Source organism: Streptomyces sp. AK08-02, from assembly GCF_033795085.1.
GTDB lineage: Bacteria > Actinomycetota > Actinomycetes > Streptomycetales > Streptomycetaceae > Streptomyces > Streptomyces echiniscabiei.
The window spans coordinates 56,023-113,693 of the sequence record NZ_JARAZV010000021.1 but is presented as its reverse complement, the minus strand read 5'-3'; the positions used below and the strand labels follow the sequence as shown (position 1 = coordinate 113,693).

The following is a 57,671-nucleotide window of genomic DNA, read 5'->3' as shown; positions in this document are numbered from 1 at the left end:
TGACGAGAACAAGCTCGACGAGACGCTGGAGGAGTTCGGCGACCGGAGTCCGGGTGACGGTGCGGGCGACGGTGACGACGAGGATCCTGATCCCGGACCTGACGGGCCCGGGGGCGGCGGTGGCCGGGCACCGGAGTCCGACGGTCCCGAAGACGGTCCACAGGGGGATGACGCCGGTGCGCGGCCCGAGGCCGGAGAGAGCGGGGAACCCCGGTCGTCGGGGGCCGGTGCCGGCGAGCAGCAGCCCGTACGGGCTGCCGAGCCCTTCCGTACCAAGGTGCTGAGTGTGCCCGGTGTGGGCGAGGGTGCTGCCGGGCGGCGGTCGCGGGCGCGTACCGAGCGGGGGCGGACGACGGGGTCCCGGCGGCCCCGGGGAGCACTCAACAAGCTGCACCTGGCGGCTACCGTGCAGGCCGCGGCGCCGCATCAGCGGGCGCGGGGGCGGGTCGGGCGCGGGCTCGTCGTGCGGCGGGACGACCTGCGGCAGGCCACCCGGGAGGGGCGCGAGGGGAATCTCGTGCTGTTCGTCGTGGACGCCTCGGGGTCGATGGCCGCTCGGCAGCGGATGAGTGCCGTCAAGGGCGCTGTGCTGTCGCTGTTGCTCGACGCCTACCAGCGGCGGGACAAGGTGGGGCTGGTGACGTTCCGGGGGACGGCGGGCGATGTCGCTCTGCCGCCGACCTCGTCCGTGGACGCGGCGGCCGTTCGGCTGGAGTCGCTGCCCACCGGTGGGCGTACGCCGATCGCGGCGGGGCTGCTGAAGGCGCACGACGTGCTCCGGGTGGAGCGGATGCGGGATCCGGCCCGGCGTGCGCTGGTGGTGGTCGTGACCGACGGGCGGGCCACGGGTGGACCGGAGCCGGTCGCACTGGCCGGGCGGGCGGCTCGTCTGTTCGCTGCCGAGGGGGTCGCCTCCGTGGTCGTCGACTGCGAGTCCGGGCCGGTACGGCTGGGACTCGCGGGGCAGCTCGCGGGTGAGCTCGGAGGTACGGCGGTGACACTCGACGAGTTGCGGGCGGACTCCATCGCCGGTCTGGTGAGGGATGTGCAGGGGACTGGGACTTCGAGGAGGGCCGCGTAATGCCGCAGGGACAGCCGAGTGTCGTACCGGAGGACGGTCTGACGACCAGGCAGCGGCGTAACCGGCCGCTTGTCGTCGTCCATACGGGCGTCGGGAAGGGCAAGTCGACCGCTGCTTTCGGGCTGGCGTTGCGCGCCTGGAATCAGGGGTGGCCCATCGGGGTGTTCCAGTTCGTCAAGTCGGCGAAGTGGAAGGTGGGGGAAGAGAACGCGCTTCGCGTGCTGGGGGCCAGCGGGGAGGGCGGCTCCGTCGACTGGCACAAGATGGGCGAGGGCTGGTCGTGGGTGCAGCGTGACGCGCAGCTCGACAACGAGGAGAAGGCCCGGGAGGGCTGGGAGCAGGTCAAACGGGACCTCGCCGCCGAGACGTACAAGCTGTACGTGCTGGACGAGTTCGCCTACCCCATGCACTGGGGGTGGGTCGATGTCGACGAGGTGGTCTCGGTGCTGCGGGACCGGCCCGGTAACCAGCATGTGGTGATCACCGGGCGGAACGCGCCCGAGAAGCTGGTGGAGTTCGCGGATCTGGTGACGGACATGTCCAAGGTCAAGCATCCGATGGACGCCGGGCAGAAGGGGCAGCGGGGGATCGAGTGGTGACCGCACCGTGCTGACTCCCCCGCCGACCTCACCGTCGGCTTCCTCCTCCCTGGCCTCCGTGCCCCGGCTGGTCATTGCCGCGCCCTCCTCGGGCAGCGGCAAGACCACCGTCGCCACGGGGTTGATGGCCGCGTTCGCCTCGCGGGGGCTCGCCGTGTCTCCGCACAAGGTCGGGCCCGACTACATCGACCCCGGGTATCACGCGCTCGCCACCGGGCGGGTGGGGCGGAATCTCGACGCGTACATGTGCGGGCCCGAGTTGGTCGGGCCGCTGTTCCTGCACGGGGCGCGCGGGTGTGACATCGCCGTGGTCGAGGGTGTGATGGGGCTGTACGACGGGGCGGCGGGTGAGGGTGAACTCGCGTCCACTGCTCAGGTGGCGAAGTTGCTGCGGGCGCCGGTGGTGCTTGTTGTGGACGCGTCTTCGCAGGCCCGGTCCGTCGCCGCTCTCGTGCACGGGTTCGTGTCGTGGGATCCCGACGTGCGGATCGGGGGCGTGATTCTCAACAAGGTCGCGTCGGATCGGCATGAGGAGATGCTGCGGGAGGCTTTGGATTCGGTGGGGGTGCCTGTGCTGGGGGTGCTTCGGCGGGTTCCGCAGGTGGATGTGCCTTCCCGGCATCTGGGGTTGGTGCCGGTTGGCGAGCGGCGGGGGGTTGCTGCGCAGGCTGTGGCGGCGATGGGGGTGCAGGTTGCTGCGGGGTGTGATCTTGAGGCGTTGATGGGGGTGGCGCGTGGTGCGGGGGCGTTGGCGTGTGGGGGGTGGGATGCGGGTGAGGTTGTGGTTTCCTCGCCCCCGCCGCCCCTACCCGTCCCGTCCCTCCCCCAGAGGGGGGACCCCCACTGGGGGCTGCGCCCCCAGACCCCCCTTTCGGCCCCGAAGGGGCCTCGTCCTCAAACGCCGGACGGGCTGAAGGTGCCGGGCGGCGCCTCCAAAGTGACCGTCGCTCTCGCCGGCGGAGCCGCCTTCACCTTTTCCTATGCCGAGCAGGTCGAGTTGTTGGTTGCCGCCGGGGCCGAGGTGGTCGTGTTTGATCCGCTTCGGGATGAGGAACTGCCCCTCGGGACGCGGGGGGTGGTCATCGGGGGTGGGTTTCCCGAGGTTTTCGCTGCCGAGTTGTCCGCCAACGAGCCGCTGCGGAAGTCCATCGCCGCTCTCGCCCTGAGCGGTGCGCCCGTTGCCGCCGAGTGTGCCGGGTTGCTGTATCTGGGACGGGAGTTGGACGGGCTGCCCATGTGCGGGGTGCTCGATGCCACCGCCCGGATGAGTGATCGGCTCACCCTCGGCTATCGGGATGCCGTGGCCGTGAGTGACAGTTCACTGGCCGTGGCCGGTACCCGGATGCGTGGACACGAGTTCCATCGGACCGTTGTCGAGCCCGGGGCGGGGGCGGAGCCGGCCTGGGGTGTGCGTAGCCCGGTCCGGCGGGTCGAGGGTTTCGTACAGCGCGGTGTGCACGCGAGTTATCTGCACACGCACTGGGCGTCGGCGCCCGGTGTCGCCCGTCGGTTCGTGGAGAGGTGTCTGACGTCATGAGCAGCAGCATCAGCAGGCTTGTCGGTGTCGGGGTCGGGCCCGGTGATCCCGAGCTCGTGACCGTCAAGGGCGTCAACGCGTTGCGCGCCGCCGATGTGATCGTCGTACCCGTGATGGACACCCTTGAGCGGGGGCGCGCCGAGGCGACCGTGCTGCACTACGTGCCCGCCGAGAAGATCGTCCGGGTCGTCTTCGCGCTCAACGAGCGGTCCGACCACGCTCGGCGCGAGGCCGCCTGGGACGCCGCCGGTGCTCGGGTCGCCGAGTTGCTCGGCACGCACCCCGTCGTCGCCTTCGCGACCATCGGTGATCCCAACGTGTACTCGACGTTCACCTATCTCGCCCACACCATCGGGGAGTTGATGCCGTCCGTCGCCGTCGAGACCGTGCCCGGTATCACCGCGATGCAGGATCTTGCGGCGCGCTCGGGGGCCGTGCTCACCGAGGGGACCGAGCCGCTGACACTCGTGCCCGTGACGGCCGGGGCCGCTGTGCTCAAGGAGGCGCTCAGCGGGCCGGGCACCGTCGTGGCGTACAAGTTCGGGCGGCAGGCTCGGGAGGTCGCCGAGGCGTTGCGGGAGAGCGGGCGGATCGGCGACGCGGTGTGGGGGTCGGCCCTGGGGCTGGAGGACGAGTCCATCCGGCCCGCCGACGAGCTCGACGGTGCGCCGCTGCCTTACCTCTCCACCCTCATCGCGCCCGCGCCACGCCACGGCGGCAGGGGCGGCAAGTTGTGAACCACCGCTCAGCCCGACAGGCCCACCACCAGCCAGATGAACGCCACGCCCGCGATCGTGCACAGCACCGTCGAATGGGTGGGGTGGTCGTGGTGGGCCTCGGGGAGGATCTCGGCGGCCGCGAGGTAGAGCAGTACGCCGCCGAAGAGGCCGAGATAGCCGCCGAGCGCCCGTTCGGGGATCGTGAGGAAGAGGGTGGAGGTCGCGCCCACGACCGGTGCCGCCGCGTCGGCGAACAGCATGGCCACGGCCTTGCGGCGGGCGTTTCCGTACAGGCTCGTGATCGTGTACGTGTTGAAGCCGTCGGCGAAGTCGTGGGCGATCACGGCGAGCGCGACGGCGAGGCCCATCCCGCCGCCCACCTGGAAGGCCGCGCCGATCGCGACGCCGTCCATCGCGCTGTGGCCGACCATCGCCGCGGCGGCCGTCAGGCCGACCTGGGGCGCCCGGCCGTCGTTCGTGCCGTGTTCCCCGGTCCCCGTGGCGGCGCCGTGCGCGGCCTGTCGTACGGCGAGCAGACGTTCCACCAGATGGGCCAACAGAAAGCCGGCGACGAACAGCAGCAGGGCGGCCGGTACGCCGAACACCTCCTCGCCGGCCGCGTGCAGCGCCTCCGGCAGCAGGTCGAGGCCGACCACGCCCAGCATCAGGCCGCCGGCCAGGCCAAGGACGAGATGGCGGCGGTCGGTCACCCGCAGTGCCGTCCAGCCGCCGGCCAGCGTCATCAGGAACGCGCCGAGCGCGACGAAGACCGCCATGTGCCCTTGCTATCCGATCGACCCGCCTTCGCGCACCTCCACACCCACCCGCACATCCACTGACAGTTTCTCCATTCCGTAAGAGAGGATCTCGCCCCATGGCTCCCACGGCCGACGTTTCCACTGGCGCTCCCACCGGCAAGGTGACGTTCGTCGGTGCCGGCCCCGGCGCCGCCGATCTGCTCACGTTCCGCGCGGCCCGCGCCATCGCCGAGGCGGACATCGTGATCTGGGCGGCCAGCCTCGTCCAGGAGGCGGTCCTCGAACATGCGCGCGAAGGGGCGGAGATCCTCGACTCGGCGGCCATGTCGCTGGAGGACGTCGTCGCCGTGTACGAGCGTGCCGTGCGCGAGGGCCTGCGCGTCGCACGTATCCACTCCGGCGATCCCGCGCTCTGGGGCGGCACCCAGGAGCAGGTGGACCGGTGTGCCGAGATCGGGATCGAGACCGAGATCGTCCCCGGGGTCTCCTCCTTCTCGGCGGTCGCCGCCCTCGCCCAGCGTGAGCTGACCATCCCCGAGGTCGCGCAGTCCGTGATCCTGACCCGGCTCGGCGGCGGCAAGACGCCGATGCCACCGGGCGAGGAGGTGCGGGAGTTCGCCCGGCACGGGACCACCATGGCGATCTTCCTGTCCGCCGCCCGTAGCGGACAGCTCGTACGGGAGCTGCTGGAGGGCGGTTATCCGACGTCGACACCGGTCGTCATCGCCTACCAGGCGACCTGGCCCGAGGAGCTGATCGTGCGGTGCACGATCGAGACGCTGGAGGAGACGGTCAAGGAGCACAAGCTGTGGAAGCACACCTTGTTCCTGATCGGCCCGGCCCTCGACGCCAGCGGCACCCGCTCGCACCTCTACCACCCCGGCCACTTCCACGGCTTCCGCAAGGCCGACCCGGCGGCCCGCCGGGCGTTGCGCGAGCGAGGGGCGAGTACGTGATCACGGTCATCGGTACGGGGACGGGGGCGCCGCTTCCGCCGGACGCCACGGCCGCCGTCGCCGGGGCCGCGCTGGTCGTGGGCGGCCGACGGCATCTGGCCGCGGTGGCGGCGACGGTGTCGGAGGGCGCCGAACGGGTTGCCCTCGGGGCGCTGGCGCCCGCGCTCGACGCCATCGAGGAGTACGTCGGGAAGGAACGGCCCGTTGTCGTGCTCGCCTCCGGTGATCCCGGGTTCTTCGGGATCGTGCGGGCGCTGGCCGAGCGGTTCGGGGCCGGGCGGCTCGATGTCCGGCCCGGGGTGTCCTCCGTCGCGACGGCGTTCGCCCGGACGGGGCTGACCTGGGACGATGCCGTGGTCGTCAGCGCGCACGGGCGTGCGCTGCGTACGGCGGTGAACGTGTGCCGGGCTCGCCCGAAGGTGGCGGTGCTGACCGGTCCCGGCGCCGGGCCCGCCGAGCTGGGCGCGGCGCTGGCCGGCGGTCCCGGCGATGGTCCGGGGGCGCGTGTTCTGGTCGTCGCCTCGGCGCTGGGTGATCCGGAACTCGAACGCGTCGAGCGGGTCACGCCTGCCGAGGCCGCGCGACGGGACTGGGGCGACGCGGTCAGCGTGGTGCTCTGTCTGGACGAGGCGCGGGCTCTCGCCACCGTCCCCGTCACGGTCGCCGGGGAGTTCGCCGGGCCCGCCCGATGGGCCCTGGACGAGCGGGAGTTCGCCCATCGCGACTCGATGATCACCAAGTTCGAGGTACGCGCCCTGGCACTCGCCCGGCTCGGGCCGCGCCTCGGTGACCTGGTCTGGGACATCGGCGCGGGTTCCGGGTCCGTGGCCGTGGAGTGCGCGCGGCTCGGGGCCGCTGTCGTCGCCGTCGAGAAGACACCGGACGGGGCGGAGCGGGTGCGGGCCAACGCCGCCGCGCACGGTGTCGAGGTGCGGGTGGTGGAAGGAAGCGCACCTGAGCGACTGCCCGCCTCCACCGGCGGACTCGGCGGACTTGACGGACTCGACGAGCCCGACGCCGTGTTCATCGGCGGGGGCGGGCGCGAGTTGCCCGCGATCGTCGCCGCCTGTGCGGTGCGGGCCCGGCGGACGGTGGTGGTCGCACTGGCCGCCCTCGACCGGGTACCGGCCGTGCGCGCGGCCCTCGTCGACGCCGGACTCGACTGCGACGGGGTGTTGCTGCAGTCGTCCCGGCTCGCACCGCTGCCCGGTGAGGTGTCCCGGCTCGCGGCTACCAACCCCGTTTTCCTGCTGTGGGGCACACGCCCCTCGGCGCGTACAGACAGACGTACCGGCAATGAAGGAGTCACCCTGTGATCGGCCTGATTTCCGCGACGGCGGCGGGCGCGGCGGCGCGTGACCGGCTCGCCGCCGCCTGGCCCGACCGTACGCGTGTGTACGAGGGGCCGGTCGCCGACGCCGTCCGGCGCGCGTTCGGAGAGTGCACCCAGCTCGTGTGCTTCCTGGCCACGGGTGCGGTCGTACGACTGGTCGCCCCGCTGCTGTCGGACAAGGCGTCCGACCCCGGTGTGGTGTGCGTCGACGAGGGCGGACGGTTCGCCGTGTCGCTGGTCGGCGGGCATGGCGGCGGGGCCAATGAACTCGCCTGTGCCGTTGGGCAGTTGCTGGGTGCGGAGCCTGTGGTGACCACCGCGACGGACGCCGTGGGGGTGCCGGGGCTCGACACCCTCGGGTTGCCCGTGGAGGGCGATGTCGCGGGGGTCTCGCGGGCGCTGCTCGACGGTGAACCCGTCGCGCTGGAGCTGGAGTCGGCCTGGCCGCTGCCCGCGCTGCCGGCCAACGTCGGGACCGCGACGCCGGGCGACGGGCCGACGATCCGGGTCACCGACCGGCTGATCGACGGCGCCGATGCCGCTTCCGGTGCGGGTGCGGTCGTGCTGCGGCCCCCGTCTCTCGTCGTCGGCGTCGGTGCCTCCAAGGGCGCTCCGGTCGACGAGGTACTCGGCCTGATCCAGGGCGCGTTGGCGGACGCGAGGCTCTCGGTGGCCTCGGTCGCCGCGCTGGCCACCGTCGACGCGAAGGCGGACGAGCCCGGGATCGTCGGGGCCGCCGAGCGGCTCGGGGTGCCCGTGGTGACGTACTCCGCCGACGAGTTGGCCGGGGTCGAGGTGCCCAATCCCTCCGCCGCGCCGCTCGCCGCCGTCGGTACGCCGTCCGTGGCGGAGGCCGCCGCGCTGGTCGGCGGGGGTGAACTCCTCGTACCCAAGCGGAAGTCGGAGCGTGCGGACGGGGCGCCCGCCATGGCGACCTGTGCCGTCGTACGGCGGCCGGGGCGCGGGCGGCTCGCGGTCGTGGGCCTCGGGCCCGGGGCGCGGGACCTGCTGACACCGCGCGCCGAGGCGGAGTTGCGGCGGGCGTCGGTGCTGGTCGGGCTCGATCAGTACGTCGACCAGATCCGTGATCTGCTGCGGCCCGGTACCCGGATCCTGGAGTCGGGGCTCGGCGCCGAGGAGGAACGGGCGCGGACGGCTGTGGCCGAGGCCCGGAAGGGGCAGGCGGTCGCGCTGATCGGCAGCGGGGACGCGGGCGTGTACGCGATGGCGTCGCCCGCGCTCGCCGAGGCGTCCGACGACATCGACGTGATCGGGGTGCCGGGTGTCACGGCCGCCCTCGCCGCCGGCGCGATTCTCGGGGCCCCGCTCGGCCACGACCACGTGTCCATCAGCCTCTCCGACCTGCACACGCCCTGGCCCGTCATCGAGCGGCGGGTGCTGGCCGCGGCCGAGGCGGACATCGTCGTGACGTTCTACAACCCGCGCAGCCGGGGCCGTGACTGGCAGCTGCCCAAGGCGCTCGCCGTCCTCGGCGCGCACCGGGAGCCGACGACGCCCGTGGGTGTCGTACGCAACGCGTCCCGGCCCGACGAGTCCAGCCGTGTCACGACGCTGGCCGACCTCGATCCGGCGACCGTCGACATGATGACGGTCGTGACCGTCGGCAACACCGCGACCCGGAACATCGCGGGCCGTATGGTCACGCCTCGCGGGTACCGCTGGCAGGAGGCACCGCGATGAACCCTCGTCGAGTACTTCCGGGCCGCCTTCCCAACAACTTCACATTCCGTTTCACTTCGCCCATTTCATCCCCTTCACCGTCCGAGGAGACATCGTGACCACCCCGCCGCCCGCCCTGCTCATCGCCGGCCACGGCACCCGGGACGAGGCCGGGGCCGAGGCGTTCCGTGACTTCGTACGGGAGTTGGGGCGCCGCAACCCCGAACTGCCCGTCGCGGGCGGCTTCATCGAGCTGTCTCCGCCGCCGCTGGGCGACGCCGTGACCGAGCTGGTGGAGCGGGGGGTACGACGCTTCGCCGCCGTTCCGCTGATGCTGGTGTCCGCCGGGCACGCCAAGGGGGACATCCCGGCCGCGCTGTCCCGCGAGAAGGAGCGGCACCCGGGGATCTCCTACACGTACGGGCGTCCGCTGGGTCCGCACCCGGCGCTGCTGACGGTGCTGGAACGGCGGCTGGACGAGGCGCTGGGCGGCGGGGCGCGTACCCCCGCCGACCGGGCCGACGTGACCGTGCTGCTGGTCGGGCGCGGCTCCACCGACCCGGACGCCAACGCCGAGGTGCTCAAGGCGGCGCGGCTGCTGTGGGAGGGGCGGGGGTACGCCGGTGTCGAGACGGCCTTCGTGTCGCTGGCGGCGCCGGACGTGCCGTCGGGGCTCGACCGGTGCGTGAAGCTGGGGGCACGGCGGATCGTCGTCCTGCCCTACTTCCTGTTCACCGGGATCCTGCCGGACCGGGTACGGCACCAGACGGAGGGCTGGGCCGCCGCGCACCCGGAGATCGAGGTGCGGTCCGCCGATGTCATCGGTCCGGAGCCGGAGCTGCTCGACCTGGTGATGGAGCGGTACCGGGAGGCCGTGCGAGGGGATCTGCGGATGAACTGCGACTCGTGCGTGTACCGGATCGCGCTGCCCGGCTTCGAGGACAAGGTCGGAATGCCTCAGCAGCCGCACTTCCATCCGGACGACGACAGCGACCACGATGGTCACCATCATGGACAACACTCACACGGGCACTCGCACTCCCATGCGCACTGACCGAGACACCGACGGGCACGACCTTCGGCACCACGGCGACGCCGAAGTGCGTGACGACGGCGCCAGGTTGGTCGACCTCGCCGTGAACGTCCGGGCGGACACCCCGCCGGCCTGGCTGCGTGAGCACATCGCCGGGTCGCTCGGCGGGCTCGCCGCGTATCCCGACGGGCGGGCGGCGCGGGCGGCGGTGGCGGCTCGGCACGGGGTGCCGGCGGAGCGGGTGCTGCTCACCGCCGGAGCGGCGGAGGCGTTCGTGCTGCTGGCGCGCGCCCTGAAGGTTCGCCGGCCGGTGATCGTGCATCCGCAGTTCACGGAGCCGGAGGCGGCACTGCGGGACGCCGGGCACAGTGTGGACCGGGTGCTGTTGCGGGCCGAGGACGGGTTCCGGCTGGACGCGGCGCTCGTGCCCGAGGATGCCGACCTGGTGGTGATCGGCAATCCGACGAACCCGACGTCCGTGCTGCATCCGGCGTCCGCCCTTCTCCGACTCGCCCGCCCTGGGCGGACGTTGGTGATCGACGAGGCGTTCATGGACGCGGTGCCGGGTGAGCGGGAGTCGCTGGCCGGGCGGACGGACGTACCCGGGCTGGTGGTGCTGCGGAGCCTGACGAAGACATGGGGGCTGGCGGGGCTGCGGATCGGCTACGTGCTGGCGGCGCCGGAGACGGTGGTGGAGCTGGAGCGGGCGCAGCCGTTGTGGCCGGTGTCCACGCCCGCGTTGGCCGCGGCGGAGGCGTGTGTCTCGGGGCGGGCGCTGGCGGAGGCGGCGGGGGCGGCGCGGCGTGTCGCGGCGGACCGGGCTCATCTCGTCGCCGGGCTGGCCGAGTTCGGGTCCGACGGGGTGCGGGTGGTGGGGCCGGCGGAGGGGCCGTTCGTGCTGGTGCGGGTGGGGCGGGCGGCTGTGGTGCGGGAGCGGTTGCGGGGGCTGGGGTATGCGGTGCGGCGGGGGGACACGTTTCCCGGCCTGGGGGAGGAGTGGTTGCGGGTGGCCGTGCGGGATCGGGTGACGGTGAACGGGTTTCTGCAGGCGTTCGACCGGGCGGTGATGTTGGCCGGGCGGTGAGTTGTTCGCCCCCGCCGCCCTTACCCGTCCCATCCCGTTCCTGGGGGCTGCGCCCCCAGACCCCCCTTTCGGCCCTGAACGGGCCTCGTCCTCAAACGCCGGACGGGCTGAAATACTTGCGGCGGCGCGCCAGCGCGACCGCTCCCGCGCCCGTCGCGAGCAGTGCCGCCGCTCCGGCCGCGAGGTACGGCGTCGTCGAGCTGCCGCCTGTGTCGGCGAGGCCCGCCTCCGCCGGGGCGCCCTGGGGCTTCACCTTCGACGGCGGCGCTGCCTGCGTCGCCGGGGCTTCGCAGGTCGCCTTCGCCAGGGTCACGGTGCCCTCGACCTCCGCCACGTTGAGGTCCAACGGGTTGACGGACACCTTGAGTTCGAGCGCGGTCGCAGCCGCCGTACGGGTCGTCGTCTCCGTCCGGGACAGGTCCAGCCGCACCTCGCCGACTCCGGGCACCTTCACCTCGACCGGGCCGCTCGGCGTCAGCGTCACCTTCTTCCCGAGGGCCGTCACCGAACCCAGGAGGTTCGCGGAGGCGACCGGCTTCTCCCCCGCCACGCAGGTCGCCTTCGACGTGACCTGCTCCACCTCGATCAGCGACAGAAGGGGAAGGCCGGGCACATGGAGCTTGGCGTGGGCGAGGTTCGTCGAGGCCTCCGCCCTGCCGTCCGCCACCGTCGCTCTGGACTCCGCGACCTCCGCACCGAGCACGGTGAACGGCTTTCCGCCGTCCACGCCGTCCAACGACGCTGTCAGCGCGGTCTGTTCGGCGCTTCGCGGGGCCTGGACCTCGTTCAGGGAGACCGCGAGGGGGACGTTCACGCTCTTGTTGAGGAGCGAGACGTTCAGCCCCGTGCGGAGGACGACCGCGCTCGCGCGGCCCTGGTCCTCCGTCGCGTGGGCCAGGGCCGCGGGACTGGCGGCCAGGGCCGTCGCCGCCGCGACGGTGACCAGACGGCGTGCGGGCAGGCGGAAGTGGTTGGCGTTCACGGTTCGGGGACCCCTCGGAAGAGACACGCTTGAGACCCGGTAAGAATTACGTACCGCGAGTGAACGGTCAGCAATCTGACGAGACTTCACTCCTACGTGAGGTTTCCGCGCAGACCTTCGAATCTCACGGCACGGATGTTCTCCATATTCACCCGGGTCCCCCGCATCACCACGGTCAGCCGACGACCCGCCCGTTCAGTACCACCCGCGACGGCGCCCCCAACACCCGTACGTCCGCCCGGGGATCACTCTCGTACACCACCAGGTCCGCCACCGCCCCCTCCGCCAGCCCGGGCCGCCCGAGCCACTCCCGCGCGCCCCACGTCGTCGCCGACAGGGCCGCGAGCGCCGGGATACCGGCCCTGGTCAGCTCGGCCACCTCCGCCGCGACCAGCCCGTGCGGCAGGGTGCCTCCCGCGTCCGTGCCGACGTACACCGGGATCCCCGCGTCGTAGGCGGAACGCACCGTGTCGTAACGGCGTTCGTGCAGGCGGCGCATATGGGCCGACCAGGTCGGGAACTTGGCGTCGCCGGCTGCCGCCAGGTCCGGGAAGGTCGCGATGTTGACCAGGGTCGGGACGATCGCGACACCGTGTGCGGCGAACAGGGGGATCGTGTCCTCGGTCAGGCCCGTCGCGTGCTCGACGCAGTCGATGCCCGCCTCGACCAGGTCCCGCAGGGAGTCCTCCGCGAAGCAGTGCGCCGTGACCCGCGCGCCCAGCCGGTGGGCCTCCGCGATCGCCGCCTCGACCTCCGCACGCGGCCAGCAGGCGGAGAGGTCGCCGGTGCCGCGGTCCAGCCAGTCCCCCACCAGCTTGACCCAGCCGTCGCCGCGCCGGGCCTCCTGGGCGACGTACGCCACCAGGTCGTCGGGCTCGATCTCGTGTGCGAAGCCCCGGATGTAGCGGCGGGTCCGGGCGATGTGACGACCCGCCCTGATGATCTTCGGCAGGTCCTCGCGGGCGTCGGTCCAGCGGGTGTCCGACGGTGACCCGGCATCCCGGATGAGGAGGGTTCCGGCGTCCCGGTCGGTCAGCGCCTGCTTCTCCGCCGTGTCCTCGGGAACCGGACCGTGCGGTCCCAGGCCCACATGACAGTGCGCGTCGACCAGACCGGGCAGCGCCCAGCCCTCCACCGTGCGGATGTCACGGGCGCCGGACGGGCGGTCGTACGTGATCCTGCCGCCGACCACCCACAGCTCGTCCCGGGTCTCCTCCGGGCCGACCAGCACCCGCCCCTTCACCCGCAGCACCGTCTGATCGCTCATGGACGGCACCTTAGTTCGGCGGCTGCGGTCTCTGCCCCTCCGCCTCCGCCTCTTCCTCCACGTCCGCCATCGCCGGGTCCAGCAGCCGGGAGAGGAAGTGCCGGGTGCGTTCGTGGGAGGGGTTGCCGATGACCTGCGCCGGGGCGCCGTCCTCGACGATCACTCCGCCGTCCATGAAGACGACCCGGTCGGCGACCTCGCGGGCGAACGTCATCTCGTGCGTGACGACCATCATCGTCATGCCCTCGTTCGCCAGCCTGCGCATCACCGCCAGGACGTCCCCCACCAGTTCGGGGTCGAGCGCCGACGTCGGCTCGTCGAACAGCATGACCTCCGGGCCCATCGCCAACGCCCGCGCGATGGCGACCCGTTGCTGCTGGCCGCCGGAGAGGGAGGAGGGGTACGCGTTCGCCTTCTCGGACAGGCCGACGCGCTCCAGGTTCTCCGCGGCCACACGCGCCGCCTGCGCCTTGTCCCGCTTCAGTACCCGGCGCTGCGGAAGCGTCAGGTTCTCCGTCACCGTCAGATGCGGGAAGAGGTTGAACTGCTGGAAGACCATGCCGATACGGCGGCGGACCTCGTCGATGTCGACGTCCGGGTGGGTGACCTCCGTACCGCCGACGAAGACCTGGCCCTTCGTCGGTTCCTCCAGCAGGTTCACACAGCGCAGGAGGGTCGACTTGCCGGAGCCGGACGGGCCGATCACGCACACGACCTCGCCCTGTCCGATCTCCAGGTCGATACCGCGCAGCACCTCGTTGTCGCCGAACGACTTGTACAGGTCCCGGACCTGGATCTCCGGCACGCTCGTGTCCTTGACGCTCGCGTCCTTGATGCCGTCGCTCATCGCGTCGCCTCCCCCGCCTTCGTCTCCAGCCGTCGTACGACGAAGCCCAGCGGCACCGTCACCAGCAGATAGCACAGGCCCGCCACCAGGATCGGCGTGGAGTTGGCGGTCTGGCTGGCGAGGTCGCGGCCGTACTTGGCCAGTTCGCGTTCCTCCAGGGTGACGCCGAGGAACAGCACCAGCGAGGAGTCCTTGAACAGGAGCACCAACTCGTTGGTGAGCGGCGGGATCACGATACGGAACGCCTGCGGGATGACGATCGAGACCATCGCCCACGTATGCGAGAAGCCCAGTGAACGGGCCGCCTCCATCTGCCCCTTGGGCACCGCCTGGATGCCCGCGCGGATCGTCTCCGCCATGTACGCGGCCGACACCAGGCCGAGTGCCAGCGCGACCTTGCCGTACGTCCCGCCGGGGATCTCCGTGCCGGGGAAGGCGAGGGGTACCGCCACGCCCACGAAGATGAAGATCAGCAGGGCGGGCAGACCGCGGAAGATCTCGATGTAGATGCCCGCGACCCAGCGGTAGGGGCCCACCGGCGACAGCCGCATCAGGGCGACGACCATCCCCAGCACCAGGCCGAAGACGAAGCCCGAGAGGGTGTAGAGGACGGTGTTCTTGAGGGCCAGCGTGATGATCTCCGGGAACATCTGCTTGGCCAGGTCCGCCTGCGCGAACTGGTTCTTCAGACGGGCCCAGTCGGCCGACACCGCGAGGGCGACGACGGCCGCGACGAACAGCGCGTACTGGGCGCCACGGGACAGCGCCCGCTTCTGGGTACGGCTCAACCCCTGCCTGCGGGGCTGCACCTGCTTCGCGGAGGCGTCGGTCATGACGCGGACGGAGCGGCCGCGGACTCGTCGTACGGGCCGATCCACTGCTCGTACAGCTTCTTGTACGTGCCGTCGGCCTTCGCGTCGGTGATCGCCTTGTTGATGGCGGCGAGCAGCTTGGTGTTGCCCTTCTTCACCGTGAAGCCGTACTGCTCACCGGTGTTGAGGTTGTCCACCACCTTGAAGGCGTCGGCGTTGGCCTTGTCCTTGAGCCAGCCCTGGACCACCGGGTAGTCGATGATCACGGCGTCCACCTGGCCGGTGCGCAGGCCGTTGAGGACGGCGTCGGAGGACTCGAAGGAGACGGGGTCGAGATTCTTGCCCTTGGCGTAGTCCTCGCCGGTCGTCTGCGCCTGGGCGCCGACCTTCTTGTCCTTGAGGCCGGCGAAAAAGGTGATGCCGCTCTTCTTGTCGACGAGGACGGCCTGGGTCGCGTCGAAGTAGGGGTCGGAGAAGTCGACGTTCTTCTTGCGCTCCTCGGTGATGGTCATGCCGGCCGCGCCGAGATCGCACTGGTCCGCGTTGAGGAAGGCGCCCGTCTTGAAGTTCTCGAAGGGCGTGTCGAGGATCTTCTGCTTCACACCGAGGTTCTTGGCGACGAGGTCGACGAGCGACACGTCGAAGCCCTGCACCTTGCCGTCGATCTCCGACTGGAAGGGCGGGTAGGGCAGGTGCGTACAGACGGTGAGTTGGCCGCCCTTGACGACTTCGACCCCGCCCGCGGCGGTCTTCGAGGCGCCGCCCCCGTCGTCGCCCGAGGAGCAGCCGGCCACGAGCAGGAGCCCGGCCGTCGCGGTGGTGGCGGCCAGGATGCGGGACCGTCGTCCGAGGACCGTGTTCACGGGGACCTCCTGTGGGGGGACTGTGAGTTCTGATTATAAGGAGACGTTTGACTATCTCAAATCATTCCCATGGTTGTGGCGCCATGTGACCTGTGGTTTTGAGGTGATGTGACCTCGCATCCCGCCGACCCGGGGGTCAGGACGGTCTCCGGGGACCACCGGGGATCTCCGGTTAGTCTCGACCCGACTCATCTGCCCCGCGATCCGAAGAGAGCACCTCCGTGACCACGCACCCCTTCCTGGACCTGGCGCCACTGACCGCCGCGCGTTTCGCGTCGATCGAGGACCGCGTGGCGCGGCTGCTCTCCACCGAGCAGGACGTCGTGATCATGCAGGGCGAGGCGCTGCTGCCCCTCGAAGGAGCGATCAGGGGGACGGCCGGCCCGGGCACGACCGCCCTCAACATCGTCACGGGCCCCTACGGGCAGACGTTCGGCGACTGGCTGCGCGACTGCGGCGCCACGGCCGTCGATCTCTCGGTGCCCTTCCACGCGGCGGTCACGGCCGAGCGGATCCGGGAGGCGTTCGCCGAGCACCCGGAGATCGACTTCGTCTCCCTGGTGCACGCGGAGGCGGCGACCGGCAACACCAACCCGGTCGCCGAGATCGGCGAGGCGGTACGGGAACACGGCGCCCTCTTCTACCTCGACGCCGTCGCGTCGGTGGGCGCCGAGCCGGTGCTGCCGGACGCGTGGGGTGTCGACCTGTGCGTGATCGGGGCACAGAAGGCGATGGGCGGGCCGGCCGGGGTGTCGGCGGTGTCGGTGAGCGAGCGGGCGTGGGCGCGAATGGCGGCGAACCCGGGGGCGCCGCGACGGTCGTACCTCTCCCTGCTGGACTGGAAGGAGCGGTGGCTCGACGGCGGCCGGCGCACCCTCCCGCACGCTCCCGCCCAACTGGAGATGCTCGCGCTGGAGGCGTGTGTCGAGCGGATCGAGACGGTGGGGCTCGACACGGTGATCGCCCGGCACGCCACCGCGGCATCGGCCACCCGTGCGGGGGTTCTCGCCCTGGGCGGCGGCCTTGAGCCGTATGTGCACGAGGCCGGGGACGCGGCGCCGGTCGCCACGACCCTGCGGACGCCCTCCGGAGTCACCGCGTCGGAGCTGGTCGCGAGCGCACTGGCCGTCGATCCGGCGCTGCCGCTCGCGGCGGGCGGGGGCGCGCTGGCCAAGGAGATGATCCGGGTCAACCACTACGGGCCGGACGCGACGCGGGAGGCGGTGCTCGGGAGTCTGGTCGCACTGGGCACGGCACTGGCGGACCGGGGCCTGACGGTGGACATCGACGGATGCCGACGCGCCGTCGAGAATTCCCCGCGCTCCCCGTATTCCTCGTAAATGCACGATGAATTAGAGTAATCCAGGAGAGGGAATCAGAGGACAGCTTCCCGTTTTCTTCTGCCCGCTTTTCATCGACCTAAACGCAAAGATTTCGCGAACGAATCAAGTGAATTGCGTGAGTGTGACACACTCAACAATGTGCCCGCTTTGTCTGACTATTTACTGGACAAAGCGGGCTTTCCTCTGCCCGCTCGTTAACATATTCAGCGCCCGCACGTAACCCCGACCGGCGATGCATTTTTGATTTTCTCTCGGTAAGTTCAATTTGCATGAGTGCCGTACGGACAGACCTGCAAATAGACCTCCCGGTGATTGCCGACGGGGCCGCGCTGTGGCGGATCGCCAGGGACTCGAAGGTTCTCGACCTCAACTCGTCGTACAGCTATCTGCTGTGGTGCCGGGACTTCGCCGCCACCTCGGCCGTCGCCCGGGACACCGACGGGAACCCGGTCGGCTTCGTCACCGGGTACGTCCGGCCGGACCGGCCGGGCACCCTGCTGATCTGGCAGGTGGCCGTCGACGCCGACCACCAGGGGCGTGGGCTCGCCGCCGCGCTGCTCGACGGGCTGACCCGGCGGGTCGGCGCCGAGCGGGGGCTCACCGTTCTCGAAACCACCATCACGCCGGGCAACACCGCCTCCGAGCGGCTGTTCGCCTCGTTCGCGGAACGCCACGGCGCCACCGTCGAGCGCGAGGTGCTGTTCGACGCGGGCCTGTTCCCGAGCGAGCCGGCGGAGCCGCTCGCCCAACAGGGCCGGTCCGTCCCGCCCGACCTGCACGAACCCGAGGTCCTGTACCGCATCGGTCCCCTCTCCTGGCCTTCGGAGCTTCCCGAGTTCCCAGACTTCTCCGGCTGACTCACCCCCCACACCAAGGAGTTCACCGCCGTGACCATCACCCAGCCCGACCTGAGCGTCTTCGAGACCGTCGAGTCCGAGGTCCGCAGCTACTGCCGCAGCTGGCCCGCCGTCTTCGACCGTGCGCAGGGCAGCCGTATGTACGACGAGGACGGCCATGCCTACCTCGACTTCTTCGCCGGCGCCGGATCACTCAACTACGGCCACAACAACCCCGTACTCAAACGGGCGTTGATCGACTATCTGGAACGGGACGGCGTCACCCACGGGCTCGACATGTCGACCGCCGCCAAGCGCGCGTTCCTGCAGTCCTTCCAGGACCTGGTGCTGCGGCCCCGCGAACTGCCGTACAAGGTCATGTTTCCGGGCCCGACGGGTACCAACGCCGTCGAGGCGGCGCTGAAGCTGGCGCGGAAGGTGAAGGGACGCGAGTCCATCGTCTCCTTCACCAACGCCTTCCACGGGATGTCCCTCGGGTCGCTCGCCGTGACCGGCAACGCCTTCAAGCGGGCCGGTGCGGGCGTTCCGCTGGTGCACGGCACCCCGATGCCCTTCGACAACTACTTCGAGGGGACCGTCCCCGACTTCCTGTGGTTCGAGCGGCTGTTGGAGGACCAGGGCTCCGGCCTCAACAAGCCGGCCGCCGTGATCGTGGAGAGTGTGCAGGGCGAGGGCGGTATCAACGTGGCCCGCCCGGAGTGGCTGCAGGCGCTCGCCGACCTGTGCGCACGGCAGGACATGCTGCTGATCGTCGACGACATCCAGATGGGCTGCGGGCGGACGGGTGCCTTCTTCTCCTTCGAGGAGGCGGGCATCGTGCCCGACGTCGTCACCGTGTCCAAGTCCATCAGCGGGTACGGACTCCCCATGTCCCTCTGCCTGTTCAAACCCGAGCTGGACATCTGGGAGCCGGGCGAGCACAACGGCACGTTCCGCGGCAACAACCCGGCGTTCGTGACGGCCGCCGCCGCGCTGGAGACGTACTGGTCCGACGGCTCCGCCATGGAGAAGCAGACGCTCGCCCGCGGTGAGCAGGTCGAGGAGGCGCTGATCTCCATCACCGAGGAGAACCTCGCCGACGTCAAGGAGTACCGGGGCCGGGGTCTGGTGTGGGGCATGGAGTTCCACGAGAAGGCGCGTGCGGGGCGGGTCGCGCGGCGGGCCTTCGAACTCGGGCTGCTCATCGAGACGTCCGGCCCGGAGAGCGAGGTCGTGAAGCTGCTGCCGGCGCTCACCATCACGCCCGAGGAACTCGACGAGGGCCTGCGGATCGTCGCCCGCGCGGTGCGCGAGACCGTCGTGACCATCTGAACACCCGCACACCTGCACACCTGACTGAGCTTCTGTCTGAACTTCTGACCGAACCATTTGCGAAAGGGGTTGTTGAGCGCTGTGATCGTCCGTTCGTTCAAGGACATCGAAGGCACCGACCGGCATGTGAAGGCGGAGTCCGGTACCTGGGAGAGCAAACGCATCGTCCTCGCCAAGGAACGGGTCGGCTTCTCGCTCCACGAGACCGTCCTCTACGCGGGCACGAAGACGTCGATGTGGTACGCGAACCATGTCGAGGCGGTCGTGTGCGTCGAGGGCGAGGCCCTGCTGACCGACGACGAGACCGGGCGGACGTACACGATCACCCCCGGCACCATGTACCTCCTCGACGGCCACGAGCGGCACACCATGCGGATCAAGGAGGACTTCCGCTGTCTGTGCGTCTTCAACCCGCCCGTGACCGGCCGCGAGGACCACGACGAGAACGGCGTCTACCCCCTGCTGACGGAACCCGAGCCCGACTTCGACCCCGAGGAGGTCTGACACCCATGTCACCCACGTCCACTCTCACCGACCTCTACCCCACCCGTGGCGCCGCCGAGGTGTCCGTTCCGCGTCAGGACCCGGTCCTCTGGGGCGCGCCGGACACTCCGGGACCGTTCACCGCGGCGGACCTCATGGCGTACGAGCGTGACGGCTTCCGGGCGCTCGACCGGCTCCTCGACGACGACGAGGTCCCGCTCTACCGAGCCGAGTTGGAGCGGCTGATCGCCGATCCGGCCGTCCGGGCCGACGAACGGTCGATCATCGAGCCGAAGTCGAAGGAGATCCGGTCGGTCTTCGAGGTGCACCGGCTGAGCGAGGTGTTCGCCCAGCTCGTACGGGACGAGCGGGTCGTCGGGCGGGCCCGGCAGCTCCTCGGCTCCGACGTGTACGTCCACCAGTCGCGGATCAACGTCAAGCCGGGGTTCGGGGCGGGTGGCTTCTACTGGCACTCCGACTTCGAGACCTGGCACGCGGAGGACGGTCTGCCGAACATGCGGACGGTGTCCGTCTCGATCGCGCTGACCGAGAACCTCGACACCAACGGCGGCCTCATGATCATGCCGGGCTCGCACCGTACGTTCCTGGGCTGCGCCGGGGCGACGCCCGACGACAACTACAAGAAGTCGCTGCAGATGCAGGACGCGGGCACCCCGTCCGACGAGGCGCTGACCTCGCTCGCCGACGAGCACGGCATCAGGTTGTTCACGGGCAGGGCGGGTTCGGCGACCTGGTTCGACTGCAACTGCATGCACGGTTCAGGGGACAACATCACCCCGTACCCACGCAGCAACGTGTTCATCGTGTTCAACAGCGTGGAGAACAGCGCGGTGGAGCCGTTCGCGGCGCCGGTACGCAGGCCGGATTTCATCGGGGCTCGGGACTTCACTCCGGTGAGGTGACACACCGCCCGTGTCCGTCGCCGCCCGCCGACGCGGAGTTCTGCGTCGGCGGGCGGTCCCGCGTGCTTCAGGCGGACAGGACGTCCAGGAGTCGGTCGACGTCCGAGGCCGTGTTGTAGAGGTGGAAGGCCGCGCGCAGGTTTCCGGCCCGGTCGGAGACCTCCACCCCGGCACGGCTCAACTCGGCCTGCCGGTACCCGAGTCGCGGGACCGACACGATGGCCGAGCCCGGCGCGGGCACGGGCTGGTGGCCCAACCGGTCGAGCCCGGCGCGGAATCGGTCGGCGAGCGCGAGGTCGTGCGCGCGTACGGTGTCCACGCCCACCTCCTCGATCAGCGCGAGGGAGTGGCGGGCGCCGGCGTAGGAGAACAGGCTCGGGCTCTCGTCGAACCGCCGTGCGGAGTGGGCGAGTTCACGCACCGGGCCGTAGCAGCTGTCCCAGGGCTCCTCCCCCGCGACCCAGCCCGCGAACACGGGCGTCAGCCCTCCCAGGTCCTCGGGCACGACGAGGAAGGCCACGCCCCGCGGACAGACGAGCCACTTGAAGGCGACGGAGGCGACATAGTCGTAGGCGTCCGCGTCGACCGGCAGCCAGCCGGTGGCCTGGGAGGCGTCGACGTACGTACGGGCCCCGTGCTCGCGGGCGGCCTCGCGCAGCGCGGGCAGGTCGACGATCCGTCCGTCGGCGGACTGGGCGGCACTGACGGCGACAAGGGCGGTGCCGGGCCGCACGGACTCGGGGATCCGCTCCAGCGGCACGGTCCGTACCTTCAGGTCCCCTCGAACATGGAACGGGTTGAGGACGGAGGTGAAGTCGTCCTCGGCGGTGAGGACTTCGGCGCCGGCGGGCAGCGAGGCGGCGATCAGCCCGCTGTAGACGGCGACGGAGGCTCCGGCCGCGACCCTGCGGTCGGACACCCCGACGAGCCGCGCGAAGGCGGAGCGTGAGGCCTCCACGTCGGCGAACATGTCCTGCGGCTGCCCGTCGGCCACGGACTGCACGGCGTCGCGCATGGCGGCCACGGCGCGGGCCGGGAGGAGGCCGGTGCTCGCGGTGTTCAGGTAGGTGTTCCTGGGGGCGAACTCGGCACGGACGAGGTTGCGGAGGTTCTCGGATGTCGAGGCTTTCGCGGAGGTCTCCATGGGTCCACTGTGCGGCCCGAAGATCTCCTCGTCCATTGCCGATTTCTGCACGGAACCGCGAAGGACTGCTTATACGTAGGCCTTGAGCTGCGGTTTCCCGCCCGGCGTCACTGCTGGGGTACGGCACACCCGTCGGGTCCGCAGACCTCGGCGCCGTCACCGTCCGCCTGGACGATCTTGAGCGGAGCGGGCCGTTCGCCCCACGCCTGGGTGAGCGCCTGGGCGAAGACCTCGGCGGGCTGGGCGCCGGAGACGCCGTACTTCCGGTCGAGGACGAAGAACGGCACGCCGTTGGCGCCCAGTTCGGCGGCCTCGCGCTCGTCGGCACGCACGGCGTCGGCGTACGCGTCCGGGTCGGCGAGTACGCCCCGGGCCTCGTCGGCGTCGAGGCCCGCTGCGACGGCCAGCTCCACGAGGCGCTCGTCGTCACCGAAGACGGACCGCTCCTCGGCGAAGTTCGCCCGGTAGAAGAGCGCGATCAGCTCCTCCTGCAGTCCCTTGTCCTTCGCGAGGTGGAGCAGCCGGTGCATGTCGAAGGTGCTGCCGTGGTCACGGTCCCGGGTGCGGTACGCGAGGCCCTCGGCGGCGGCCTGCGCCCCCAGGTTCTCCTCACCGGCCTGCGCCTGCGCCTCGCTCATGCCGTACTTCTTGGTGAGCATCGTGAGAACGGGCTGGATGTCGTCCTTCGCGCGCCCCGGGTCCAACTCGAAGGACCGGTGCACCACCTCGACGCCGTCACGGTGCGGGAAGGCGGCCAGCGCCTTGTCGAAGCGGGTTGCGCCGACGTAGCACCAGGGGCAGGCGATGTCGGTCCAGATCTCGACGCGCATGTCTTCGGTCTCTCCAGCTCGAACGAACGGGTACGGGATTATGTGAACGTTCAAACGGCTGGTTTCATTCCGTACCCCGGAATTCGTACCGCAGAAAGAGATGGTGATCGTCTTCGGCGGGCGGGTGCTCCGGGTCCGGGACCCATCCCAGTCGGCGGTAGAAGGCCTGAGCGCGCTGGTTGTCGATGTGCACGTCGAGGGTGGCGGCCCGCTTTCCGTCGGCCTGCCAGCGCTCGACGCAGGCGGCGTGCAGGTCGGTGCCGATACGGGCTCGCCAGCGGTCGGGGTCGACATGGAACTGGAAGAGCTTGACCGTGTCCTCCGGAGCGCCTTCGTCCCTGCGGAAGGAGGCGACGCCGATGATGCGGTCCCGGGCGGGGTCCTCCTCGACGACGCACAGGACATGCGCGTCGGGGCGCTCGATGCTTGTCCGCCAGGCGCCGGCCCAGTCACGGTCGGCGTCGGGGAGACCGTCCGGGTAGTAGGTGGCCCGCGCGCGCAGGTGCAGCTCCGTGACGGCGGCGGCCTCGGCGGGCAGCGCGGCCCGGATGACCCGCGTCAACTGCCGTCCCGCAGGTCCTTGGGCCACTCCGGGAGGAACTCGATGTGGTCGTACGTCACCACGCATCCCTCGCCCATCGGGGACTGGGTCATGAAGCCGACCAGGGCCGCGTCCGCCTCCTTCTCGTCGCCCAGGGTGAACAGCCGGACGAAGGTCCATTTCCTGCCGTCGCGCGAGGCGTGGAAGGCGAAGGCCCGGCCGGTGCGGCTGATCCGGAGCCAGACCGAACTGCCGTCCACGGTGAAGGAGTTGGCGTCGTCGGAGTGTCCCCGGGTGACGACCGTGCAGACAGTGGGCACGTCCGGGGAGTACTCCAGGCAGAGCTTGGCCCAGGCCCGTTCGCCGACATGGACGTAGAGCACCCCGGCGTCGAAGGCCGCCCCGAACCCGACGGTGACCCGGGCGATCAGCTGGAACTCGCCGTGGGGCGCGCCGAGCAGACGCGGCGCGTCGGCGGCGGGATCCAGCGCCTCCCCGGTCGGCGGCACGAACCGGTCCTGCCGTGGCCCGGCCCACCCGGTGAGCACCCCGTCCTCGAAGGACCAGTGCCCGTCGGGCCCATAGGTACGGAGGGGAAAGGGCAGTGGGGACAGCTCCAGATCCATTACCGGATTATCGCAGGCCCACTGCAGCGCCCCCACAGGGGCGCGGGGCTGTGTCGTTATACGGCCCCGCGGCCGCGCATTCCATCGCACCCCAGCGCCGTTGGGGGCGCGGGGAACTGCGCGACAAGCCACAACGGACCCGCAGCCGCACATCCCACCGCACCCCAACGGCGCCACCAGCGGAGCGCTATCGCTCCAGCCGCCCGTTGAACCGCCGAGGCAGCCCCAGCTCGTTCTCGTCCCGCAGCTCGACCGGCAGCAGCGCGGGAGGCGTGTTCTGGTACGCCACCGGCCGCAGCCACCGCTCGACCGCCGTGCCGCCGACCGAGGTCGACGTCGACGTCGTGGCCGGGTACGGCCCGCCGTGATGCTGGGCCGCGGCCACGGCGACACCGGTCGGCCACGCGTTCACCAGCACACGCCCCGCCAGCGGCGTCAGCTCGGCCAGGATCTCCGCCCCGCGCCCCTCCCCCGCGGCCTCCTCGGCCGAGAGGTGGACCGTCGCCGTCAGGTTTCCCGGCAGCCGGGAGAGAACGGAGTTCGCCTCGGCCTCGTCCGCGTAGCGGGCCACGACGGTGACCGGCCCGAAGCACTCCTCCAGGAGCAGGTCGTAGGCCCCCTCCGCCGCCAGCTTGTCGGCCGTCACCGTGAGGAACCCGGGGCTGACCGTGTGGTCGCCGCCCGCGCCCGGCGTCACCGGGGTCTCGACCTCGGGCAGCTCGGCGCGCTCGGCGACGCCGGCGACGAAGTTGTCACGCATCCGGTGGTCCAGGAGGACACCGGCGTCGGTGTCGCTGACCGCGTCGGTCAGGGACTTCAGCAGGCGGTCGCCCGCCGCGCCGGCCGGCGCCAGCACCAGGCCGGGCTTGACGCAGAACTGGCCGACGCCCAGGGTCATGGAGCCAGCGAGCCCGGTACCGATCGCCTCGGCGCGCTCGTTCGCCGCCGCCTCCGTGATCACCACCGGGTTCAGGGAGCCCAGCTCGCCGTGGAACGGGATCGGGACCGGACGGGCCGCCGCCGCGTCGAAGAGGGCACGGCCGCCTCGTACGGAACCGGTGAACCCGGCCGCCGAGACCAGCGGGTGCTTGACCAGCTCGACGCCCGCCTCGAAGCCGTGGACCAGGCCGATGACGCCCTCGGGGATGTCGTGCTGGACCGCGGCCCGGCGCAGGACGGCCGCGACCAGCTCGGACAGGCCCGGGTGGTCCGGGTGCGACTTGACGACGACCGGGCAGCCGGCCGCGAGCGCGCTCGCCGTGTCGCCGCCGGGGACGGAGAACGCGAAGGGGAAGTTGGAGGCCGAGTAGACGGCCACGACACCCAGCGGGATCTTGTAGCGACGCAGGTCCGGGATCGGCGGGGTCGCGGTGTCGTCGGGGTGGTTGATGACGATGTCGAGGAACGCGCCCTCGTCGACGATGTCCGCGAAGGCCCGCAGCTGGTAGCAGGTGCGGGCGAGTTCGCCGGTCAGCCGGACCGGGCCGAGCGCGGTCTCCGCGTCGGCGGCCTCGACGAGCTGCTCCTTGGCCGCTTCGAGCTGCTCGGCGGCGCTGCGCAGAAAGGCCGCGCGGACGGTGCGGTCGACGAGCGCCGGGCGGGCGGCGTGCGCGGCGCGGACGGCGGCGTCCACCTCCTGCGCGGTGGCCTCGACCGCGACCTGCTCCCGCTGCTTCCCGGTACGGGGGTCGACACTCCAGACTGGTGCTGCTGCCACCGGGGGTTCCTCCAGATTGTGTTGCCATTTGTGGTGCTCAGATTTTGCGTAATTCACCAGGTGCGTTCGATATGCTGAACAGCGTCTCTGATGATGAATATGCTGTTGGAGACTATTTCCCGTTGAACGAAGGGGTCAAGGGCGATGTCGGCAGCCGAGACAGGCGGCGGGGCGCAGGTCAAGTCCGCGGTACGGACCGTTGAACTGCTGGAATACTTCGCCGGGCGTCCCGGCATGCACTCGCTGGCGTCGGTCCAGGAGGCCGTCGGTTATCCCAAGTCCAGTCTCTACATGCTTCTGCGCACACTTGTCGACCTCGGCTGGGTGGAGACCGACGCCACGGGCACTCGGTACGGCATCGGCGTCCGGGCGCTGCTGGTCGGCACCTCGTACATCGACGGTGACGAGGTGGTCGCGGTGGCCCGTCCCACCCTCGACCGGCTCTCCGACGACACGACGGAGACCATCCACCTGGCCCGGCTCGACGGCACGAACGTCGTCTATCTCGCCACCCGGCAGTCGCAGCACTATCTGCGCCCCTTCACCCGGGTCGGCCGCCGGCTGCCGGCCCACTCGACCTCCCTCGGCAAGGCGCTGCTGGCCACCCACACCGACGAGCAGGTCCGCAAGCTGCTCCCGGAGACGCTGCCCGCGCTGACCGAACACACGATCACCGACCGGGAGAAGCTCATCGAGGAGCTGCGTCTGGTGCGCGAGCAGGGCTTCGCGGTGGACCGCGAGGAGAACACGCTGGGGCTGCGCTGCTTCGGCGTGGCCGTCCCGTACCGCACTCCCGCGCGGGACGCGATCAGCTGCTCCGTGCCGGTCGCCCGGCTCACCCCGGCCCACGAACAGATGGTCAAGGACGCCCTTTTCGACGCACGCGACCGGCTGACACTGGCCACCCGGAGGCTCTGAACGATGAGGTACTCGGCTTCGACGAACGTCGTGCTCCGCGAGATCCACGACAGTGACCTGCCGGTCTTCTTCCGGCAGACGAACGACCCGGAGTCGCTGTGGATGGCCGCGTTCACGGCGAAGGACCCGACCGACCGGGACGCCTTCGAGGCCCACTGGAAGCGGATCCGCGCCGCGGCGGACATCCTGCCGCGCACCGTGCTCGTCGACGGTGACGTGGTGGGCAACGTGGCGGTGTACGGCGAGCCGGGCGAGCGCGAGGTGACGTACTGGATCGACCGTGCCTACTGGGGGCGCGGTATCGCGACGGCCGCGCTGCGAGCGCTCATCGCCGAGGAGCCGGAGCGCCCGCTGTTCGCGCGTGCCGCCGCCGACAACGCGGGCTCGCTGCGGGTGCTGGAGAAGTGCGGTTTCCGCGTGTCCGGGCACGACCGGGGGTTCGCCCAGGCACGGGACGCGGAGATCGACGAGGTCGTGCTGACGCTGGACGCCTGATCGTCGTACGACGCCGCGGGTGTCCCTTACAGGCTCCCGCGTTTCCTGAATGTGCCATGAGAAATCAGGCGGAAGGGAACGTTCCGTCCGGTGCCGCTCGTCTTCGGACGGGATGAACAAGACGATCAGGCGGGCCTCCGTCTTCACGCTGCTGCTCGTGCTCTCTCTGCTGGTCAGGGCGACATGGGTGCAGTTCTACGACGCGAAGGCCCTCGCGGACGACAGTTTGAACCGACGGAACGCGATCGCGTTGTACGCGAACCCGCTCGGGAACATCATCGTGGCCGGCGAGTCGGTCACCGGCTCGAAGGAGACGAGCGGCGGGGATCTCAAGTACCGGCGGACGTACACGGACGGCAGCCTCTACGCGGCCGTGACCGGGTACAGCACGCCGCTGTTCGCGCCGACGCAGCTGGAGGGCATCTACAAGGACGTGCTCGACGGCTCGGACAGCAGACTCACGACCGTCATGGACACGGTCACCAAGGAGCACGCCGCCCCGGGGAACGTGATCACGACGATCGACCCGGACGTCCAGAAGGCGGCGTACGCGGCGCTCGGTGACAAGAAGGGCGCGGCCGTCGCCATCGACCCGAAGACCGGCAGAATCCTCGCCATGGTCTCCACTCCGTCGTACGACCCCTCGGCGATCACCGGGGTGAACGACGGCGAGACCTGGACCAAGCTCAACGAGGACCCCGACAAACCGCTGGTCAACCGGGCGATACGGCAGCCACTGCCGCCGGGTTCGACGTTCAAGCTGGTGGTCGCGGCGGCGGCTCTGGAGGACGGGCTGTACGGCTCGGTGGACGACCGTACGGTCAGCCCGGACCCGTACACGCTGCCGGGTACGACGCGTGAGCTGACGAACGAGAACCCGGACGCGCCCTGTGCGAACGCCACGATCCGGGTCGCGCTGCAGTACTCGTGCAACAACGTCTTCGCGAAGATGGCCGTCGACCTCGGGCAGGACAAGGTCAGGGCGATGGCGGAGCGGTTCGGCTTCAACGACGAGAAGCAGGACGTGCCGGTGCGGGCGTATCCGAGCGTGTACCCGTCGGACATGGAGAAGTCCCAGACCGCGCTGACGGGCATCGGACAGTTCGACGTCACGGCGACGCCGTTGCAGATGGCCATGGTGTCCGCCGCGATAGCCGACGGCGGCAAGCTGGTCTCGCCGCACATGGTGTCCCAGGTGGTTACCGCCGGCGGGGACACGTTGGAGGACCTTGACAGCTCGGCGTCGACCAAGGAGGTCATCAGCTCGGGGACCGCTGAGCAGTTGCAGTCGGCGATGCAGACAGTTGTGTCTGACGGTACCGGGACGAATGCGCGGATTTCCGGGGCGACAGTGGGCGGGAAGACGGGTACTGCTCAGCATGGAGAGAACAACAGCCAGACGCCTTATGCCTGGTTCACGTCCTATGCGAAGTCCGACTCCAACGGGAGGGAGGTTGCCGTGACTGTGCTGGTCGAGCAGTCGGGGGCAGCCCGGTCCGAGGTGAGCGGGAATGGGCTGGCCGCGCCTGTCGCGAAAGCGATGATGAGTGCGGCTTTGCAGGACTGAGCACTTCGGCTGCTGCGCCGTTGTGGCTGATCGCGCAGTTCCCCGCGCCCCTGTGGGGCGCGGGTGACCGCACCCGGAACCTACTTCGTACCGAAGAGCTGCTGCAGGGGATCGATCGCGAAGTAGATCAGGAACAGGGCACTCGTGCCCCACAGGAGCCAGTGGACCTCCTTCGCCTTGCCGAGGACCGCCTTGATGAGGACGTAGGCCAGGAAGCCGGCGCCGATGCCGTTGGTGATGGAGTACGTGAACGGCATCACGGCGATCGTCAGGAACGCGGGGATGGCGATCTCGTACTTGTCCCAGTCGATGTGCTTGACCTGGGTCATCATCAGGAAGCCCACCGCGACCAGGGCGGGCGCGGCGGCCTGCATCGGGACGATGGTCAGGACCGGCGTCAGGAAGAGCGCGCAGGCGAACAGGCCGCCGGTGACCAGGTTGGCGAAGCCGGTGCGCGCGCCCTCGCCGACGCCCGCCGCCGACTCGATGAACGAGGTGGCCGAGGACGAGGAGCTCGCGCCGCCCGCCACCGCCGCCGCGCCGTCGATGAGCAGCACGCGGCCGAGGTTCGGGACCTTGCCCTCCTCGTCCAGGAGGCCGGCCTCGGCGGTGATGCCGACGACCGTGCCCATGGTGTCGAAGAAGTCCGACAGGATGAGCGTGAAGATCAGCAGGACGACGGTGATCACCGTGGTCTCGCCGAACGCGCCGAACAGGCTGAAGTGGCCGATCAGCCCGAAGTCGGGGGTGTCCGCGATCTTGTCGGGCCAGGCCGGCGTGGTCAGGCCCCAGCTCTTGACGTCGGCCACCGAGTTGATGACGAGCGCGAGGAACGTCATCGTGACGATGCTGATCAGGATCGCGCCCCGCACCTTGCGCGCGAGCAGGCCGATGGTCAGCAGGACGCCGAGGCAGAAGACGACGATCGGCCAGCCGCTGAGCGTGCCGGTGCCGCCGAGCTGCACCGGGACCGTGGTGTTCGCGGCGTCCGGGATACGGCTGACGAAGCCGGCGTCGACGAAGCCGATGAAGGCGATGAACAGGCCGATGCCCACGCCGATCGCCGCCTTGAGCGGCGCCGGGATGGCGTGCATGATCGCTTCTCTGAGGCCGGTCACCACAAGGACGCAGATCAACAGGCCCTCCAGGACGACCAGGCCCATCGCGTCGTCCCAGCTCATCAGCGGGGCGATCTGGAAGGCGACCACCGCGTTGAGGCCGAGGCCCGCGGCGAGGGCGAGCGGGAGGTTGCCGCCGACACCCATGATGATCGTCATCACCGCGGCCACCAGGGCGGTGGCGGTGACGAGTTGGACGCTGTCGAGCTGGTGGCCGAACTTGTCCTTGGCGCTGCCCAGGATGATGGGATTCAGGACAAGGATGTAGGCCATCGTGAAGAACGTGGCGAAGCCGCCGCGTACTTCACGAGCGAAGGTGGATCCCCGCTCGGAGATCTTGAAGAAGCCGTCGACGCTGTTCGCCGCGGGGGGCGCGGCCTTCGGCCGGTCGGCCACCTTCTGGGGTTCGGACATGGCGGTTACTCCTCGTTGCCTGATCGATCTGTGCGCGGGTGCAGGCTGGATTGTCCCTGTGTTGAACCGTTCTCAGGTTTTCCCCGTGTTACGGAATCAGGATCGATCCGTTGTACGGCACTCGAAGGGCCTTACGCACGCCTGATACTCTCTCGGCTCTCGCGCCGAACGATCACCGTCTCTTCACCGGCGCACCACAGCGGCCGTATACACAGGCGCCCGGGTACGCCCGAAAGCCGTCCACCGGCCTGGGAAACCCAGCGAACCAAGGGGAGAAGTCGCCCGTGGGCACTGTCGTCGACGACGCAGCCTCCGTGGAGTTCCATGCCTTCTTCGAGCGGCACTACGCCGAACTCGCGCGCCTGGCGCACCTGCTGACGGGCGAGGCGGACGCCGCCGACGACCTGGCCGCGGACGCGCTGCTCGCCCTGTGGCACCGCTGGGACCGGGTGCGGGCCGCCGATCATCCGGTGGCGTACGCGCGCGGTGTGGTCGCCAACCTGGCCAAGACCCGTATCCGCAGCGCGGTCCGGGAACGCCGACGCATCACCCTGTTCTGGTCGCAGCGAGAAGAGAAGACGGAGAATCCCGACATACCCGGCGTCATCGATGTGCAGGCGGCCCTGCGCAGTCTGCCGTTCCGCAAGCGGGCATGTGTGGTGCTCCGGCACGCCTTCGACCTCTCGGAGAAGGACACCGCGCTCGCACTGGGAGTTACTGTCGGTACGGTGAAGAGCCAGACGTCCAAGGGAATGGCCGAACTGCAGCGGCTCCTTGGCACCGACGAGGCCCCGCTTCGAATGCGTACCCCTGTGCGTACCACCGGCGGAGCGGGAGGAACCAAGCGATGAGGACGCCGCACGACGAGCTGCGCGCCGGGCTGCACGAGGCGGCCGAGGCGTACGAGCCCGACCGCGCGCGCATCCTCGCGCGGGTGGAGCGCGGTATGGCCGCACCCGCTCAGAAGCGTCCCCGGCGCCGGGCCACGCGTCCCCCGCTGCTGGGCTGGGCCCGGGTCGTGGGGGCGACCGCCGCGGTCTCCGGGATCCTCGCGATGGGCGGGTACGCGCTGGCGTCCGTGGTGAAGAGCGACGAGACACCGGCCGACCCGACCGTCTCGGTCTCACCGTTGCCGACCCCGTCCCCGGACGCGACCAGCCGGGCGCCGATCCAGCCGGCCCCGGAGCCGTCCGGCGGCAACGCCCACGACGACAGGCCGAGTTCGACACCGACGCCCGCCCCGACGCCGAAGGCCTCGAACACCGTGGCCGCGCCGGACGCGAAGGGCGCCGAGGACGGGCCGCTGTGGTCGGACGGCTCGGTCGACCCGCACAGCAACGACTTCTGGGCGCAGAGCAACGTCACCGTCAAGACCTCCGAGCAGCTCACCGCTCTCACCGTGGAGTTGCGGATCGCCCAGACCGGCGGGGTCACCTCCACTGGTGCCTGGCGGTCGGCGCCGGAGGACGACTTCGATCTGACGGTCGCCGAGCGCGACGGTTTCCTGATCTACACATGGGTGCTCAAGGACGGCCGCAAGGTCCCGCCGGGCGAGTGGGTCTTCGCGGGCCAGTACGACCACACGCGCGGCGGCAGGGACGCGAAGGACGACAGGTACACGGTGACGGGCGAGGCGGCGGGCGAACAGCTCGCCGTGAAGGGTGACTTCGCGGGCCAGGACGACTCGGGCACGTCCGACGAGGGCGATTCCTGAAGCGGGGCAGCGGCTCCCGAAGAAGTTCGCCGGATACGGCAACCCTTTCCGCCCCGGCGGCGACCAAGGCGGAGAACCGTCCGAAATCGATGGCGGTCCGCAGGGAACCACCTACGATTTCTGGCCATCTGACATCGCGTACGAGCAAGTGACTCTTCAAGCACGACGGAGCAGGCAGTCTTGAGCACGCACAGGAGAAACCTCAGTCGCCGCAGGCTGCTGGCCGCTTCGGCCGTGGGCGTGGCCGGGACGGGCGCTGCGGTGGCGACCGGCAGCGGCCTGCTGTCGTCCGCGTCGGCGGCTACTTTCGGCCACACCGACGACGGCAAGAACTTCGTGATCAACACGGGCGCCTCGCTCGTCTTCAAGGTCTCCAAGTCGACCGGCGACCTCACGTCCCTGGTCTACCGGGGCAAGGAGTACGAGGGGTACGGCGGCAGGCACTCGCACGTGGAGTCGGGGCTCGGCGCGTCCACGGTGAGCGTCAGGCAGTCCGGCTCGACGATCCTGGTGAAGGTCGTCCACGGGGCGATCACCCAGTGGTACGCGGCCCGCAGCGGCCAGAACAACGTCTACCTGTGGACGAACAAGGCGGACGCCTCCTTCACGGCGACCCGCTTCCTCGTCCGCCTCAGGCCGGGCATGTTCCCGAACGAGGGGTCGGACTCCTGGATCGAGGCCTCCGACAGGATCATCGAGGCCGGGGACGTCTGGAAGCGGGCGGACGGCACCACGCACTCCAAGCACTACTCCGGCAAGCGGGTCATCGACTACGACCACATCGGCTTCACCACCGGTTCCGTCGGCCTGTGGCTCGTGCGCTCCAACCACGAGAAGGCGTCCGGCGGGCCCTTCTACCGCTCGCTGCTGCGCCACTCGAACGACAAGGGCGCGGGGCTGTACGAGATCCTGCACTACAACGAGGCCCAGACCGAGCCGGAACGTTTCGGCCTGCAGGGTCCCTTCGTCCTCGCCTTCACGGACGGCGGCGCTCCTTCGCCCTCCCTCGCCGCCGCCCGCCTCGACACCTCCTGGGTGGACGGGCTCGGCATCACCGGCTGGGTGGGCGCGGCCGGGCGCGGCAAGGTGGCCGGCGTCGGCATCAGGGGGATGGACGCGCGGCACCCGTACACCGTGGGCTTCGCGAACCCGGACGCCCAGTACTGGGCGAAGGCCGCCACGGGTACCGGCGCCTTCTCCTGCAAGGGGATGCTGCCGGGGACGTACACGCTGACCGTGTACAAGGGTGAACTGGCCGTGCACACCGCTTCGGTGACGGTGAGGGCGGGCGGCGCGACCGCGCTGAACAGCATCACCGTGACCGGGGACCCGTCCGCCGCGAAGACGATCTGGCGGCTCGGGGACTGGGACGGCACACCCGGCGAGTTCAAGAACGCCGAGTTGATGACGTACGCGCACCCGGCGGACGCCCGAGCGGCGAAGTGGACGGGGAACGTCACCGTCGGCGGCTCCCGGCCGGCGTCGGCGGACTTCCCGGCCTACATGTGGAGCGGCGTCAACGACGGCGTCCTCGTGTACTTCAAGCTGACCGCGGCCCAGGCCGCCGCCGCGCACACCCTGCGTATCGGCATCACGGACGCCTTCGCGGGCGGGCGCCCGCGTGTCACGGTCAACGACTGGGTGTCGGCCGTCCCGCAGGCGTCCACGCAGCCCTCGACGCGCTCCCTCACCACGGGTTCGTACCGTGGGAACAACCGTACGTTGACGTACAGCGTCCCTTCCAGTGCGTGGAAGACGGACCCGGGACAGTACAACGTACTGAAGATCAACATCGTCAGTGGTTCGAGTGGCACGGCATTCCTCAGCCCGGGCACCTCGTTCGACTGCCTGGATCTGCTGGCCTGAGCCCCCCTCGGCCAGTCAGAGAAACGCCCCGCCGGTGACGACCGGCGGGGCGTTCACCTTCGCGGCTCGGCGATCCGGGGTTCATCGGTCCAGGTTCACGTCCTTGGTCTCCGGTGTTGTCAGATACACCAGCAGTGACACCAGGCACAGTGCGGCCACGTACCAGGGGAACCAGTGGGCACGCCCCCGTTCGGTCAGTTCCTGGACCAGGTAGGGAGCGGTTCCGCCGAAGATCGCGACCACGAGTGAATAGGGCATGCCCAGACCGACCGAACGCACTTGTGTGGGAAACAGTTCCGCCATCGCGGTGGGTGCGATCGCGGCGTAGCACCCGAACAGCAGCAGGCCTGTGGTCATGACCGCGAGAAGAGACCAGACAGAGGAGGAAAGGAGGGAGAACAGCGGCACGATCAATACCAGATAGCCGCCGGCGAAGACACTGAGCAGCGGCTTGCGGCCGATCCTGTCCGAGAGGATTCCGAGAAGGGGTAGCGTCGCGACCATCGCGGTCTGGGCGACGACCGAGACCCACAGGGCGGAACCGGCGGGCACGTCATAGGTGTTCTGGGCGTATCCAGGCAGATAGACCAGGAACGTGTAGTAAACCGTTGTCGCACCGGCGGTGAAGCCGATCACTCGCAGTCCGCTTGCCGGGTGCCTGCGAAGTACTTCCCAGGTGGGGCGACGTACTCGGAGATCCTGGCCCATGAGATACGGTCCGGTCTCTTCCAGTGTGCGGCGCAGATACAACGCGCAGAGTCCGATCACACTTCCGAAGGCGAACGGAATACGCCAGCCCCAGTCACCCATCGCGGTCTCGCCGAGCCGCGCGAGAATCAACTGGCCGAGGAGAGTAGCGGCCAGACTGCCGAGTGTTCCGGTCACATAGGAAAAACTGGAGTAGAAGCCGCGTCGACCTGATGGAGCGACCTCGGCGAGATATGTCGCGGAGGCTGCCATCTCACCGCCGGTGGACAGCCCTTGGGCCATGCGCGCGACGAGCAGCAGGGTCGGGGCCAGCAGTCCGACCTGGTTGTATGTCGGACAGATCGCGATGAGCAGGCTGCCGCCCGCCATGAGCAGCATGGACAGGGTGAGCGCGCTCCGGCGACCGTGCCGGTCGGCGAGGCCTCCCAGTAGCATCCCGCCGAGCGGTCTGAAGAGGAAGCCGATCGCGAAGATCATCAGTGTCTTGAGCTGTGCGGTGTCCGAGTTTCCGGCGGGAAAGAAATGAGGGGCGAAGAACACCGAGAAGATCACGTACGAGTTCCAGTCGAACCATTCCATGGAATGCCCGATGGATGCGGCTGCGAGACCTCGATGCGACAAAGGACGATAGCGGCCGTCGTATGTGACGTGAGGTCCTGCCGGACCGTTGCTGCGTGCCACGCGACCTCCTGTCCCTCCCCCGGACCGCCTACCTCGGTTTCTTCACCGGATTCAACATGGTCACAGGGTTGCCAACATGATGCCCTCGCCCGGAACCCTGTTCCCGACTGTCCGTTGCTCCAGCAGGTTCACACCACTCGCGAGGCGACGAAAGGAAGAACCAAGGTCTGGTGCCCGATGAGCTTCCGCCTCGGCTGCCAGACACAGGGCCGATACCCGCAGCTCACTCGCGGCCCGGGAAGTGATCCGTCCTCTGCCCTCGAACATGGGCATCGCGGCCTGCCGGAATTCTTGGACCGTTCTGTATGCCCAGAAAGGAGACGCAGCCTCACGTGACGGTTCGAAGAGGTGCACGAAAGCCCTGCTCGTTTCCTCTGTCAGGTCCGCCAGGTCGTCCGGTGACAAACGGGACTGGAAACCCTCACCGAATGTCCGGTCGATGAACTTGCGCGAGAAATCGGTGAGCCAGGACCCAGGCTGGGCGGTGGTGCGAAGCATGTGCGTAACCGTGGATGACAGCGCGGTCCCCATCGCCCGTTCGAGCGCGCGCTCGAATGTATGGTCTGCGGCCAGTTCCTGGGCCATGACCGCGCTCGTGGGGAGAACCAGGTCGATCACCTCGGTCGGATCACCGCCACGCAGGTCCTCCAGACCTTCGATCAGCGGACGCAACAGCTCGGAGTCGATTCCATCGGCGCGTACGAGTCGCCGCTCGCGATTGATTTCGGCATTGAGCGAGTCGACCATGTCGAGTGTGCCGACGTACCGAGTCCGGCCGGCAACATCCAGTGCGATCGCGTGTCGAAGGGTCTGGGCAAGGTCATGGATGTGGTCCAGGACATGGTCGACGCCCACCTCCCGCCTGGACGCCAGAGCCACAGTCCACGGCAGAAGTCGCACGGAAACGAGCGCCCGAAGCAGCAGCAGGCGGAGGACGGTCGGCCCGGCGCGCCGCAGGTCCGACATGACAGGCGGGCCCAGATCGACCGCGTTCATCGCGTACGGATGGAGGCTCTCCGAGGGAGTCCACAACTGGGGTCGGCCCGGTTCGCTGTCCGGCGCGAGCCAGAGGCTCTCCGACCGTGTGTCGCTTCGGGCGAATTTCCTGACGCGCTGGACGGCGGGGTCCTCGATCTCCGAGCGGCTGGGCAGCCGGTAGGAGGGGCTGTCGCCTGTGATGAAGTTGGCCCAGCGGGTGAAGGCTGCCGCAGCCGGTGCGCGGACACCGGTGACCGGTAGTTCCGCGTCGGATCTGATGGGGGCGGACACTGTCAACCCGTCGGGCAGCAGCGCTCCGGTGTCCTGCCGGAACAGCCAGTAGAGCCCCTGTGTCACCGGGCGGGTGCAGACACGACCGCCGCCTTCGGTCCGAACGGTGGGACGCAGTTGGCGAGTTGCCATGACACTGGCCATCAGCCGCAGCCGATCCCGGTCCGCGTCCAAACCGAATGTCGAGCCAAGCAGGTTGTCCATCCGGGCACGTAACTCCGGCGCGAGGTGGCTGCCTTGTTCGGCGCAGTCGAACGCCAGCGACAACGCGGTGACGGTCCCGGAGTCGAGACCGGCCTCGACGATGGCATCGGCGTCGGCGCCGACCACGTACAGCAGAGTGGACTCGCGCCACCAGACATCGTCGACACCGGCGACGAGCAGTTCGGGCTGCCCGGTGTCGCGGATGTGTGAGGCTGCCAGATACTCCTGAAAGGTGTGATGGGCGAAGGAATACAGACCGCTTTCGCGTTCGATGAGCAATCCGTTCGAGCCCACGTCAGCCAGGAATTCCTCGGCGGTCAGGACGGTGGACATCCGCCGCAGGATCGGTTCGATCGCCGCGAGAACCGCTGATCGAGACAGATCCCGGACCCGCTGTTCCATCATGGAGAACGCGAGATGGCGCAGCAGTATCTCCTTCCCGTCACCGCTCAGTTGGCTGGGTATTCCCTTCTCCTCCTGCCTTCGCCAGAGGATGACCTGACAGATCTCCCCGTACAGTCGCGTCCGGCTGCCGGGCAGCGCACCGCGATAGCGATGAATGTTCGCGATCATCGTCAGCAGCATGGGGTTGATCGTCAGATCGAGCAGCGCCGGAGCATGGTTGAGCCGTTCCAGGAGATCACCGGTGGCCGTTTCGGCTTTGTGCCGGACTTCCGCGTTCTCCGTGCCGGCGGTGTATCTCTCCACCGCGAGATACCAGCCGCGGACAAAGGAGGCCACCTGCTCATCGGTGAGGCTGCGCACCTGGAGTACGGCCGCGCCGTTGACGCGTGCCGACACATACCCCTGCGGACGCGAGGTAAGGACGTAGTCGTTCAAGGGGTAGAGCGCGATCTGGCACTCTACCCAGGCAGCCAGTGCCCTTCGGTCGTCCTGCCTCGCGACTTCGTCAAGCCCGTCGAGCATGACCACACAGTCACCGGCCCGCAACTTCTGCTCGAACCAGCCCGCCGGTTCTCCGATGCCTCGTTCCAGGGTTTCCCGTACCAGATCAGCCAGGTTCACATCGGGGGCATCGAGTACGGTGCCCACATGATCGCGGAAGAACAGCAGGACGGGGATGGCTCGGCGACGGCCCCGGTGCTCCTGGCAGATCTGCCGCGCCGTACGCCTTAGCAACGTCGTCTTGCCGCTTCCGGGAGCGCCGACGATCGCGAGCACCACGGGTTGGCGCTGGTCGAGAAAGTCGCCCAACGCATGGCGGCCGGTCACGTCCTGGGGAAGGTGGGCAATCACACTCGTCTCGGCGCCGTCCGGTGCTTGGTAGGCGAGGCTCACCTGGATGAACACCTCGTCCAACTCGGGCGTGTAGAAGCCGATCGTCTCCAGACCTTTGAGATCGACATAACGCAGGTTTCCGAGCAGGGCGGCACGATAGCGCCCGGGGAATCGTGAGAAACGCAGTCCCAGTGCCTGATCCATATTCTCGACGATCCGTTGCTGCCAACGCTTCGCCAACTGTTCGACAATCTTCCCGGCGAACACCACGAATGCGACAACGGCCTCATACGCCAGCATGAGCAGCACAGTCACCACAGGGTGATCCAGCATCAACGTCCGCCACAGCCCAGCTGCGACCGAAGGAGGAATCACGATTGCCGTGATCAGTCCGACCGTCTTGCCCGCCATAGGCCACAACTCTCACGCACGGAACGGTTGTTGAACCATGCATACGTCGCACAACCGCAGCATATGCACATTGTCGCCGAAAGAAGGAAATTGGCAATACTTTTCCGAGTCGGCGCATTCGTGCGTGGATCCCGTGCGTGAGTAGTCGTCGATCGAGACCGCTATTTCCTGGTCGACCCGATGGCCGTGGAGTCCACCGCCAGGAACGTGGCAGCGGCAGCGAGCCGTTCGGCTGGCGGGCTCCGTACTCCGTCGTCGCATCCTTCGACGTCAACGTCGGTGTGGCGACGCCGCTGTCCCAGTTGTTCACGGCCGAGACGGTAGACGGGCACAGCTTGGACAGCCCCGCCTTGTTGCCCACCGCGAGGTTTCTCGCCAGCCGCGCCTTGCCGGTGGCGAAGTAGAAGCCGGTCCGGGCGTTGGCGTACGCCGTGTTGCGGTTGAGCGCGATCGCGCCGGTGTTGGAGTTCTCCGCGAAGCCGCGCAGGTTGTTGTCTCAGGCCTCGTTGTTGTTGACGACATGCGCGACCGAGGCGTCTCCCCGCCCGGCTTGCAGCCGTTGCCGTCGTCCGCACTGATGTAGAGGCGGGCCGGTGATCCTGTTGCCGCTGCCGGAGCCGAACTTGATGGCGATGCCGTCGGCGTTCTGGCCGTGGTTGGCGGCGTCATGGTTGAGGTAACTGTCCAGGTTCTGCACGAGGTTGTCGGTGGTGCGGTCGCCGCCCAGGGTGAAGCCGGAGTCGCCGTTGCGCGCGGTGACGAGGTTCTTGAAGATCCCGCCGACCGACGAGGTGACGACGAAGCCCTGGGCCGGGGAGTTCTGGAAGGTGACGTTCTGGACCGTCGAGTAGTCGCCGTAGATCCCGGCCGCCAGGAACCGGCGGCAGCCTGGAACCGTCGATCCTCACCTTCTCACCGCCGTACGCCTGAAGCGTGATCCGCGCCGAACTTGCGGCGTTCGCCGTCGACTTGAACGTGGCCGTCGGATAGTACGCGCCGGCGCGGACCTGAATGACGGTACCGGCGGCGGCGTTCCTCATCGCGGACTCCAACTGAGCGGCGCTGGAGACAGTGACCGTGAAGGTGGCAGCGCTCGCCCCGTCGGTCGAGAGGCCCGGGCAGTCGCCGCCCGCACCCGAGGAGAGCGCCACCGCGGCGGCGACGGACAGGGTGCCGTTTCCGCGGTGTCGGCCGTGTGATGCGCGCGGGACGTTCCTTGCCTCGCCGGAGGGGGACGCGAGCCGGGCCGCGGCCCCGATGAGGTGGGGTCGCGGCCCGGCTCCGCTGTCCTGTTGCCGCCCGGCCGAAAAGGGTTGCCGCGGCCCGCACACGAGCCGTCGAAACTTTCGGTCCCGCCGGCCTCGTCCGCACCGATTGACGCACCGTCCCCAGCTGGCGAGACTCCCAGGACGAACACTCAACAGAAACCATCAGACCCCGACAGGATGTGTCATGCGCCCCCACCTCGCCCGCGCCTTCCTGCTCCCCCTCATCTCCCTCGCGGCCCTGCTCCTCTCCCTGCTGGCCGCCCCGCCCAGTCCCGCCGCCTCAGGAGCCCCACCCATGACGCAGCAGAAGCCCGAACAGCGACCCGAGCCCAAGTCGACGCAGAAGTACGCCGGTTACCTCTTCGCCTACTTCACCGGCGAGGGCACTGCCGACGGTGAACAGATCCGGTACGCCCTCAGCCGTGGCGACGACCCGCTGCACTGGCGGGAGTTGAACGCGGGCAAGCCGGTACTGACCTCCACCACCGGGGAGAAGGGGCTGCGCGACCCGTTCGTGATCCGCTCCCCCAAGGGTGACAGGTTCTACATGATCGCGACCGACCTGCGCATGTACCGCAACAGCAGCGGCAGTTGGGACGACGTCCAGCGGCACGGCAGCAAGTCGATCATGGTCTGGGAGTCGACCGACCTGGTCCACTGGACCGACCAGCGACTGGTGAGGGTGTCCCCCGACGCGGCCGGCAACACCTGGGCGCCCGAGGCCTACTACGACAGGAAGCTCGGCTCGTACGTCGTCTTCTGGGCGTCGAAGCTGTACGCCGACGAAGACCCCGGGCACACCGGCTCGACGTACAACAGGATGATGTACGCCACGACGAAGGACTTCCGCACCTTCAGCGAGGCGAAGGTCTGGGACGACCCGGGATACTCGGTGATCGACTCGACCGTCGTGGAGCACAAGGGGACCTACTACCGCTACACGAAGGACGAGCGGGACCCCGCCTCCAGCTCTCCCTGCGCCAAGTTCATCACCGGCGAGAAGTCGACGAGTCTGACCTCGACGAAGTACGACCTGGTCGCGGACTGCATCGGCAGCGGCGCGATGGACCGCGGTGAGGGCCCGACGGTGTTCAAGTCGAACACCGAGGAGAAGTGGTACCTGTTCATCGACGAGTACGGCGGTCGCGGCTACGTCCCCTTCGAGACCACCGACCTCGACTCGGGCAGGTGGACCGCGTCCACCGACTACCAGCTGCCCGCGAGTCCCCGGCACGGCACGGTACTTCCGGTGACGGGGAAGGAGTACGACCGCCTGCTGGCCGCCTACCCGGCGACGCCCACCTCGGTCGTGGACGTGACGGCGAAGGGCCGGAAGGGCTACTCGATCGTCACCGACGCCTCGTCGAAGGTCGTGCTGCCGATGCGCCCCGGCACCGATCTCACACGTCTCGCACCGGAGTTGACCGTGGGCGCGGGCGCCACGGTGACCCCGGGGTCCGGCACCCGGCGCGACTTCCGGGGGCCGCAGACGTACACGGTGAGGGCGGCGGACGGCACGACCCGCGTCTGGACCGTCGAGGCGGTGCCGACCGGAAGTCCCGTGCTGCCCGGCCTCAACGCCGACCCGGACGTGCGCTATCTGAACGGCGAGTACTGGATCTACCCGACGACCGACGGCTTCAACGGCTGGAGCGGGACACGGTTCAGGGCGTACTCGTCGAAGGACCTGGTCCACTGGAAGGACCACGGCGTCATCCTCGACCTCGGCGCGGACGTGTCGTGGGCCGACAAGTACGCCTGGGCGCCCGCCATCGCCGAACGGGACGGCAAGTACTACTTCTACTTCTGCGCCGAGCAGCAGATCGGTGTGGCGGTGGCGGACTCCCCCGCCGGCCCCTTCAAGGACGCGCTCGGCAAGCCCCTGGTGTCGAAGGGCGGTTCGCTGCAGGGCCAGATGATCGACCCGGCGGTCTTCACCGACGACGACGGAACGTCGTATCTCTACTGGGGCAACGGCCACGGCTACGTGGTGCCGCTGAACGACGACATGGTCTCGTACGACGCGTCGAAGGTGCGGGACATCACCCCGGACAACTTCCGCGAGGGATCCTTCGTGATCAAGCGGAACGGCACGTACTACTTCATGTGGTCCGAGGACGACACGCGCAGCGAGAACTACCACGTCGCCTATGCGACGGGACCGTCCCCGCTCGGCCCGTGGACCAAGAAGGGGACGATCCTGTCCAAGCGTCCCGAGTACGGCGTCCTCGCCACCGGCCACCACTCCGTGGTGAACGTCCCCGGCACCGACGACTGGTACATCGTCTATCACCGGTTCGCCCTGAACGGGCCGGGGAAGGCGGGCGGGGACGGTATGCACCGTGAAACCACCATCGACCGCATGGAGTTCGCGGCCGACGGTTCGATCCGGCCGGTGGTACCGACCCTCACGGGGATCCGGCCGGTCAGGAACTCCGGGTAGATCCGGGTGAACTAGCTGACGAAGTACGTCGGGTTCGGGAGCTTGTACGTCTTGTCGGCGTAGCCACCCTCCAGGTCCGAGTACTGGTCACCGAAGTTGGCGATGACGTCGTAGCCGAGGTCCTCGATGTGCTTGCGGGTACCGGACTTGTACTGCACGGTCGTGCAGGTCCAGGTACCCGGGGTGGCGCAGGCGCTCAGGTAGGCGGGCGGGTTGGCCGCGTCCTTGAGGAACATGTGGGCGGCGTCGAGGTTGATGTCGGCGCCGACCTTCTTCAGGTTCGCGACGGCCGCGTCGCGCTGCGACTCCTTCAGGCCGGAGTTGTAGAACACCTCGACGCCCTTGGCCTTGGCGTAGGCGACCAGCTCGGGCGTGCCGAAGACGGCCGGGCGGTCGGCCTTGGCCACGTACTCGGTCCAGGTGGCCGAGTTGTAGGTGTAGTTGGTCTTCTTCTCGTAGTCGAGGGAGAGCAGCAGCGTGTCGTCGATGTCGAAGACGACCGCGGGCTTCTTGCCCTTGTGCGGCTTCTTGTGCGCCGCCTTGTCGATGTACCGCTTGGCCGACGACTCGATCTGAGCGAGGTCCTTGGCGTACTGGCTGCTCGTCGAGGCCTGGTAGACACCGTTGGCGTCGAGCGCGGTGCCGTAGTAGGTGTCGATGTCCTTGACCAGGAGCCCGATGTTGTAGGGCTCGTGGGTGGAGTTCGCCGTGGACTGACCGGCGGTGGCCGCGCCGGTGCCGTACAGCGTGGCGCCTGCGACGGCGCAGGCGACGGTGATCGTCGCGAAACGGAGTGTCTTATGCATGACAGGTTTCTACGCGCGTCACCCTTCCGGTTGCCAGACCTTTTACCTGATCCATATCAAGTCAATAGGGGTGGGAAACCAGCCATAGGGAGTGAGGGGCGCGGCAGCGGCGCCGCGCCCCTCCTCCGTCTCGCAACCCGCCCTGGCGGACGGTCAGTTCATCGTCGCCCCGATCGTGCTGCTGCCCGTCGTCAGGAACGTCGTCGCGGGCAGCGTCCCGTCCGACGCGCGGGCGTTGAACGTGGTCGACGCGTTCGTGGACACGAAGGACGGGGTCGAGATCCCGGAGTCCCAGTTGTTGCCGGACGAGGTGACCGACGAGCCCTTGCTCACCGAACCCGAACTGTTGCTCACGGCCAGGTTCTTGCCGAGTTTGGCCGCTCCGGTGGCGAAGTAGTAGCCCCACTTGGCGTTGGCGTAGGCGGTGGTGCGGTTGATGACGATGGCGCCCTTGTTGCTGTTCTCGGTGAAGCCGTTGCCCGCGTTGTCCCAGGCGGCCGAGTTGTTGATGACATGGGCCACGGTCTCGCCGTCGCCGCCCAGCTTGTAGCCGTTGCCGTCGCCCGCGAACGCCGAGTCGGACCAGCGGTTTTTGCCGTTGCCCATCGACCAGGTGTGCTCGACGGTGACGGGGGACGAGAAGGACCAGAAGTCGATCCCGTCGTCCGAGTTGTTGTAGAGGCGGGCGCCGGTGATGAGGTTGCCGGTGCCGGAGCCGAACTTCACGGCGATCCCGTCGGCGTTCTCGCCGTGGTTGGCGGGGTCGTAGTGGCCGTACGAGTCGATGTTCCTGACGGTGTTGTTGGTGGTGTTGTCGCCGGTGAGGGTGAAGCCTGAGTCGCCACCGTTGATGGTCTTGATGTTGCTCCAGACCGTCGAGGCACATGACTGGCAGACGACCGCACTGTCCGGCGAGTTCTGGAACGTGATGTTGGAGACGGTCCAGTAGTCGGCGGTCAGCTTGAAGATCCAGTCGCCGTCGGGCAGGTTCGACCCGTCGATCTTGACGGTCTCCGAGCCGTACGGCTGGAGGTAGATCCGGCTGGCGGAGGTGCCGTTGGCCGTCGACTGAAGGGTGGCCGTCGGGTAGTACGTGCCCGCCCGCACCTGGATGGTGGTGCCGGCGGCGGCGCCGGAGATGGCACTGCTCAACTGGGCGGAGGTGGAGACGACCACCGTCGCTGCCTGGGCGGGGGTGGGGAGTACCGCGAGTCCGACACCGGCGGTGGTGACGGCGAGAGCGGTCAGGGAGCTTTTGACGCGGGTGATACGACGCATGACGTGCGGGTCCTTTCGTCGTAACGGGGAGGGGAGTTGGGGAGGTGGAGGAAAGCGGTGGGGGGTGTGCGTGGGGGGTTGGGCAAGCGGTAGGGGGCGGGCGGTGGGGGCTAGAGGACGGCGTCCAGCCATGAGAAGACGTCGTCCTGCATGGGTGCGGTGAACACATGGCCGAGGTCGGGCCAGATCCTGGTGTGCAGCCGCTCCCCGGCGCGGCGTGAGCGCCAGACGGCGCGCAGCTTCTCGTGGGCCACGCGTACGCCCTCCGCCGGGAACAGCGGATCCTGGGCGCCGTGGAAGAACAGCATCGGCCTGGGTGCGGCGATGCTCGCCACGTCGGGGAAGTCGAGATGCCGGGCCAGCCCGGGGTGGAGCATGTGGTAACTGGACTGGCCGCGCAGGGTGTTGTTGCCGGGGACCATCATTTCCTTCAGCCCCGTCATCCAGCAGACACTGGCCGCGGCGGCGATGTCGTCGCTGAGCGCGGCGGTCTGCCAGGCGCGGAAGGCGCCCATGGAGAACCCGACGGCCGCGACCCGCCGCCGGTCCACGCGGTCGAGTCCGGCGAGGAAACGGGCGGCGCGTACGTCCTCGCGGGCCATGAGTCCGGCGAGGGACGAGCCGAGGTTGTACAGGTTGCTCGCCAGGGCCTGCTGCTGGTCGTAGGCGAGGGGGCCGCGGTCGGCCCAGCCGAGCGCGTCGAGCGCCAGCACGACGTAGCCGCGCCGGGCGAGTTCGTCGCCGACGAAGCGTCCGCTGAAGTACCGGTCCGCCCAGGCCTGTGCGGAGGCGAGCCGGGTGTCGTCGTACCAGGGCCTGACCAGCTTCTCCTTCCCGATGTCGAACTTCGCCCCGTGGTCGTGGAGCAGCAGTACGGCGGGGAAGGGGCCGGGGCCGTGCGGGGTGAGCAGGGCGCCACGCACCGGCTCGTACCGGGTGAGGGCGAGGGTCACCAACTCCCTTGTGTAGGACGGTGCTTCGCTGCGGTCGCTGAACTCCGGGCCGTACGGGGTCCCCTCGCCGTCCGGCTCGACGAGCAGCGTCTCCTCCACCTTGGCGCGGGCGATGCGGCGCCAGGCCCGGAAGTCACGGACGCCCGATCTGCCCCAGGCGAGCGGGAAGTCCAGCTCGTCCTTGAGCGCCGGATGGAAGCCGGGCAGCGGGCCGTCGACGACCGCCGACTCGGACCCCGGTGCCGCCTGCGCGGGTTGGACGGCGGCGCCGCCCATCAGCGCCGCCCCCGCTCCCACGACGAACGTCCGCCGCCCCACCGCCGGGTCACGGCCGGTCATACGGGCACCAGTCCCCGAGATACGTCCGCCGCGTGTGCTCGTCGGCCTCCGCCGCCGTGAGTTGCGGCCGGTTCTCCGGCGCCGTGATCACCGCGCCCGGACCGGAGTTGGCGTACTCCCGAAAGCGCATGGTCTGCCAGGGATAGGCCTCGCGCATGTTGATGTACGGGGTGACGGCGTCGATGCCCGGGCCGAGCCAGGTGTCCCGGACGACCAGCGAGGGCCAGGCCGTTGTCTCGTACGACGGCACCCAGGGCCGGGCGATCTTGTACGCGCCGTCCTCAGCGCCCGAGGTGACCAGTCCGCGCACGGCGAGGAAGCCGTAGGGGTTGGCGCGGGCCGTGGCGGGGGCGAAGACCATGCCCTCGGGTCTGAAGGCGACGTCCCGGTCGAGGGTGTGGAAGTGGCAGCGTTCGAAGACGGCCCGTGCCCGCCCGAAGACGAAGTCGACGTCGCCCTCGATGTAGCAGTCCCGGTAGTAGTGCCGGTCGAAGGCGGTCAGTGCCGTCGTGTCCGCGAACAGGGTGTCCTGGTGGGCGAGGAACCGGACCCGGCGGAACTGCGACCTGTCCCCCGTGACGTACGCGGCGACGGCCTGTGTCCCGGTGATCTCCGGGTGATCGGCGCGCAGCCAGTCGTTGGCGAGGGTCAGGTCGCGGACGGTCAGGTCGGGCGCCGCCGAGGTGAAGGTGGCGGAGCCGGCGGTGCCGTAGGTGCCCGAACCGTCGGGTTTCTGGGTGCCGTTGGCGTTGTCGTGGACGATGACGGCGTCGCGCGGATCGCGGGTGGCGCCACGGATCGTCAACTCGGCTGCTTGGGCGGGGATGTTGACGACCTCGCGGTATGTCCCCGGGTGGACGACGATCGTGCGGCCGACCTCGCCGGTCGCGACCACCGCGTCCACGGCGGCCTGGACGGAGCCGCCGGGACGGACATGCAGGACGCGGTGCGCGGCGGACGCGAGGGCGGGAGCCGTACCGGCGGCGGCAAGGCCTGCCGTGAGCCCGGTGAGCAGGGTGCGTCGGCGCATCTCAGCACCACCGCCCGCGCCACGGTGTCCAGTCGCCGAGGTAGGCCTCACGGGTCGCCGACTCGGCTTCGGTGGCGTCCAGTTGGGGGCGGTTCTCGGCGATGACGATCCTGGCGCCGGGGCCCGTGTTCCGGTACTCGGCGAACCGCTGGCTCTGCCACGGGTAGGTGTCCGACATGTTGGTGTAGGGCGCGAACGCGTCGATGCCGGGGCCGAGGTGGGTGTCCCGGACGGTGAGCATCGGGCGGGCGGTGGTGTCGGAGCTGGGCACCCAGGGGCGGGCCAACTTGTAGGCGGCGTCCGGGGCTTCACTGGTGACGCGGCTGCCGGTGACCAGGTAGCCGCGCGGATTGGTGCCCACGGTGGAGGGCGCGAAGACGAAGCCGTAGGGGGTGCCCGCAAGGTCGGTGCGGTTGAGGGTGCGGAAGTGGCAGCGCTCGTACACGGCGGTGGCCCGGCCGAAGACGAAGTCGACGTCCCCTTCGGCATAGCAGTCCGCGAAGTACTGCCTGGCGTACGCCTCACGGCTCATCGAGTCGGCGTACAGGGTGTCCTGGTGGCCGAGGAACCGGCAGTGGTGGAACGCCGCCCGGTCGCCCTGCACCTTGATGGCGACGGCCTGGGTCCCCGCGATCTCCGGGTGGTCGGCGCGCAGCCAGTCGTTGGCGAAGGTGATCCAGCGGGCCGTGAAGTCGGCGGCCTGGACGAGGGTGGTGGCGGAGCCGGTGGTGCCGTAGGTGCCGCCCCCCGGTTTCGGGGTGCCGGCGGCGTTGTCGTGGACGATGACGACGTCGCGCGGGTTCTCGGAGGCGCCGATCAGGGTCAGTTCCGTACGGGCGGCCGTGACGGCGACGGTCTCGCGATAGACGCCCGGGGCGACGACCAGCGTGAATCCGCTGCCGCTCACGGCTGTCACCGCTGCCTGTACGCCGGTGAAGTCGCCGGTGCCTGCCACATCGACGTACAGGGTCTGTTCGGTCAGGCGGCGGGACGGGGAGCCGTAGCGGCCGAACCGGGTCCGGCCGGCCGCGCGGGCGGGGGCCGCGAGCCCCAGGGCCAGTGCGGCCCCGGTGCTCGCGGCGACGAACGACCGTCTGCTCAACGGGAGTTCAGGGCTCGCCATGATCAGCAGACCTTGCCCGCGCCGGCACCGCGGTTGACGACGGACGGCACCGCGCGCGGCGAGTCGACCTTTGTCCGGAGGGTGGGTGTCCAGCCGGCGCCGGACTGGAGGGTCTCCTCGGGGATCTCCGCGTTGTGGACGGCGATCAGGTCGGTCAGCCGGCCGTTGACGTAGTTGTTCACGGCGGTGAGCGGGGACTCCTTCCACTTCTTCAGCACCTTGCCGACACTGGCGCCGGCGGGCAGCGAGATGGCGTTGTCGCTGGCGTACAGCTGCGAGGAGATGCCGACACCGAAGAGGTAGTAGTCGGCCTTCTGCGCCTCGCCCACCACGTAGCTGTTGTTGTAGACGTCGACCTGACCGAAGCGCACGCGCGGGGAGCGCTGCAGGATCCCGTCGAACTTGTTGTGGTGCATGGTGACCTTGAGCTTGCCGCCGTCGGTCGAGGCGGTGCTGTCGCTGTTGCCGATCAGCATGTTCTTGTCGTGGTCCTTGAAGGAGTTCCAGGACACGGTGACGTAGTTGGCGCCGCGCACGATGTCGGTGAGCCCGTCGTGCTGCTGGAAGACCTTGCCGAAGTAGCTCGGCCGCTCGCTGTCGGGGTAACGGCCGTCGGTGAGGGTGTTGTGGTCGATCCACACGTGGTCGGTGCCGTAGACCACCACGGCGTCGTACTCGGAGTTCCAGTTGCCGGTGTTGTTGTCGTCGGTCGGGTCCCACTTCGGGAAGCAGTCGAGCGGGGCCTCGATGGTGAGGTTGCGCAGGATGACGTTCGAGACGGCCTTGATCTGGAGGCTGCCGCCGAGGATGCCGGAGTTCTTGCCGACACCGACGATGGTGGTGTTGCTGGGGATGGCGGCCTTGATGACGCTGTCCTGGTTGGCGGCGGACGCGACCCTCGCGTCCTCCTGCGGACCGCTGGCGACCTTGTCGTTGCCCCAGACGGCCGGGTCGTAGTCCTTGAGGTACTGCTGGAGGTCGTAGCCCCCGGTGGTGAAGGCCTCGCAGCCCTCGGACACGGCGTCGATCATGCCCTTGACTCTGATGATCTTGGGGGCGCTGCCGCCGTCCGCCAGTGCGGCCTTGAACTGTGCCCAGGTGGTGACGGTGTAGACGTGGTCGGCGTCGGCGGCCGAACCTCCGGTCGTGCCGCCCGTGTCGGACCCCCAGCCGTCACCGGCGGCGAGCGTCTGGCGGCCGAGGTCGGGGGCCGGAGCGGCCTGGGCGGCGGGACCGGTGACGGTGAGGACGAGGGCCGTGCAGCCGAGCAGGACGGCGGCCTTCATGGTGACATGATCATGACATGCGCGAACGTTCATGATGCGGCTCTCTTTTCGGTGAACGGGGCGGAAGGTCTTGGGGTGGGTGCTAGACGGCGGCCGACGGCCAGGTGATCCAGGACTCCGGGATCGCGTCGTCGAGGCGGCGCACGTCCCGGCGCGCCAGCACCCGTCGCCGTACCAGCTCGGCGGCGACGAGCCGGGCCACCGCGATGGCACCCGGCGGATTGAAGTGCGTGTTGTCCTGCTCGGTCGGCGTCCAGTTGAAGTACTTCTTCGTCTCCTCGACGCCCAGCTCCTGCCAGAGCGCGATCGACAGGGCCTGGATGTCGAGCAGCGGGACGCTCTCCTCCCCGGCGAGCGCACGCATCGCCGCCGGGTAGTCGCCGTGGGTCGGCACCGCGTTGCCGCTCGCGTCGAACTTTCTCCGCTCGACGGACGTGGCGAGCACCGGCCGGGCACCACGGGCCCGCGCGCCGTCGATGTAAAGCCGCAGAAAGTCCTGGTACGTCGTCCAGGGCTCGGTGTACCGGACCGGGTCGGCGATCTTCTCGTCGTTGTGCCCGAACTGGATGAGCAGGAGGTCACCAGGGGCGATGACATCGAGAATGGCGTCGAGACGCCCCTCGTCGACGAAACTCTTGGAACTGCGCCCGTTCACCGCGTGGTTGGCGACGACCAGATCCTTCCGCAGAAAGAAGGGAAGCGCCATTCCCCACCCGGTCTCCGGGGCGGCGTCAGCGAATTTCTGGGCGGCGGTGGAATCACCGGCGATGTAGAGAGTGCGAGAACGGCGACCGGAATGCGCGGAGGCACTCTCCGAGGCGGTCAGGGCGAGAGGAACGGCAGCGATTGCGGCTGCGGCCACTTGTCTACGGCTAAGAGACACGACGGTGTGCCTTTCACATGGGGGCAGCCACCCGCGCCCCGTTTTCAGGGGCGCGGGGAACTGCGCGACCAGCCACGGCGAACCCGCAGCCGAAATACGACCTAACTCACCTGCTCGTTCCACTCAGCCTGCGCAGCGTTCAACTGCTCGGCCAACGTGTCCAGGAATTCCTTCGCACTCATCTTCCCGAGCAGCACCTTCTGGTAATTGGGCTCGTTGTCCGCCTTGGAAAGGGTGTTCCAGTCAGGCAGGTAGTACGGCAGCTGCACGATCTTGGTGTCGGCCCCGTTCAGCGCCTCCGCCGCCAGCTTCGTCGGCTCGGCCTTCTGGACCCACTCGTCCTTCGCGGCCTCGGTGTTCGCCGGTATCTGCCCTGCGGACTTGTTGTACTTGGAGTTCTCCTCGTGCGAGACGGCGAACTCGACGAACTTCCAGGCGGCCGTCTTGTTCTTGCTGGACTTGAAGACGCTCAGCCCGTCCACCGGGTTGGAGATCTGCACCCGGCTGCCGTCGTCCTGGGTCGGGCTGGGAATGCCCCGGAACTTGTCGGCGCCCAGTGCCTTCAGGTGATCCTGATAGGAGCCGAGATTGTGGCTCAGCATCCCGATGTCACCGCTGTCCCACTGGGCGACCATCTTGGCGAAGTCGTTGTTGACGTCCGCGGACGGGGTGTCCTTCTTGTACAGGGCGACGTACTTCTCCAGGGCCGCCACCATCTTCGGGTCGTTGACGGTGGTCTTGTCGCCGTTCCAGAACGAGCTGATGCCTGCCTGGCTGTACGCCGCGTCCAGGGCCGGCGCGATGGAGCCCTCTCCGCCGCGGATGGTGAAACCGAACTCGTTCTTGCCCTTGTTCGTGAGCTTGTCGGCGGCTTCGTAGAACTTCGTCCAGGTGGTCGGAGCTTCCAGGCCGGCCTTCTCGAACAGGTCGGTGCGGTACCACAGAGTGCCGTTGTTGGACGAGGTCGGGATCTGGTACAGGCTCTTACCGCCGCCCGCCGCCCGGCTGCTTTCCAGCAGATTCTGGTTCAACTCGCCGTTCAGCGCGCTGTCCTTGAGTCGGCTGTCCAGCGGCTCCAGTGCGCCCTGGACCGCGACCCCGGCGAGCATCGCTGTGCCCACCCCGCCGACGTCGGGCAGGCCACCGCCCTGGATGGCGGTGTCGTACTTGGACTGGGCACTCGCGGCGGGGATGCCGACGTACTTGACCTTGATGTTCGGGTTCGCCTTCTCGAAGTCCGCGATGATCTCCTTCCAGATGTCGGTGCGGACACCACCGTTGTTGTCCCAGAAGGTGATCTCGCCCTTCCCCGAGCCCTCGTTGCCCTTGTCCCCGGCCGCTCCGCTGCCGTCGTCACCGCAGGCGGTGGCGGTCAGGGCGAGAACGGAACCGAGGGCCACGGCGATGGCCGCGCGCCTGCTTCTGCGGATGCTGATCTTCATTGGTCGGCACTCTCTCTTCTGGGTCGAACTCTTCTGGATCAGTCGGAACTGTGAAGTTGTGGGGGGTCAGCGGCGGGCGTACGGAGCCCAGCCGTCCGTGCCGCGCAGATACTCGGCGACGGTGTACGAGGCGGCGTCGGCCTCGCTCAACTGCGGCCGGTCGGCGGTCACTCGGGCGCCGGGTCCGTAGGTCCCGTACTCGGTGAAGCGGGCGTCCCTCCAGGAGAAGCCGCTCATGTCGGTCCACGGCGAGGCCTTGATCGCGGCGGGCAGCTCGGTGTCCCGGAAGAGGACCTGGGCCACGGCGTTCGGCTCGCCGCCCGGGTGCCAGGGCCGGCCGAGGTGGAAGGAGTCGGCGGGGGCGTCGCTCACGACCTTCGAGCGCGTGATCAGGAAGCCGTACGGATTGCCCGTCCAGGTCGAAGCGGCGGTGATGTAGCCGTTGTTGGTGGCGGAGCCGCGACTCAGCGCGCGGATCACCGACCGCTCGACGACGGTCGTCGCCCGCCCGTAGATGAAGTCGACGTCGCCCTCGATGTACGAGTCGCGGACGTAGACCCGGCTGATCACGTCCAGCTTGGGGCTGTCGGTCATGAGGGTGTCCTGGTTGCCCAGGAAGGCGGTGTTCTCGAAGACGATGCGGTCACCGGTCGTCTTCGTCGCGAGCGCCTGCTCGCCCTTCAGCTCCACCGAGGCCTCGTCGAAGTCGTTGCTGAAGGTGAGGTTGCGGGCGGTGACGTCGTTGGCGGCGATCCGCACCGTGGCGCTACCCGTCGAACCGCCGTACTCGGCAGGCGTGTTGTACACGATGACGGTGTCGGAGCGCTTCCGCCCGGTGCCCTGGAGCAGGATGTTCGACTTGCCGGCCGGGATGAACACCTTCTCCCTGTACGTGCCCGGCGCGACGGCGACGGTCACCGGGCCGGCGTTGCCGACGGGCACGGCGTCGACAGCGGCCTGGACGGTCGGATAGTCGGCGGGGACGTCGAGCGTCACCGTGGCGCCGATCCGTGCCTGCGGCCCGGAGAAGCGCTTGACCAGCGCCGGTACGGCGGCGGCCGGGTCCAGCCGGTACGCGTAGAAGTCACGCGGTTCGAAGGCGGTGCCCCAGGTGTCCTGACGCCCGCTGACGTTCCTCAGGATCGACCCGCGCTGCACCAACTCGGCGGTGGCGTCCGCCTGGTAGGGGTGCTGGACCCCGTCGTAGTAGCTGTTCTCGATGACCATCCTCGTCCGGCCGCGCGACCAGTTCCCGTACGTCCAGACGGGATCGCCGTCGGCGACCTGTGCCGACACGTAGTTGTTGTAGAGGTGCGCGTAGGCGCAGTTGTCGGCGGAAGGGTTGCGCTGCTTCGTGCCCGTGAACCAGTTGTGGTCGATGGTGATCTGGGTGAGCACGTTGGGCGTCCAGCCGATCCCGAACGCCTTGTTGTGGTTGGCGAACTGGTTGTCGGAGACGGTGATGTACTGGCTGTCCTTGCGGATGTCGAGCAGACCGTCGCCCATGTGCGCGAAGCGGTTGTGGTCGATCCAGACATGGTCGACGGTGTCCATCTGGATGGCGTCGAAGTCGGTCGTCTTGCCGTCCCAGTCGCCCTCGACGTACGAGTCACGGATCGTCAGATTGCGGATGATCACGTTGCGCGTACCCGGATTGAGGTGCAGCTCGCCGTGGACGATCTCGCCGGTGTCCCCGACGCCGATGATCGTCTTGTTCGAGGCGACGACGACATCGGAACCGAAGGGCGCCACGGCGACCGAGCCCGCCACCCGGATGACGTACGGCTCCTCGGCCGCCGCGTACCTCACCAACGAGGCCTGGTCGGTGACCGTGACGACCTTGCCGCCCGCGCCACCGGTGGTGCCACCGGCGAGGGAGGCGAAACCGTGCGGCCGGTCCGTCCAGCGGGCGGCTGTCGTCGCGGAGGTCTTGGCGGCAGCGGCTTCCGTGGCGGCGGTCTCCGTGGCGGCGGGTGCGGCGGCCGTCGCCACGTCCACCGCTCCCAGGGTCAGGGCAGCCGCCAGACCCATGACGGTGGCCAGGGTTCTACCGGCTCCCGGCAAGCGCTTGCTAGGGAAGTGCGTCATTGCGGCTCCCAACAGGCATACGAATGAGGTGGGTTACGGGGACGTGACTCTGAACCGCGTGAACGTGGCCGCGCCGGCGTGTCCCCCGCCGACGGGCGCGAGCGCGAAGAGCCCGAGCAGGGCACCGACCCAGCGCCAGGGGGTGGCCGCGAACACCGGTCCGGACGTCTCCCAGCCGTCCCCGGTGCCGAGGTCGTACGCGAACCGGCAGCGGGCCCCCGCCCCGATCCCGATCCGCAGCCGGACCCGCCCCTCGGGAGCCACCCGCGGCCGACTCGCGTCCCGCTCCCGCTCGGCGACGGACTCCGCGAACCGGTGGACGAGCCGGACCGTCCCGTCGTCCGCCCGCTCCAGGCCGATCCAGCCGAAGGAGTCGCCCAGCAGGGCCAGCCCGGCCCGCGCTCCCGGCTCCTCGCTGTCGAGCCGCAGCCCCACCTCGGCCTCGCAGGCGACGCCCGGCAGCCGCTGGGTGAGGATGTTCGGGAGTTTCCGCAGGTCATGGGCGTCGGCGCCGCGTACGCAGCTCAGCCGCAGCCCGTCCCCCGAGTGGTGGGTGGCCCAGCCGTCCTGGGGGTTGGCCGTCCACTGCCACTGACGGCCGTACCGTCCGCCGGGGAAGTCGTCGTCGGTGGCGGGCGCGGCGGGCGGCTGCGCCGGCAGATCGGGCTTGCGGTGTACGGCGACGGGAGCGCCGGCGTCACCGATGACGGGCCAGCCGTCGACGCCCCAGCTCATCGGCTGAAGGTGTACGACACGGCCGTACGGGCCGCGCTGCTGGAAGTGGAGGAACCAGTCCTCGCCTGCCGAGGTGCGCACCCAGCCGCCCTGGTGGGGCCCGTTGACGTCGGTGTCCCCCTGCTCCAGGACGATCCGCTCCTCGTACGGCCCGAAGAAGTCACGGGAACGCAGGGCGCCCTGCCAGCCGGTCTCCACTCCCCCGGCGGGTGCCAGGATCCAGAACCAGCCGTCGTGCCTGTAGAGCTTCGGGCCCTCAAGGGTGAACCAGCCGGGGATGCGGTCGCCGTCGACGATCACCTTGCCCTCGTCCAGAAGTCCCGTGCCCTCGGGGTGCATTCGGTGGCCGGTGAGCCTGTTCTTCACGCCCGACCGGGACTTGGCCCAGGCGTGCACGAGATACGCCTCGCCGGTCTCCTCGTCCCACAGGGGGCACGCGTCGATTAACCCCTTGCCCTCCTTGACCAGGTGCGGGCTGGTCCAAGGGCCGCGTACGGCCGGGGCGTTGACCTGGAAGATGCCGTGGTCGGGGTCGCCCCAGAAGATCCAGAACCGCTCGTCGTGATGGCGGAGCGAGGGCGCCCAGACCCCGCAGTCATGGCGCGGGACCCTGAACTCGTCGGCCGGCCGCAGGCGTTCGAGGGCATGGCCGACGAGGGACCAGTTGACGAGGTCCCGGGAGTGGAGCAGGGGCAGGCCGGGAGCCCGGCCGAAGCTGGACGCGGTGAGGTAGAAGTCGTCGCCCACGCGCAGGACGTCAGGGTCGGACCAGTCCGCGTTCAGGACCGGGTTGCGGTAGGTCCCGTCGCCGAGATCGGCACCGGTGATCACGCGCTCACCGCCTTCCGTACGAGAGCCGCGGCCTCGCCCCGGTCGAGGCGCCCGTCGGCGACCACGGTGACGATCCGGCGTACGGCGGTCTCACCCGGCCCGATCGACAGCCGCTCGGCGGACGCGAGCGACGAGCCGACCCCCGGGTACTCCTCGGCCCGGACGAACCACGGGTCGCGGCGCGTCTGTTCGGTGGCGCCGGCGAAGACGAGCGTCCAGTTGGCGCCGGCCAGGGCGAGCCAGTCGGCGCGGGTGCCGTGGACCGCCGACTCGCCCTCGGCGGCGGACGTGAAGACGTCGGGGGTGCCGGCCTCCTTGCGCGCCCGCCAGAAGAAGCCGCCGTAGGCCGCGCCGGGGCGGCCGTTGGTGGCCGGGCTGCCGATGGAGAGGGGCGCGGAGGTGATGTTGGTGAGGGAGAACGTGAAGTCCAACGCCCAGGCGGAGGCGGTGAGTTCGGTGGCGGCGACCGTACGGCGTTCGCGCAGCAGCTCACCGCCGCCGACCATCCAGCGGAGTTCCTCGACGAAGCCGTCGGGGTCGCGGAGCTGGTAGGCGGTGTGCCGCTGGGCGCCGTGGTTGTCCAGCTCGGTCGGCCCCTGGTCCCGTACGTAGGTGCGCCCGCCCCAGAAGTTGTGCCCCTCGACGTCGGGTATGGCGACACCGACGCCGAGGTGGTGGGTGTGGTCGGCGGGGCTGAGCTCGGTGACGGCGGTGCCGGCCAGGGTGGTGACGGGGTGCAGATAGGGGCGGGGCGCGTGGCGGATCGGCAGCTCCGGCCGGCCGGTGTAGCGGCCGACCGGGCGGCCCGCGACCCGCAGGACCAGCGACTCGTTGGGCAGCTGGTGCTGGTTCATCAGGTGCTCACCTCTTTCGGGAGCGCCCAGGAGGCGCCCAGCTCGGAGTAGAGGGAGAGGGTGTCGGCCGCCGCGGCGACCAGTCCGTCGATGCCGGGGACCACCCGGCGCGGGGCCTCGCCGGGCGCGAACTCCCATGCTTCCGCCGGGAGTTGGGCCGGGTCGGGGGCCTGTCGGATCGCCTCGACGACCCGCATGAACGCGCCGGTCACGTCGGGCACGACCAGCAGTTCGACGCCCTCGGTGAGGTGGTCGACGAGGTTCTCCAGCAGGTCGGTGCGGTCGTACTCGTACTCCTCCGGGCCGTGTCCGGAGCGCTGGAGGAGTACGCGGTCCTGCTTGTACCAGAAGGTGATCCGGCCGCTGGTGCCGTGCACGAGGACGTACGGGTCGTCCGGGTGTTCGGCGCACAGGGTGGCGGCGACGGTGACCGGGATGCCGTTCGCGGTGGAGACGCGGACGCAGGAGGTGTCGTCGGACTCGATGTCGTTGGCGCGCAGCAGTTCGGTCTCGATGCCGGTGACGTCCTCGGCGCGGGTGTTGCCGCTGAGGGCGAGGCCGGTGGCGACGGCGTGCGCGAGCGGGTTGGTGAGGGCGCCGTCGATGACGTCCACACCGTTCAGCCTGCGCTTGCCGGCCCAGGGCGCGCGCCGGTAGTACGCCTCGTCGCGCGCCCACGCGCCCGCCCCGCCTACGCCGGTCACCGTACCGACGGCGCCCTCGGCGATCAGTTCCCGGATCGCGGACAGGGCGTGCGAGCCCAGCGACTGGAAGCCGATCTGGCAGGCGACCCCGGCCGCCGCGACCCCGTCGGCCATCCGCCGGAACTCCGCGTACGACGGCGCCGGCGGCTTCTCGAGGAGCAGGTGTACGCCCTTGGCGGCAGCGACGAGCGCGAGGTCGGTGTGGGTGGGAATCGGCGTGCAGATCACGGCGATGGCGGCGCCGGTGGAGTCGAGGAGCGCGCCGAAGTCGGCGGACTGCTCGGGCGTGCCGAGGCCCTCCAGCTCCTCGTCGGTCAGCGGGGTCAGCTCGCAGACGCCTGCCAGCCGGACGAGGCCCTTGTCCTGGAGCCGCCGGATGTTGGCGAGATGCCAGTGCCCGTGGCCGCGTGCTCCCGCGAGGACCACCGGAACCGGGGTGACCGGGGTGACCGGCGAAGTCGCCGTCGATGCGGCCGTCGGTGTCGTGTTCATGTGCGCCTCCCTGCGCCCGCGCCGCGTGCCACCTCTCGGTCGGCCGTGTCGGCGCTGTCGATCTTTGAGTGCAGGGTAGGCGGCCGGCCGGCGTCGGCTGTGAGGTCGGCTCGCGGAGGGCGTCTCATCCCTTCACCGCCCCCGCGCTGAAGCCGGTGATCAGCCACTTCTGGATGAAGGCGAAGACGATCACCACAGGTACGGCGGCGATGATGCCGCCCGCCGCGAGGGCGCCCAGGTCGACGCTGTCCGCGCTCATCAGGGTGTTGAGACCGACCGGGATGGTCTGCTTGCCCTGGTCGCTGAGGAACATCAGGGCGAACAGGAAGTGGTTCCAGGAGTGCACGAAGGCGAAGGAGCCGACGGCGATCAACCCGGGTCGCAGCAGGGGCAGTACGACGATCCGGAACGCGGTGAAGCGGTTGCAGCCGTCGACCCAGGCGGCCTCCTCCAGGGTGTACGGCACGTTCTTGATGAAGCCGCTGATGAGGATCATCGACAGCGGGAGCTGGAAGACCGTCTCGGCGATGATGACCGCGCCCAGCGAGTTGATCATCCGGAGCTCGGCGAAGATCTGGAACAGCGGCACCAGCAGCAGGGCGCCCGGCACGAACTGGGAGCAGAGCAGGGCCAGCATGAAGGCGCGCTTGACCTTGAAGTCGAAGCGGGCGAGGGCGTACCCGCCGGCCAGGGCGACGAGCGTCGTCATCACCAGGGTGGCGAGGCCGACGAGGATGCTGTTCTCGAAGTACGTGCCGAAGCTTCGCTCGGTCCACACCTTCTCGAAGTGGTCGTTGGTCATCGGCCAGGGGACCAGCGAGGTCGAACCGGCCGGGCGCAGCGCGAAGAGGAGGATCCAGTAGAAGGGGATGAGGGTGAAGACGAGGTAGATCCCGAGGGGGAGGTAGATCTGCCAGCGCGGGGCCTCGTCCCAGGCGCGGCGCTGCTTGTTCTGCGGGCGGGGCGGCTCGGGGACGTCGTCCACGGGCGTGGGCACGATCACGGTGGCTTCCTTGGTGATCACTTGTTCTCCCCTCCGAACTTGCTGAGCCGCAGATAGACGATCGAGAAGAAGAGCAGGATCACGAACGCGACCGTGGTGAGGGCGGAGGCGTAGCCGAAGTTGTGCGCGTCGACGCTGGTGTTGGCGATGTAGAGCGGGAGTGTCGTGGTCTCGCCGGCCGGC

General features: G+C 69.4%; 49 protein-coding genes and 1 pseudogene (2 of these 50 only partly in view). 21 read left to right on the top strand and 29 right to left on the bottom strand.

Features of this window, described 5'->3' with window-relative positions:
• The 4 genes in view from PV734_RS37255 to cobI are tightly spaced (at most 7 nt apart) and all read left to right on the top strand, a layout consistent with a single transcriptional unit that may run on beyond the window.
• A protein-coding gene (locus PV734_RS37255; protein WP_319293830.1) for a putative cobaltochelatase crosses the window boundary here: on the top strand, positions 1–1,081 show its 3' portion. Its footprint begins 968 nt before the window's first position; the window shows 1,081 of its 2,049 coding nt (coding positions 969–2,049); the start codon falls outside the window, past its left edge; it ends in the stop codon at positions 1,079–1,081.
• Positions 1,081–1,680 carry a cob(I)yrinic acid a,c-diamide adenosyltransferase gene (cobO, locus tag PV734_RS37250; protein WP_319293828.1) on the top strand — a complete coding sequence of 200 codons (600 nt, stop codon included), beginning with the start codon at positions 1,081–1,083 and terminating at the stop codon, positions 1,678–1,680. The genes PV734_RS37255 and cobO overlap by 1 nt, the downstream gene beginning before the upstream one ends.
• 7 nt (positions 1,681–1,687) lie before the next feature.
• On the top strand, positions 1,688–3,217 hold the full coding sequence (locus tag PV734_RS37245) for a cobyrinate a,c-diamide synthase (protein WP_319093822.1): 1,530 nt from the start codon (positions 1,688–1,690) through the stop codon (positions 3,215–3,217).
• Positions 3,202–3,954 (top strand): precorrin-2 C(20)-methyltransferase, encoded by a 753-nt coding sequence (gene cobI, locus PV734_RS37240; protein ID WP_319093821.1) that lies wholly within the window; start codon positions 3,202–3,204, stop codon positions 3,952–3,954. The genes PV734_RS37245 and cobI overlap by 16 nt, the downstream gene beginning before the upstream one ends.
• Before the next feature lie 8 nt (positions 3,955–3,962).
• Here cobI and PV734_RS37235 read toward each other — a convergent pair whose 3' ends face one another.
• On the bottom strand, positions 3,963–4,712 hold the full coding sequence (locus tag PV734_RS37235) for a ZIP family metal transporter (RefSeq protein WP_319093820.1): 750 nt from the start codon (positions 4,710–4,712) through the stop codon (positions 3,963–3,965).
• 98 nt (positions 4,713–4,810) lie between these two features.
• Here PV734_RS37235 and cobM point away from each other — a divergent pair, with 98 nt between their 5' ends.
• The 5 genes from cobM (at position 4,811) to cobC (ending at position 10,780) form a co-directional block, all read left to right on the top strand.
• A complete protein-coding gene (gene cobM, locus PV734_RS37230; protein WP_319093819.1) occupies positions 4,811–5,650 on the top strand; it encodes a precorrin-4 C(11)-methyltransferase in 840 nt (279 codons plus the stop codon).
• On the top strand, positions 5,647–6,966 hold the full coding sequence (gene cbiE / locus PV734_RS37225) for a precorrin-6y C5,15-methyltransferase (decarboxylating) subunit CbiE (protein WP_319093818.1): 1,320 nt from the start codon (positions 5,647–5,649) through the stop codon (positions 6,964–6,966). Before cobM ends, cbiE begins: the two co-directional genes overlap by 4 nt.
• Entirely contained in the window at positions 6,963–8,684 is a 1,722-nt protein-coding gene (gene cobJ / locus PV734_RS37220) for a precorrin-3B C(17)-methyltransferase (protein ID WP_319293825.1), read from the top strand. The genes cbiE and cobJ overlap by 4 nt, the downstream gene beginning before the upstream one ends.
• Positions 8,685–8,778: 94 nt before the next feature.
• Entirely contained in the window at positions 8,779–9,717 is a 939-nt protein-coding gene (locus tag PV734_RS37215) for a sirohydrochlorin chelatase (protein ID WP_319093816.1), read from the top strand.
• Positions 9,707–10,780 carry an Rv2231c family pyridoxal phosphate-dependent protein CobC gene (gene cobC / locus PV734_RS37210; RefSeq protein WP_319293824.1) on the top strand — a complete coding sequence of 358 codons (1,074 nt, stop codon included), beginning with the start codon at positions 9,707–9,709 and terminating at the stop codon, positions 10,778–10,780. The genes PV734_RS37215 and cobC overlap by 11 nt, the downstream gene beginning before the upstream one ends.
• Positions 10,781–10,871: 91 nt before the next feature.
• Here the strand turns inward: cobC and PV734_RS37205 are convergent, their stop codons facing one another.
• The 5 genes from PV734_RS37205 to PV734_RS37185 all read right to left on the bottom strand — a co-directional run bounded on the left by PV734_RS37205 (position 10,872) and on the right by PV734_RS37185 (position 15,551).
• Positions 10,872–11,762, bottom strand: a complete 891-nt coding sequence (locus tag PV734_RS37205; RefSeq protein ID WP_319293821.1) for an SCO1860 family LAETG-anchored protein — start codon at positions 11,760–11,762, stop codon at positions 10,872–10,874.
• Positions 11,763–11,937: 175 nt separating this feature from the next.
• On the bottom strand, positions 11,938–13,029 hold the full coding sequence (locus PV734_RS37200) for an amidohydrolase family protein (protein WP_319293819.1): 1,092 nt from the start codon (positions 13,027–13,029) through the stop codon (positions 11,938–11,940).
• Between the two features lie 10 nt (positions 13,030–13,039).
• Positions 13,040–13,876, bottom strand: coding sequence for an amino acid ABC transporter ATP-binding protein (locus PV734_RS37195; RefSeq protein WP_319093812.1), 837 nt, complete (start codon positions 13,874–13,876; stop codon positions 13,040–13,042).
• The gene (locus PV734_RS37190) at positions 13,873–14,709 is read right to left on the bottom strand and encodes an amino acid ABC transporter permease (protein WP_319093811.1); all 837 of its coding nucleotides are present in this window, start codon (positions 14,707–14,709) and stop codon (positions 13,873–13,875) included. Before PV734_RS37190 ends, PV734_RS37195 begins: the two co-directional genes overlap by 4 nt.
• Complete coding sequence (locus tag PV734_RS37185) at positions 14,706–15,551, bottom strand: transporter substrate-binding domain-containing protein (protein WP_319293817.1); 846 nt, start codon at positions 15,549–15,551, stop codon at positions 14,706–14,708. Before PV734_RS37185 ends, PV734_RS37190 begins: the two co-directional genes overlap by 4 nt.
• Before the next feature lie 221 nt (positions 15,552–15,772).
• Here PV734_RS37185 and PV734_RS37180 point away from each other — a divergent pair, with 221 nt between their 5' ends.
• From PV734_RS37180 to thpD, 5 genes are all read left to right on the top strand, one after another.
• A complete protein-coding gene (locus PV734_RS37180; protein ID WP_319293816.1) occupies positions 15,773–16,891 on the top strand; it encodes a pyridoxal-phosphate-dependent aminotransferase family protein in 1,119 nt (372 codons plus the stop codon).
• 272 nt (positions 16,892–17,163) lie between these two features.
• The gene (gene ectA / locus PV734_RS37175; protein WP_319093808.1) at positions 17,164–17,751 is read left to right on the top strand and encodes a diaminobutyrate acetyltransferase; all 588 of its coding nucleotides are present in this window, start codon (positions 17,164–17,166) and stop codon (positions 17,749–17,751) included.
• Between the two features lie 30 nt (positions 17,752–17,781).
• A complete protein-coding gene (ectB, locus tag PV734_RS37170; RefSeq protein WP_319293814.1) occupies positions 17,782–19,062 on the top strand; it encodes a diaminobutyrate--2-oxoglutarate transaminase in 1,281 nt (426 codons plus the stop codon).
• A gap of 81 nt (positions 19,063–19,143) precedes the next feature.
• Positions 19,144–19,566 (top strand): ectoine synthase, encoded by a 423-nt coding sequence (locus PV734_RS37165; protein ID WP_319093905.1) that lies wholly within the window; start codon positions 19,144–19,146, stop codon positions 19,564–19,566.
• A 5-nt stretch (positions 19,567–19,571) separates the two neighbouring features.
• A complete protein-coding gene (gene thpD, locus PV734_RS37160) occupies positions 19,572–20,468 on the top strand; it encodes an ectoine hydroxylase (RefSeq protein ID WP_319293812.1) in 897 nt (298 codons plus the stop codon).
• Between the two features lie 67 nt (positions 20,469–20,535).
• On the opposite strand, the gene PV734_RS37155 is transcribed toward thpD, so the two are convergent.
• The 5 genes from PV734_RS37155 to PV734_RS37135 all read right to left on the bottom strand — a co-directional run bounded on the left by PV734_RS37155 (position 20,536) and on the right by PV734_RS37135 (position 25,326).
• Positions 20,536–21,648 carry an aminotransferase class V-fold PLP-dependent enzyme gene (locus PV734_RS37155; RefSeq protein WP_319093805.1) on the bottom strand — a complete coding sequence of 371 codons (1,113 nt, stop codon included), beginning with the start codon at positions 21,646–21,648 and terminating at the stop codon, positions 20,536–20,538.
• 71 nt (positions 21,649–21,719) lie between these two features.
• Positions 21,720–22,442 (bottom strand): DsbA family oxidoreductase, encoded by a 723-nt coding sequence (locus PV734_RS37150; protein WP_319293810.1) that lies wholly within the window; start codon positions 22,440–22,442, stop codon positions 21,720–21,722.
• Positions 22,443–22,506: 64 nt separating this feature from the next.
• The gene (locus tag PV734_RS37145) at positions 22,507–23,004 is read right to left on the bottom strand and encodes a GNAT family N-acetyltransferase (RefSeq protein WP_319093803.1); all 498 of its coding nucleotides are present in this window, start codon (positions 23,002–23,004) and stop codon (positions 22,507–22,509) included.
• Entirely contained in the window at positions 23,001–23,609 is a 609-nt protein-coding gene (locus PV734_RS37140) for a DUF1349 domain-containing protein (protein WP_319093802.1), read from the bottom strand. Before PV734_RS37140 ends, PV734_RS37145 begins: the two co-directional genes overlap by 4 nt.
• Before the next feature lie 187 nt (positions 23,610–23,796).
• Positions 23,797–25,326 (bottom strand): aldehyde dehydrogenase (NADP(+)), encoded by a 1,530-nt coding sequence (locus PV734_RS37135; RefSeq protein WP_319093801.1) that lies wholly within the window; start codon positions 25,324–25,326, stop codon positions 23,797–23,799.
• Between the two features lie 144 nt (positions 25,327–25,470).
• Between PV734_RS37135 and PV734_RS37130 the strand changes: the two genes are divergently transcribed.
• The 3 genes from PV734_RS37130 to PV734_RS37120 all read left to right on the top strand — a co-directional run bounded on the left by PV734_RS37130 (position 25,471) and on the right by PV734_RS37120 (position 28,306).
• Positions 25,471–26,244, top strand: a complete 774-nt coding sequence (locus tag PV734_RS37130) for an IclR family transcriptional regulator (RefSeq protein ID WP_044471856.1) — start codon at positions 25,471–25,473, stop codon at positions 26,242–26,244.
• 3 nt (positions 26,245–26,247) lie between these two features.
• Positions 26,248–26,739, top strand: a complete 492-nt coding sequence (locus PV734_RS37125; protein WP_319293808.1) for a GNAT family N-acetyltransferase — start codon at positions 26,248–26,250, stop codon at positions 26,737–26,739.
• 112 nt (positions 26,740–26,851) lie between these two features.
• Entirely contained in the window at positions 26,852–28,306 is a 1,455-nt protein-coding gene (locus tag PV734_RS37120; RefSeq protein WP_319293806.1) for a peptidoglycan D,D-transpeptidase FtsI family protein, read from the top strand.
• 80 nt (positions 28,307–28,386) lie between these two features.
• On the opposite strand, the gene PV734_RS37115 is transcribed toward PV734_RS37120, so the two are convergent.
• On the bottom strand, positions 28,387–29,838 hold the full coding sequence (locus PV734_RS37115; protein WP_319093798.1) for an NCS2 family permease: 1,452 nt from the start codon (positions 29,836–29,838) through the stop codon (positions 28,387–28,389).
• Between the two features lie 284 nt (positions 29,839–30,122).
• Between PV734_RS37115 and PV734_RS37110 the strand changes: the two genes are divergently transcribed.
• From PV734_RS37110 to PV734_RS37100, 3 genes are all read left to right on the top strand, one after another.
• Positions 30,123–30,689: a SigE family RNA polymerase sigma factor gene (locus tag PV734_RS37110; RefSeq protein WP_319093797.1), complete on the top strand. Its 567-nt coding sequence runs from the start codon at positions 30,123–30,125 to the stop codon at positions 30,687–30,689.
• The gene (locus PV734_RS37105) at positions 30,686–31,552 is read left to right on the top strand and encodes a hypothetical protein (RefSeq protein ID WP_319093796.1); all 867 of its coding nucleotides are present in this window, start codon (positions 30,686–30,688) and stop codon (positions 31,550–31,552) included. The genes PV734_RS37110 and PV734_RS37105 overlap by 4 nt, the downstream gene beginning before the upstream one ends.
• A gap of 180 nt (positions 31,553–31,732) precedes the next feature.
• Positions 31,733–33,418 (top strand): rhamnogalacturonan lyase B N-terminal domain-containing protein, encoded by a 1,686-nt coding sequence (locus PV734_RS37100; protein ID WP_319093795.1) that lies wholly within the window; start codon positions 31,733–31,735, stop codon positions 33,416–33,418.
• Positions 33,419–33,499: 81 nt separating this feature from the next.
• Here the strand turns inward: PV734_RS37100 and PV734_RS37095 are convergent, their stop codons facing one another.
• The 3 genes and pseudogenes from PV734_RS37095 to PV734_RS45950 all read right to left on the bottom strand — a co-directional run bounded on the left by PV734_RS37095 (position 33,500) and on the right by PV734_RS45950 (position 39,099).
• A complete protein-coding gene (locus tag PV734_RS37095; RefSeq protein ID WP_319293804.1) occupies positions 33,500–34,807 on the bottom strand; it encodes an MFS transporter in 1,308 nt (435 codons plus the stop codon).
• A gap of 60 nt (positions 34,808–34,867) precedes the next feature.
• The gene (locus PV734_RS37090; protein WP_319293803.1) at positions 34,868–37,930 is read right to left on the bottom strand and encodes an NACHT domain-containing protein; all 3,063 of its coding nucleotides are present in this window, start codon (positions 37,928–37,930) and stop codon (positions 34,868–34,870) included.
• A gap of 161 nt (positions 37,931–38,091) precedes the next feature.
• Positions 38,092–39,099, bottom strand: a pseudogene (locus tag PV734_RS45950) (pectate lyase).
• Positions 39,100–39,382: 283 nt separating this feature from the next.
• Between PV734_RS45950 and PV734_RS37080 the strand changes: the two are divergent.
• Positions 39,383–41,641 carry a family 43 glycosylhydrolase gene (locus tag PV734_RS37080; RefSeq protein ID WP_319293799.1) on the top strand — a complete coding sequence of 753 codons (2,259 nt, stop codon included), beginning with the start codon at positions 39,383–39,385 and terminating at the stop codon, positions 41,639–41,641.
• Between the two features lie 11 nt (positions 41,642–41,652).
• Here the strand turns inward: PV734_RS37080 and PV734_RS37075 are convergent, their stop codons facing one another.
• The 14 genes from PV734_RS37075 to PV734_RS37010 form a co-directional block, all read right to left on the bottom strand.
• Positions 41,653–42,447 (bottom strand): HAD family acid phosphatase, encoded by a 795-nt coding sequence (locus PV734_RS37075; protein ID WP_319093793.1) that lies wholly within the window; start codon positions 42,445–42,447, stop codon positions 41,653–41,655.
• 153 nt (positions 42,448–42,600) lie between these two features.
• Positions 42,601–43,725 (bottom strand): right-handed parallel beta-helix repeat-containing protein, encoded by a 1,125-nt coding sequence (locus PV734_RS37070; protein ID WP_319093792.1) that lies wholly within the window; start codon positions 43,723–43,725, stop codon positions 42,601–42,603.
• 110 nt (positions 43,726–43,835) lie between these two features.
• Positions 43,836–45,017 (bottom strand): dienelactone hydrolase family protein, encoded by a 1,182-nt coding sequence (locus PV734_RS37065; protein WP_319293797.1) that lies wholly within the window; start codon positions 45,015–45,017, stop codon positions 43,836–43,838.
• Positions 45,004–46,047 (bottom strand): pectinesterase family protein, encoded by a 1,044-nt coding sequence (locus tag PV734_RS37060; RefSeq protein ID WP_319293795.1) that lies wholly within the window; start codon positions 46,045–46,047, stop codon positions 45,004–45,006. The genes PV734_RS37065 and PV734_RS37060 overlap by 14 nt, the downstream gene beginning before the upstream one ends.
• A 1-nt stretch (position 46,048) precedes the next feature.
• On the bottom strand, positions 46,049–47,170 hold the full coding sequence (locus tag PV734_RS37055) for a pectinesterase family protein (RefSeq protein WP_319293793.1): 1,122 nt from the start codon (positions 47,168–47,170) through the stop codon (positions 46,049–46,051).
• Positions 47,171–47,172: 2 nt separating this feature from the next.
• The gene (locus PV734_RS37050; protein ID WP_319093788.1) at positions 47,173–48,489 is read right to left on the bottom strand and encodes a pectate lyase; all 1,317 of its coding nucleotides are present in this window, start codon (positions 48,487–48,489) and stop codon (positions 47,173–47,175) included.
• Positions 48,490–48,538: 49 nt separating this feature from the next.
• Positions 48,539–49,339, bottom strand: coding sequence for a rhamnogalacturonan acetylesterase (locus PV734_RS37045; RefSeq protein WP_319093787.1), 801 nt, complete (start codon positions 49,337–49,339; stop codon positions 48,539–48,541).
• 101 nt (positions 49,340–49,440) lie between these two features.
• Complete coding sequence (locus tag PV734_RS37040) at positions 49,441–50,781, bottom strand: sugar ABC transporter substrate-binding protein (protein WP_319093786.1); 1,341 nt, start codon at positions 50,779–50,781, stop codon at positions 49,441–49,443.
• Between the two features lie 66 nt (positions 50,782–50,847).
• Positions 50,848–52,869 carry a pectinesterase family protein gene (locus PV734_RS37035; protein ID WP_319093785.1) on the bottom strand — a complete coding sequence of 674 codons (2,022 nt, stop codon included), beginning with the start codon at positions 52,867–52,869 and terminating at the stop codon, positions 50,848–50,850.
• A 33-nt stretch (positions 52,870–52,902) separates the two neighbouring features.
• A complete protein-coding gene (locus PV734_RS37030) occupies positions 52,903–54,435 on the bottom strand; it encodes a glycoside hydrolase 43 family protein (RefSeq protein ID WP_319293791.1) in 1,533 nt (510 codons plus the stop codon).
• Positions 54,432–55,289: a PmoA family protein gene (locus tag PV734_RS37025; protein WP_319093782.1), complete on the bottom strand. Its 858-nt coding sequence runs from the start codon at positions 55,287–55,289 to the stop codon at positions 54,432–54,434. Before PV734_RS37025 ends, PV734_RS37030 begins: the two co-directional genes overlap by 4 nt.
• A complete protein-coding gene (locus PV734_RS37020; protein WP_319093781.1) occupies positions 55,289–56,485 on the bottom strand; it encodes a Gfo/Idh/MocA family oxidoreductase in 1,197 nt (398 codons plus the stop codon). Before PV734_RS37020 ends, PV734_RS37025 begins: the two co-directional genes overlap by 1 nt.
• Before the next feature lie 124 nt (positions 56,486–56,609).
• Positions 56,610–57,509: a carbohydrate ABC transporter permease gene (locus tag PV734_RS37015; protein WP_415924325.1), complete on the bottom strand. Its 900-nt coding sequence runs from the start codon at positions 57,507–57,509 to the stop codon at positions 56,610–56,612.
• Positions 57,506–57,671: the 3' portion of a sugar ABC transporter permease gene (locus PV734_RS37010; RefSeq protein ID WP_319093780.1), read on the bottom strand. 770 nt of this gene lie beyond the right edge of the window; 166 of the gene's 936 nt are visible here — the last part of the coding sequence; its start codon lies beyond the right edge, outside the window; it ends in the stop codon at positions 57,506–57,508. Before PV734_RS37010 ends, PV734_RS37015 begins: the two co-directional genes overlap by 4 nt.

What these genes read in the sequence shown, in the direction of transcription:
- PV734_RS37200 (WP_319293819.1), bottom strand. Translation starts at nt 13,029, where the DNA reads ATGAGCGATCAGACGGTGCTGCGGGTGAAGGGGCGGGTGCTGGTCGGC.
- PV734_RS37065 (WP_319293797.1), bottom strand. Translation starts at nt 45,017, where the DNA reads ATGACCGGCCGTGACCCGGCGGTGGGGCGGCGGACGTTCGTCGTGGGA.
- PV734_RS37035 (WP_319093785.1), bottom strand. Translation starts at nt 52,869, where the DNA reads ATGACGCACTTCCCTAGCAAGCGCTTGCCGGGAGCCGGTAGAACCCTG.
- PV734_RS37140 (WP_319093802.1), bottom strand. Translation starts at nt 23,609, where the DNA reads ATGGATCTGGAGCTGTCCCCACTGCCCTTTCCCCTCCGTACCTATGGG.
- PV734_RS37120 (WP_319293806.1), top strand. Translation starts at nt 26,852, where the DNA reads ATGAACAAGACGATCAGGCGGGCCTCCGTCTTCACGCTGCTGCTCGTG.
- PV734_RS37190 (WP_319093811.1), bottom strand. Translation starts at nt 14,709, where the DNA reads ATGACCGACGCCTCCGCGAAGCAGGTGCAGCCCCGCAGGCAGGGGTTG.
- PV734_RS37155 (WP_319093805.1), bottom strand. Translation starts at nt 21,648, where the DNA reads ATGGACGAGGAGATCTTCGGGCCGCACAGTGGACCCATGGAGACCTCC.
- cobM (WP_319093819.1), top strand. Translation starts at nt 4,811, where the DNA reads ATGGCTCCCACGGCCGACGTTTCCACTGGCGCTCCCACCGGCAAGGTG.
- PV734_RS37070 (WP_319093792.1), bottom strand. Translation starts at nt 43,725, where the DNA reads ATGCGTCGTATCACCCGCGTCAAAAGCTCCCTGACCGCTCTCGCCGTC.
- PV734_RS37055 (WP_319293793.1), bottom strand. Translation starts at nt 47,170, where the DNA reads ATGGCGAGCCCTGAACTCCCGTTGAGCAGACGGTCGTTCGTCGCCGCG.
- PV734_RS37115 (WP_319093798.1), bottom strand. Translation starts at nt 29,838, where the DNA reads ATGTCCGAACCCCAGAAGGTGGCCGACCGGCCGAAGGCCGCGCCCCCC.
- PV734_RS37080 (WP_319293799.1), top strand. Translation starts at nt 39,383, where the DNA reads ATGCGCCCCCACCTCGCCCGCGCCTTCCTGCTCCCCCTCATCTCCCTC.
- cobO (WP_319293828.1), top strand. Translation starts at nt 1,081, where the DNA reads ATGCCGCAGGGACAGCCGAGTGTCGTACCGGAGGACGGTCTGACGACC.
- cobC (WP_319293824.1), top strand. Translation starts at nt 9,707, where the DNA reads ATGCGCACTGACCGAGACACCGACGGGCACGACCTTCGGCACCACGGC.
- thpD (WP_319293812.1), top strand. Translation starts at nt 19,572, where the DNA reads ATGTCACCCACGTCCACTCTCACCGACCTCTACCCCACCCGTGGCGCC.
- PV734_RS37235 (WP_319093820.1), bottom strand. Translation starts at nt 4,712, where the DNA reads ATGGCGGTCTTCGTCGCGCTCGGCGCGTTCCTGATGACGCTGGCCGGC.
- PV734_RS37130 (WP_044471856.1), top strand. Translation starts at nt 25,471, where the DNA reads ATGTCGGCAGCCGAGACAGGCGGCGGGGCGCAGGTCAAGTCCGCGGTA.
- PV734_RS37020 (WP_319093781.1), bottom strand. Translation starts at nt 56,485, where the DNA reads ATGAACACGACACCGACGGCCGCATCGACGGCGACTTCGCCGGTCACC.
- PV734_RS37060 (WP_319293795.1), bottom strand. Translation starts at nt 46,047, where the DNA reads ATGCGCCGACGCACCCTGCTCACCGGGCTCACGGCAGGCCTTGCCGCC.
- PV734_RS37105 (WP_319093796.1), top strand. Translation starts at nt 30,686, where the DNA reads ATGAGGACGCCGCACGACGAGCTGCGCGCCGGGCTGCACGAGGCGGCC.
- PV734_RS37150 (WP_319293810.1), bottom strand. Translation starts at nt 22,442, where the DNA reads ATGCGCGTCGAGATCTGGACCGACATCGCCTGCCCCTGGTGCTACGTC.
- PV734_RS37025 (WP_319093782.1), bottom strand. Translation starts at nt 55,289, where the DNA reads ATGAACCAGCACCAGCTGCCCAACGAGTCGCTGGTCCTGCGGGTCGCG.
- PV734_RS37050 (WP_319093788.1), bottom strand. Translation starts at nt 48,489, where the DNA reads ATGAACGTTCGCGCATGTCATGATCATGTCACCATGAAGGCCGCCGTC.
- PV734_RS37090 (WP_319293803.1), bottom strand. Translation starts at nt 37,930, where the DNA reads ATGGCGGGCAAGACGGTCGGACTGATCACGGCAATCGTGATTCCTCCT.
- PV734_RS37125 (WP_319293808.1), top strand. Translation starts at nt 26,248, where the DNA reads ATGAGGTACTCGGCTTCGACGAACGTCGTGCTCCGCGAGATCCACGAC.
- PV734_RS37075 (WP_319093793.1), bottom strand. Translation starts at nt 42,447, where the DNA reads ATGCATAAGACACTCCGTTTCGCGACGATCACCGTCGCCTGCGCCGTC.
- PV734_RS37040 (WP_319093786.1), bottom strand. Translation starts at nt 50,781, where the DNA reads ATGAAGATCAGCATCCGCAGAAGCAGGCGCGCGGCCATCGCCGTGGCC.
- PV734_RS37195 (WP_319093812.1), bottom strand. Translation starts at nt 13,876, where the DNA reads ATGAGCGACGGCATCAAGGACGCGAGCGTCAAGGACACGAGCGTGCCG.
- ectA (WP_319093808.1), top strand. Translation starts at nt 17,164, where the DNA reads ATGAGTGCCGTACGGACAGACCTGCAAATAGACCTCCCGGTGATTGCC.